Origin of the sequence: Tepidimonas sp. HKU77 (assembly GCF_049728535.1) — a bacterium.
Classification (GTDB): Bacteria; Pseudomonadota; Gammaproteobacteria; order Burkholderiales; family Burkholderiaceae_C; genus Tepidimonas.
The window spans coordinates 1,298,008-1,351,410 of the sequence record NZ_CP187300.1; the positions used below are offsets into that span (position 1 = coordinate 1,298,008).

58 protein-coding genes and 2 pseudogenes (2 of these 60 cut by a window edge) are annotated in these 53,403 nt (G+C 68.1%); 38 read left to right on the top strand and 22 right to left on the bottom strand.

The window, feature by feature from the left end:
- The 12 genes from rpoN to eat form a co-directional block, all read right to left on the bottom strand.
- Nucleotides 1-249 carry the start of an RNA polymerase factor sigma-54 gene (rpoN, locus tag ACPP3B_RS06215; protein WP_424860061.1) on the bottom strand. Its footprint begins 1,305 nt before the window's first position, so the window shows 249 of its 1,554 coding nt (coding positions 1-249); the start codon lies at nucleotides 247-249; the stop codon falls past the left edge of the window.
- Nucleotides 250-255: 6 nt separating this feature from the next.
- Nucleotides 256-1,017 (bottom strand): LPS export ABC transporter ATP-binding protein, encoded by a 762-nt coding sequence (lptB, locus tag ACPP3B_RS06220; protein WP_424860062.1) that lies wholly within the window; start codon nucleotides 1,015-1,017, stop codon nucleotides 256-258.
- On the bottom strand, nucleotides 1,014-1,640 hold the full coding sequence (gene lptA, locus ACPP3B_RS06225) for a lipopolysaccharide transport periplasmic protein LptA (protein WP_424860063.1): 627 nt from the start codon (nucleotides 1,638-1,640) through the stop codon (nucleotides 1,014-1,016). Before lptA ends, lptB begins: the two co-directional genes overlap by 4 nt.
- A gap of 73 nt (nucleotides 1,641-1,713) precedes the next feature.
- The gene (locus ACPP3B_RS06230; protein ID WP_424860064.1) at nucleotides 1,714-2,340 is read right to left on the bottom strand and encodes a thiol:disulfide interchange protein DsbA/DsbL; all 627 of its coding nucleotides are present in this window, start codon (nucleotides 2,338-2,340) and stop codon (nucleotides 1,714-1,716) included.
- An 83-nt stretch (nucleotides 2,341-2,423) separates the two neighbouring features.
- The gene (locus ACPP3B_RS06235; RefSeq protein ID WP_299020102.1) at nucleotides 2,424-3,089 is read right to left on the bottom strand and encodes an SPOR domain-containing protein; all 666 of its coding nucleotides are present in this window, start codon (nucleotides 3,087-3,089) and stop codon (nucleotides 2,424-2,426) included.
- A 29-nt stretch (nucleotides 3,090-3,118) separates the two neighbouring features.
- Nucleotides 3,119-4,792 (bottom strand): arginine--tRNA ligase, encoded by a 1,674-nt coding sequence (argS, locus tag ACPP3B_RS06240; RefSeq protein WP_424860065.1) that lies wholly within the window; start codon nucleotides 4,790-4,792, stop codon nucleotides 3,119-3,121.
- Nucleotides 4,793-4,834: 42 nt separating this feature from the next.
- On the bottom strand, nucleotides 4,835-5,812 hold the full coding sequence (gene speB / locus ACPP3B_RS06245; RefSeq protein WP_424860066.1) for an agmatinase: 978 nt from the start codon (nucleotides 5,810-5,812) through the stop codon (nucleotides 4,835-4,837).
- A gap of 44 nt (nucleotides 5,813-5,856) precedes the next feature.
- Nucleotides 5,857-6,237 (bottom strand): DUF2237 family protein, encoded by a 381-nt coding sequence (locus tag ACPP3B_RS06250; protein WP_299020109.1) that lies wholly within the window; start codon nucleotides 6,235-6,237, stop codon nucleotides 5,857-5,859.
- A gap of 48 nt (nucleotides 6,238-6,285) precedes the next feature.
- Nucleotides 6,286-7,209 carry an HTH-type transcriptional regulator ArgP gene (gene argP, locus ACPP3B_RS06255; RefSeq protein WP_424860067.1) on the bottom strand — a complete coding sequence of 308 codons (924 nt, stop codon included), beginning with the start codon at nucleotides 7,207-7,209 and terminating at the stop codon, nucleotides 6,286-6,288.
- 168 nt (nucleotides 7,210-7,377) lie between these two features.
- Complete coding sequence (gene eutC, locus ACPP3B_RS06260) at nucleotides 7,378-8,199, bottom strand: ethanolamine ammonia-lyase subunit EutC (RefSeq protein ID WP_424860068.1); 822 nt, start codon at nucleotides 8,197-8,199, stop codon at nucleotides 7,378-7,380.
- Entirely contained in the window at nucleotides 8,196-9,593 is a 1,398-nt protein-coding gene (locus ACPP3B_RS06265) for an ethanolamine ammonia-lyase subunit EutB (RefSeq protein WP_424860069.1), read from the bottom strand. Before ACPP3B_RS06265 ends, eutC begins: the two co-directional genes overlap by 4 nt.
- A gap of 5 nt (nucleotides 9,594-9,598) precedes the next feature.
- A complete protein-coding gene (gene eat / locus ACPP3B_RS06270) occupies nucleotides 9,599-11,071 on the bottom strand; it encodes an ethanolamine permease (RefSeq protein WP_424860070.1) in 1,473 nt (490 codons plus the stop codon).
- 246 nt (nucleotides 11,072-11,317) lie between these two features.
- Here eat and ACPP3B_RS06275 point away from each other — a divergent pair.
- From ACPP3B_RS06275 to ACPP3B_RS06310, 8 genes and pseudogenes are all read left to right on the top strand, one after another.
- Nucleotides 11,318-12,489 (top strand): IS3 family transposase gene (locus ACPP3B_RS06275; RefSeq protein WP_424859250.1). Its coding sequence is split into 2 segments (ribosomal slippage): nucleotides 11,318-11,573 and nucleotides 11,573-12,489, totalling 1,173 coding nucleotides; the frame shifts between segments, so codons are not numbered across the junction.
- 105 nt (nucleotides 12,490-12,594) lie between these two features.
- Nucleotides 12,595-13,536, top strand: coding sequence for a helix-turn-helix domain-containing protein (locus tag ACPP3B_RS06280; RefSeq protein ID WP_424860071.1), 942 nt, complete (start codon nucleotides 12,595-12,597; stop codon nucleotides 13,534-13,536).
- 90 nt (nucleotides 13,537-13,626) lie between these two features.
- Entirely contained in the window at nucleotides 13,627-15,273 is a 1,647-nt protein-coding gene (gene istA / locus ACPP3B_RS06285; protein ID WP_424859216.1) for an IS21 family transposase, read from the top strand.
- Entirely contained in the window at nucleotides 15,270-16,034 is a 765-nt protein-coding gene (istB, locus tag ACPP3B_RS06290) for an IS21-like element helper ATPase IstB (protein WP_045786199.1), read from the top strand. Before istA ends, istB begins: the two co-directional genes overlap by 4 nt.
- 84 nt (nucleotides 16,035-16,118) lie before the next feature.
- A pseudogene (locus tag ACPP3B_RS06295) lies at nucleotides 16,119-16,241 on the top strand (helix-turn-helix domain-containing protein); the annotation flags it as partial.
- A 92-nt stretch (nucleotides 16,242-16,333) separates the two neighbouring features.
- Nucleotides 16,334-16,969: a LysE/ArgO family amino acid transporter gene (locus ACPP3B_RS06300; protein WP_424860072.1), complete on the top strand. Its 636-nt coding sequence runs from the start codon at nucleotides 16,334-16,336 to the stop codon at nucleotides 16,967-16,969.
- A gap of 24 nt (nucleotides 16,970-16,993) precedes the next feature.
- A complete protein-coding gene (locus ACPP3B_RS06305) occupies nucleotides 16,994-18,682 on the top strand; it encodes a flavin monoamine oxidase family protein (RefSeq protein WP_424860073.1) in 1,689 nt (562 codons plus the stop codon).
- A gap of 64 nt (nucleotides 18,683-18,746) precedes the next feature.
- A complete protein-coding gene (locus ACPP3B_RS06310) occupies nucleotides 18,747-19,511 on the top strand; it encodes a nitrilase-related carbon-nitrogen hydrolase (protein ID WP_424860074.1) in 765 nt (254 codons plus the stop codon).
- Between the two features lie 17 nt (nucleotides 19,512-19,528).
- On the opposite strand, the gene ACPP3B_RS06315 is transcribed toward ACPP3B_RS06310, so the two are convergent.
- Complete coding sequence (locus ACPP3B_RS06315) at nucleotides 19,529-20,446, bottom strand: LysR family transcriptional regulator (RefSeq protein WP_424860075.1); 918 nt, start codon at nucleotides 20,444-20,446, stop codon at nucleotides 19,529-19,531.
- A 155-nt stretch (nucleotides 20,447-20,601) separates the two neighbouring features.
- Between ACPP3B_RS06315 and ACPP3B_RS06320 the strand changes: the two genes are divergently transcribed.
- Nucleotides 20,602-22,833, top strand: coding sequence for a malate synthase G (locus ACPP3B_RS06320; RefSeq protein WP_424860076.1), 2,232 nt, complete (start codon nucleotides 20,602-20,604; stop codon nucleotides 22,831-22,833).
- 9 nt (nucleotides 22,834-22,842) lie between these two features.
- On the opposite strand, the gene ACPP3B_RS06325 is transcribed toward ACPP3B_RS06320, so the two are convergent.
- Complete coding sequence (locus ACPP3B_RS06325) at nucleotides 22,843-23,565, bottom strand: hypothetical protein (protein ID WP_424860077.1); 723 nt, start codon at nucleotides 23,563-23,565, stop codon at nucleotides 22,843-22,845.
- 87 nt (nucleotides 23,566-23,652) lie between these two features.
- On the opposite strand from ACPP3B_RS06325, the gene hemB reads away from it, so the two are divergent.
- Genes hemB through recQ form a run of 3 tightly spaced genes read left to right on the top strand, consistent with a single transcriptional unit; the run spans nucleotide 23,653 to nucleotide 27,052 of the window.
- Nucleotides 23,653-24,687: a porphobilinogen synthase gene (gene hemB, locus ACPP3B_RS06330; RefSeq protein WP_424860078.1), complete on the top strand. Its 1,035-nt coding sequence runs from the start codon at nucleotides 23,653-23,655 to the stop codon at nucleotides 24,685-24,687.
- A gap of 11 nt (nucleotides 24,688-24,698) precedes the next feature.
- Nucleotides 24,699-25,109 carry a rhodanese-like domain-containing protein gene (locus ACPP3B_RS06335; RefSeq protein WP_299020127.1) on the top strand — a complete coding sequence of 137 codons (411 nt, stop codon included), beginning with the start codon at nucleotides 24,699-24,701 and terminating at the stop codon, nucleotides 25,107-25,109.
- Between the two features lie 2 nt (nucleotides 25,110-25,111).
- Nucleotides 25,112-27,052, top strand: a complete 1,941-nt coding sequence (gene recQ, locus ACPP3B_RS06340; RefSeq protein WP_424860079.1) for a DNA helicase RecQ — start codon at nucleotides 25,112-25,114, stop codon at nucleotides 27,050-27,052.
- Between the two features lie 4 nt (nucleotides 27,053-27,056).
- Here the strand turns inward: recQ and ACPP3B_RS06345 are convergent, their stop codons facing one another.
- Nucleotides 27,057-27,938: a ChaN family lipoprotein gene (locus ACPP3B_RS06345; RefSeq protein ID WP_299020132.1), complete on the bottom strand. Its 882-nt coding sequence runs from the start codon at nucleotides 27,936-27,938 to the stop codon at nucleotides 27,057-27,059.
- A gap of 90 nt (nucleotides 27,939-28,028) precedes the next feature.
- Here ACPP3B_RS06345 and ACPP3B_RS06350 point away from each other — a divergent pair, with 90 nt between their 5' ends.
- Nucleotides 28,029-28,538 carry a Dps family protein gene (locus tag ACPP3B_RS06350; protein ID WP_299020134.1) on the top strand — a complete coding sequence of 170 codons (510 nt, stop codon included), beginning with the start codon at nucleotides 28,029-28,031 and terminating at the stop codon, nucleotides 28,536-28,538.
- Nucleotides 28,539-28,604: 66 nt separating this feature from the next.
- On the opposite strand, the gene ACPP3B_RS06355 is transcribed toward ACPP3B_RS06350, so the two are convergent.
- Both ACPP3B_RS06355 and ACPP3B_RS06360 read right to left on the bottom strand, forming a co-directional pair.
- Nucleotides 28,605-28,895, bottom strand: coding sequence for a BTH_I0359 family protein (locus ACPP3B_RS06355; RefSeq protein ID WP_299020136.1), 291 nt, complete (start codon nucleotides 28,893-28,895; stop codon nucleotides 28,605-28,607).
- Between the two features lie 102 nt (nucleotides 28,896-28,997).
- Nucleotides 28,998-30,122, bottom strand: coding sequence for a DUF3108 domain-containing protein (locus ACPP3B_RS06360; protein WP_424860080.1), 1,125 nt, complete (start codon nucleotides 30,120-30,122; stop codon nucleotides 28,998-29,000).
- A gap of 46 nt (nucleotides 30,123-30,168) precedes the next feature.
- Here ACPP3B_RS06360 and ACPP3B_RS06365 point away from each other — a divergent pair, with 46 nt between their 5' ends.
- Nucleotides 30,169-31,107 (top strand): fumarylacetoacetate hydrolase family protein, encoded by a 939-nt coding sequence (locus ACPP3B_RS06365; RefSeq protein WP_424860081.1) that lies wholly within the window; start codon nucleotides 30,169-30,171, stop codon nucleotides 31,105-31,107.
- Here ACPP3B_RS06365 and ACPP3B_RS06370 read toward each other — a convergent pair.
- Complete coding sequence (locus ACPP3B_RS06370) at nucleotides 31,068-31,451, bottom strand: TraR/DksA family transcriptional regulator (protein ID WP_299020142.1); 384 nt, start codon at nucleotides 31,449-31,451, stop codon at nucleotides 31,068-31,070. The two genes, ACPP3B_RS06365 and ACPP3B_RS06370, sit on opposite strands and share 40 nt — an antisense overlap.
- A 205-nt stretch (nucleotides 31,452-31,656) precedes the next feature.
- On the opposite strand from ACPP3B_RS06370, the gene ACPP3B_RS06375 reads away from it, so the two are divergent.
- The 5 genes from ACPP3B_RS06375 (at nucleotide 31,657) to ftsH (ending at nucleotide 36,869) form a co-directional block, all read left to right on the top strand.
- On the top strand, nucleotides 31,657-32,328 hold the full coding sequence (locus ACPP3B_RS06375) for a PhaM family polyhydroxyalkanoate granule multifunctional regulatory protein (RefSeq protein ID WP_424860082.1): 672 nt from the start codon (nucleotides 31,657-31,659) through the stop codon (nucleotides 32,326-32,328).
- The gene (locus ACPP3B_RS06380; RefSeq protein ID WP_424860083.1) at nucleotides 32,325-33,656 is read left to right on the top strand and encodes an FIST signal transduction protein; all 1,332 of its coding nucleotides are present in this window, start codon (nucleotides 32,325-32,327) and stop codon (nucleotides 33,654-33,656) included. Before ACPP3B_RS06375 ends, ACPP3B_RS06380 begins: the two co-directional genes overlap by 4 nt.
- Nucleotides 33,657-33,729: 73 nt before the next feature.
- The gene (locus ACPP3B_RS06385) at nucleotides 33,730-34,698 is read left to right on the top strand and encodes a DnaJ C-terminal domain-containing protein (RefSeq protein ID WP_299022519.1); all 969 of its coding nucleotides are present in this window, start codon (nucleotides 33,730-33,732) and stop codon (nucleotides 34,696-34,698) included.
- Between the two features lie 2 nt (nucleotides 34,699-34,700).
- Entirely contained in the window at nucleotides 34,701-35,012 is a 312-nt protein-coding gene (locus tag ACPP3B_RS06390; protein ID WP_424860084.1) for a MerR family transcriptional regulator, read from the top strand.
- A gap of 15 nt (nucleotides 35,013-35,027) precedes the next feature.
- Nucleotides 35,028-36,869 (top strand): ATP-dependent zinc metalloprotease FtsH, encoded by a 1,842-nt coding sequence (ftsH, locus tag ACPP3B_RS06395; protein WP_424860085.1) that lies wholly within the window; start codon nucleotides 35,028-35,030, stop codon nucleotides 36,867-36,869.
- 15 nt (nucleotides 36,870-36,884) lie between these two features.
- On the opposite strand, the gene tgt is transcribed toward ftsH, so the two are convergent.
- Complete coding sequence (gene tgt / locus ACPP3B_RS06400) at nucleotides 36,885-38,069, bottom strand: tRNA guanosine(34) transglycosylase Tgt (RefSeq protein WP_424860086.1); 1,185 nt, start codon at nucleotides 38,067-38,069, stop codon at nucleotides 36,885-36,887.
- A 72-nt stretch (nucleotides 38,070-38,141) separates the two neighbouring features.
- Here tgt and ACPP3B_RS06405 point away from each other — a divergent pair, with 72 nt between their 5' ends.
- Nucleotides 38,142-38,372 carry an AbrB/MazE/SpoVT family DNA-binding domain-containing protein gene (locus ACPP3B_RS06405; protein WP_143969338.1) on the top strand — a complete coding sequence of 77 codons (231 nt, stop codon included), beginning with the start codon at nucleotides 38,142-38,144 and terminating at the stop codon, nucleotides 38,370-38,372.
- Nucleotides 38,373-38,762, top strand: a complete 390-nt coding sequence (locus ACPP3B_RS06410; RefSeq protein WP_068608162.1) for a type II toxin-antitoxin system VapC family toxin — start codon at nucleotides 38,373-38,375, stop codon at nucleotides 38,760-38,762. It abuts the gene before it with no gap.
- Nucleotides 38,763-38,769: 7 nt separating this feature from the next.
- Here ACPP3B_RS06410 and queA read toward each other — a convergent pair whose 3' ends face one another.
- Nucleotides 38,770-39,867, bottom strand: coding sequence for a tRNA preQ1(34) S-adenosylmethionine ribosyltransferase-isomerase QueA (gene queA, locus ACPP3B_RS06415; RefSeq protein ID WP_424860087.1), 1,098 nt, complete (start codon nucleotides 39,865-39,867; stop codon nucleotides 38,770-38,772).
- 149 nt (nucleotides 39,868-40,016) lie between these two features.
- Here queA and ACPP3B_RS06420 point away from each other — a divergent pair, with 149 nt between their 5' ends.
- From ACPP3B_RS06420 to ACPP3B_RS06430, 3 genes are all read left to right on the top strand, one after another.
- Nucleotides 40,017-40,781, top strand: coding sequence for a ParA family protein (locus ACPP3B_RS06420; RefSeq protein ID WP_424860155.1), 765 nt, complete (start codon nucleotides 40,017-40,019; stop codon nucleotides 40,779-40,781).
- Nucleotides 40,782-40,870: 89 nt separating this feature from the next.
- Nucleotides 40,871-41,956, top strand: coding sequence for a calcium/sodium antiporter (locus ACPP3B_RS06425; RefSeq protein WP_424860156.1), 1,086 nt, complete (start codon nucleotides 40,871-40,873; stop codon nucleotides 41,954-41,956).
- Nucleotides 41,957-42,058: 102 nt separating this feature from the next.
- Nucleotides 42,059-43,102: a diguanylate cyclase gene (locus tag ACPP3B_RS06430; RefSeq protein WP_424860088.1), complete on the top strand. Its 1,044-nt coding sequence runs from the start codon at nucleotides 42,059-42,061 to the stop codon at nucleotides 43,100-43,102.
- 58 nt (nucleotides 43,103-43,160) lie between these two features.
- Here the strand turns inward: ACPP3B_RS06430 and ACPP3B_RS06435 are convergent.
- A pseudogene (locus tag ACPP3B_RS06435) lies at nucleotides 43,161-43,352 on the bottom strand (hypothetical protein); the annotation flags it as partial.
- A gap of 139 nt (nucleotides 43,353-43,491) precedes the next feature.
- Here ACPP3B_RS06435 and recG point away from each other — a divergent pair.
- The 3 genes from recG to ubiA all read left to right on the top strand — a co-directional run bounded on the left by recG (nucleotide 43,492) and on the right by ubiA (nucleotide 47,592).
- Nucleotides 43,492-45,669, top strand: coding sequence for an ATP-dependent DNA helicase RecG (gene recG / locus ACPP3B_RS06440; protein WP_424860090.1), 2,178 nt, complete (start codon nucleotides 43,492-43,494; stop codon nucleotides 45,667-45,669).
- A gap of 73 nt (nucleotides 45,670-45,742) precedes the next feature.
- Nucleotides 45,743-46,711 (top strand): hydrogen peroxide-inducible genes activator, encoded by a 969-nt coding sequence (locus ACPP3B_RS06445; RefSeq protein WP_424860091.1) that lies wholly within the window; start codon nucleotides 45,743-45,745, stop codon nucleotides 46,709-46,711.
- A complete protein-coding gene (ubiA, locus tag ACPP3B_RS06450) occupies nucleotides 46,711-47,592 on the top strand; it encodes a 4-hydroxybenzoate octaprenyltransferase (RefSeq protein WP_424860092.1) in 882 nt (293 codons plus the stop codon). Before ACPP3B_RS06445 ends, ubiA begins: the two co-directional genes overlap by 1 nt.
- Before the next feature lie 16 nt (nucleotides 47,593-47,608).
- Here the strand turns inward: ubiA and proC are convergent, their stop codons facing one another.
- The gene (gene proC / locus ACPP3B_RS06455) at nucleotides 47,609-48,469 is read right to left on the bottom strand and encodes a pyrroline-5-carboxylate reductase (protein ID WP_299022542.1); all 861 of its coding nucleotides are present in this window, start codon (nucleotides 48,467-48,469) and stop codon (nucleotides 47,609-47,611) included.
- A 282-nt stretch (nucleotides 48,470-48,751) separates the two neighbouring features.
- Here proC and rplN point away from each other — a divergent pair, with 282 nt between their 5' ends.
- The 11 genes in view from rplN to secY are tightly spaced (at most 29 nt apart) and all read left to right on the top strand, a layout consistent with a single transcriptional unit that may run on beyond the window.
- The gene (gene rplN, locus ACPP3B_RS06460; RefSeq protein WP_043700216.1) at nucleotides 48,752-49,120 is read left to right on the top strand and encodes a 50S ribosomal protein L14; all 369 of its coding nucleotides are present in this window, start codon (nucleotides 48,752-48,754) and stop codon (nucleotides 49,118-49,120) included.
- Nucleotides 49,121-49,129: 9 nt separating this feature from the next.
- Nucleotides 49,130-49,450 carry a 50S ribosomal protein L24 gene (gene rplX / locus ACPP3B_RS06465; RefSeq protein WP_299022561.1) on the top strand — a complete coding sequence of 107 codons (321 nt, stop codon included), beginning with the start codon at nucleotides 49,130-49,132 and terminating at the stop codon, nucleotides 49,448-49,450.
- A gap of 2 nt (nucleotides 49,451-49,452) precedes the next feature.
- Nucleotides 49,453-49,992 carry a 50S ribosomal protein L5 gene (rplE, locus tag ACPP3B_RS06470; RefSeq protein WP_299022563.1) on the top strand — a complete coding sequence of 180 codons (540 nt, stop codon included), beginning with the start codon at nucleotides 49,453-49,455 and terminating at the stop codon, nucleotides 49,990-49,992.
- Nucleotides 49,993-50,000: 8 nt separating this feature from the next.
- Nucleotides 50,001-50,306, top strand: a complete 306-nt coding sequence (gene rpsN, locus ACPP3B_RS06475) for a 30S ribosomal protein S14 (protein WP_299022565.1) — start codon at nucleotides 50,001-50,003, stop codon at nucleotides 50,304-50,306.
- A gap of 20 nt (nucleotides 50,307-50,326) precedes the next feature.
- Nucleotides 50,327-50,722, top strand: a complete 396-nt coding sequence (rpsH, locus tag ACPP3B_RS06480) for a 30S ribosomal protein S8 (RefSeq protein ID WP_299022568.1) — start codon at nucleotides 50,327-50,329, stop codon at nucleotides 50,720-50,722.
- Nucleotides 50,723-50,747: 25 nt separating this feature from the next.
- Nucleotides 50,748-51,281: a 50S ribosomal protein L6 gene (rplF, locus tag ACPP3B_RS06485; RefSeq protein ID WP_424860093.1), complete on the top strand. Its 534-nt coding sequence runs from the start codon at nucleotides 50,748-50,750 to the stop codon at nucleotides 51,279-51,281.
- Between the two features lie 11 nt (nucleotides 51,282-51,292).
- Nucleotides 51,293-51,658 carry a 50S ribosomal protein L18 gene (gene rplR, locus ACPP3B_RS06490; RefSeq protein ID WP_068608184.1) on the top strand — a complete coding sequence of 122 codons (366 nt, stop codon included), beginning with the start codon at nucleotides 51,293-51,295 and terminating at the stop codon, nucleotides 51,656-51,658.
- A 17-nt stretch (nucleotides 51,659-51,675) separates the two neighbouring features.
- A complete protein-coding gene (gene rpsE, locus ACPP3B_RS06495; protein ID WP_068608186.1) occupies nucleotides 51,676-52,194 on the top strand; it encodes a 30S ribosomal protein S5 in 519 nt (172 codons plus the stop codon).
- A 13-nt stretch (nucleotides 52,195-52,207) separates the two neighbouring features.
- On the top strand, nucleotides 52,208-52,390 hold the full coding sequence (rpmD, locus tag ACPP3B_RS06500) for a 50S ribosomal protein L30 (RefSeq protein ID WP_068608188.1): 183 nt from the start codon (nucleotides 52,208-52,210) through the stop codon (nucleotides 52,388-52,390).
- 13 nt (nucleotides 52,391-52,403) lie between these two features.
- Complete coding sequence (gene rplO, locus ACPP3B_RS06505; protein WP_068608190.1) at nucleotides 52,404-52,835, top strand: 50S ribosomal protein L15; 432 nt, start codon at nucleotides 52,404-52,406, stop codon at nucleotides 52,833-52,835.
- Nucleotides 52,836-52,864: 29 nt separating this feature from the next.
- Nucleotides 52,865-53,403, top strand: partial view of a preprotein translocase subunit SecY gene (gene secY / locus ACPP3B_RS06510; protein WP_424860094.1) — the 5' portion only. Its footprint extends 778 nt past the window's final position; only the first 539 of its 1,317 coding nucleotides appear in the window; its start codon is at nucleotides 52,865-52,867; its stop codon lies beyond the right edge, outside the window.

Below are 53,403 nucleotides of genomic sequence, written 5' to 3' on the forward strand. Positions count from 1 at the left end.
GAAGACGGCCATGGTATCGGGCGGCTCTGCATCGTCGATCTCGGGGGGCGACGTCGCCGTGTCCGTCACCGCCTCGGGGCTGGGGTCGGTGTCTTCTTCCGCACGTTCGAGAAAAGGGTTGTCGGCCAGCGCCTGTTCGATCTCCTGCGCCAGCTCCAGCGTCGACAGCTGCAGCAGCCGGATCGATTGCTGCAGTTGCGGTGTCAGGTTCAGGTGCTGCGCGGTGCGCAGCGTCAGGCCCGCTTTCATGGCACGCTACAGGCGGAAATGCTCGCCGAGGTAGACGCGGCGTACCTCGGCGTCATCCACGATGTCGGCGGGCGTGCCGTGTGCGAGCACCCGACCCTCGCTGATGATGTAGGCGTGGTCGCAGATGCCCAGCGTCTCGCGCACATTGTGGTCGGTGATCAGCACCCCGATGCCGCGTGCCTTAAGAAACCCGATGATGCGCTGGATCTCGATGACGGCGATCGGATCGACACCCGCGAACGGCTCATCGAGCAGGATGAAGCGCGGGTTGGTGGCCAGCGTGCGCGCGATCTCGACGCGGCGCCGCTCGCCGCCCGACAGCGCGGGCGCCGGCGCATCGCGTAGGTGGTCGACGTGCAGCTCTTGCAGCAGGCGATCGAGTCGCTCGCGCAGCACCGGTTCGGCCAGGGGACGGCCGGCTTCGTCGTGTTGCAGCTCCAGCACCGCGCGCACGTTTTGCTCGACCGTGAGTTTGCGAAAGATCGATGCCTCCTGCGGCAGGTAGCCCAACCCCAGGCGCGCGCGCCGGTGGATGGGCAAGTTTTCTGCCGCTTGGTCGTCGATCCACAGCCGCCCGGCATCGGCACGCACCAGGCCGACGATCATGTAAAACGACGTGGTTTTGCCCGCCCCGTTGGGGCCCAGCAATCCCACCACCTCGCCCCCGCGCACCTGCAGCGACACATCGTGCACCACGGTGCGGCGGCCGTAGCGCTTGTGCAGCCCTTGCGCGCGCAGGCAGCGCGCGTTTGGCGCCGATTCGCTCACGGGCGGCGCTCCAGGCGGTCGCTGGGGGCCAGCGCCGGGGGGGGCAGGTCCGGCGCGGGCTGCGTGGCGGCCGGGTCGGCCTTGGACGGGGTGAGCAGCGCCCGCACTCGAGCGCCTGCGCTGGCACCCGCGCGATCGCCATCGACCGAGAAGGTCTGCGCCCGATTGTCATAGACGATGACGGCGCCGCTCGCCCGGTCGGTCAGCACCGTGCCACGGTAGCGGCGCAGCTCGGCCTGGCCGCGCAACGTCACCCGATCGGCCTGCCCATCGTAGTCGATGCGCTCGGCCTCGCCCTCGATGTACTCGTCGAGCCCGTCGCGCTTTTGTCGATAAAACGCACGCTGTGTTGCGTCACCGGTGACGGTGCCGAACTGGTGGCCTTGCGCGTCCTGCCGCACCTCCAGCCGCTGGCCGCGGATGCGGATCGTGCCTTTGGTCACGACCACGCGTCCGGTGAACACGCTGGTCTGCCGGGCTTCGTCGTAGCGCAGGGCGTCGGCTTCGACGTTCATCGGCGCGTCGCGATCGGCACGTTCGGCGTGGGCCAGCACGGGCAGGCCCATGACGGCGGCGGTGAACAAAGCGGCGGTCAACCGCAGGGGTCGAATGGCAGCGGGCACGGATTTTGCTCCTTGCGGTGCGCCGATTGTGCCACGATTGCCCGCGCCCGCCACCCCGGGGGGCCAAGTGGCGTCAGGCCTGTCGCACGCGCGCGATCAGGGCGTCGGCCACCACCAGCGTGCGCGCCGCCTGCCCGGGGACGAGGAAGCGCCCGGCGATCCCCAGCGACGGCGTGGCGTCGACCTCGTAGGCGTCTTGCAGCTGCAGCGCGCGCTTGACCTTGCCGCTGACGCCAAACGACTGATACGTCTGCGTAAAGGTCTGACGATCCAGCCCCTGCTTGGCGGCCCAGGCCGCGACCGCGTCGAGCGAGTTGAAACGCTCGCGCTCCTCGTGCACGGCCTTGAAGGCTTTTTCGTGCAGGTCGCCCAGGCGGCCCATGGCCTCCAGCGTGTAATACAGCCGCTGCATGGGCTCGAACGCCGCGTTGAACCCGACAGGCACGCGCCGCACCACGACTTCCTTGGGCAGCTTGCGCATCCACTCGGTCATCAGCGGCTCGAAGCGGTAACAGTGGATGCAGCTGTAGGCGAAGAATTCGAGCACCTCGACCTGGCCGGGGCCGGTGTCCACCGGTGCCGGTTTGGACAGGCGGCGATAGTCCGTGCCCTCGCGCAGGTTGGCCTGTGCCAACGCGGCGGGCAGGGTAGTGGTGGCGGCTAGGCCGACGAGGCAAGCGTGAAACTGACGGCGGTGCATGGTGAGTGGCCCGTAGGGTGACGAACGAAAGTGACGACCAACGACTCCGATGCGGCGTGGGGTGCGCAGGTTCCCAACGGAGGTCAGCGCTGCACGCGCACGAGCGCCGTTTCGATCTGCTGGCCGCGCAGGCGTTCTTGCATCAGCTCGGCGTCGACCTTGTTGTCGAACGGCCCCAGCCGCACGCGGTACACGCGTTGCCCGGCCTGCTCGCGTTCGCTGACCTTGGCGCTAAACCCCTGCAGCGCCAGCCGCGCGCGTTGGGCTTCGGCCTCTTCGGCCTGGCGAAACGCGCCCACTTGCACGTAGTACTGGAACGGGTCGGCTGCGGCGGGCTGGTTCTCGCTGCCTGGGCTGGCGGGGGCGGTGGGCGTGGCACGCTGGCGGATCAGCTCGGCGATGGGGTCGCCTGCCGGGGCTTTGCCCTCCCCGGCAGGTGCGGGCGCGCTCGCGGCGGTGTCGGGTGCGGCCGCGGGTGCCTCGGCCGCGGGGGCAGCGGCAGGGGGTGCCGTGCGCGACAGCCCGGCGTTCGGGTTCCAATGGCGCAGCCGCTCGGCTTCGGTCTCGGGCTGCATCGGTTTGCGCTGCACCCCGCGATCCACCAGCGGGATAGGCACTTTGGTGACGTACACCGCCACGGCCAGCGCCGCACCGATGCCGACCAGCAGCCCCAGCACGAAGCCAAGTAACGTGCCCCCAGACTGCGGGGCTGCGGCGAGAGAACGAGATCGGATACGGGTCGTCGCCATGGATGGGCACTCCGAAAGACGCACGCCGCTCACATCGAGGTCGGCGCGCTCACGCCGAGCACGCGCAGCCCGCTGCGCAGCACCTGGGCGGTGGCGGCCACCAGCGCCAGCCGCGCCAGCCGCACCGCTTCATCGTCGACCAGGATACGCTCCGCATCGTAATAGCTGTGATAGGCCGACGCCAGCTCACGCAGGTAGAACGTGACGTCGTGCGGCGCGAAATCGGCAGCCGCCGCGCGCAGCACGTCCGGGAAGCGAGCCAGTTGCAGCATCAGCGCCTGCGCGGCCGGGGTATCGAGCGGCGTTAGATCGGCGTCGCGCAGCCGCGCCGGGTCGCCGCCCCATTGCGCCAGCACCGAGCAGATGCGCGCGTGCGCGTACTGCACGTAGTACACGGGGTTGTCGTTGTTTTGCTGGATCGCCAGATCCACATCGAAGGTGTACTCGGTGTCGGGCTTGCGCGACAGCAAAAAGAACCGCACCGCGTCCTTGCTCGTCCACTCGATCAGGTCGCGCAGCGTGACGTAGCTGCCCGCGCGCTTGGAGATCTTGACCTCTTGCCCGCCGCGCACCACGCGCACCATGGTGTGCAGCACGTAGTCGGGGTAGCCCTTCGGGATACCCAACCCCACCGCCTGCAGTCCGGCGCGCACGCGCGCGATGGTGCCGTGGTGGTCCGTGCCCTGGATGTTGATGACCTTGGTAAAGCCGCGTTCCCACTTGGTGATGTGGTAGGCCACGTCCGGCACGAAGTAGGTGTAGGTGCCGTCGGACTTGCGCATCACGCGGTCTTTGTCGTCGCCGTACTCGGTCGTGCGCAGCCACAGCGCGCCGTCTTTTTCGTAGGTTTTGCCGGCGTCGATCAGGCGTTGCACGGTTTGGGCGACGCGCCCCGAGCTGTACAGGCTCGACTCGAGGTAGAACTGGTCGAAGCGCACGTCGAATGCGCGCAGGTCCAAGTCCTGCTCGCGGCGCAAATAAGCCACGGCAAACTGGCGGATGCCGTCCAGGTCTTCGACGTCGCCGCTGGCGGTCACGGTGCGGTCATCGGCTTCGACGGTTTTGCGCGCCAGAAAGTCGTCCGCGATGTCCTGGATGTAGTCACCGTTGTAGGCGGCCTCGGGCCAGCCCGCATCGCCGGGTTTGAGGCCGCGCGCGCGCAGCTGCACCGAGCGCGCCAGTGTCTCGATCTGCACGCCGGCGTCGTTGTAGTAGAACTCGCGGTGCACCTGCCAACCCTGGGTCTCGAACAGGTTGCAGATCGCGTCGCCCAGCGCGGCCTGGCGGCCGTGGCCGACGTGCAGGGGGCCGGTCGGGTTGGCGCTGACGAATTCGACCAGCACGCGCTGCCCGTGGGGCGGCTGGTGGCCGTAGCGGTCGCCCGCCTCGAGCACCTCGCGCACCACGGTCTGCTTGGCGGCCGGGCGCAAGCGCAGGTTGATGAAGCCTGGGCCCGCAATCTCGAGTGCCGCCACCCAGCGCTGAAACGCCGGCTGGGCTTGCAGTCGCTCGACCAGCGTCTGCGCAATCGCGCGCGGGTTTTGGCCCAGGGGTTTGGCCAGTTGCAGCGCGGCCGTGATGGCCAGATCGCCGTGGGCGGCTGCTTTGGGCTGTTCGAAGGCGGCACGGTCGGCGGCGCCGGCGTGCAGCGCCTCCAGCTCGGCGGCCAGCGCGCCGAGCAGCTCGGTCTTGACGGTTTGCATGGGGCCAAATTGTAGGCGGCGGTGCGGGCGGCGGCTGACGCCTCAGCGCCGTGCCCTGCGCTGCGCCGCCAGCACGCACAGCAGGTCGCACGCGACGTGCGCCGCCGCCAGCGCGGTGATGTCGGCATGGTCGTAGGGCGGCGAGACCTCGACCACGTCCATGCCGATCAGGTGCAGCGGCACCAGCCCGCGCACGATGTGCAGCGCCTGCGCGCTGCTCAAGCCGCCCGCGACCGGCGTGCCGGTGCCGGGCGCGTGCGCCGGATCCAGGCAGTCGATGTCGAATGTCAGGTACGCCGGGCGATCCCCGACGATGCGCAGCACCTGCTGCAGCGCCCAGTCGGCACCGCGCGCATGCACCGTGGGCGCATCGAGCACGTGCACGCCCATGAAGTCGTCGTTCCAGGTACGAATGCCGACCTGAACCGAGTGCGCGGGGTCGATCAGGCCCTCGCGCACGGCCTTGTAAAACATCGTGCCGTGGTTGAGCGACTCGGGGCTGTCGTCCGGCCAGGTGTCGCAGTGCGCGTCAAAGTGGATGAGCGCCAGCGGTGCACCGAACCGCTCGGCGTGCGCTTGCAGCAGCGGGTAGGTGATGTAGTGGTCACCGCCAAAGGTGAGCATGCGCGCGCCGCTGGCCAGGATGCGGCGCGCATGGTCGCGGATCGCGCCTGGTATCGTGAGCGGGTTGTGGGGGTCGAGCCAGCAGTCGCCAGCGTCCACCACTGCCAATGTCTCGAAGGGGTCGAACCCCCAGGGAAACGGCTTGAGTTCGGCCAGCTGCACGCTGGCGGCGCGGATGGCGGCGGGCCCCAGGCGTGCGCCAGGCCGATAGGTGGTGGCGATGTCCAGCGGCACGCCGCTGACGACGATGTCCGCGCCCGTCAGGTCGCGCGTGTACGTGCGGCGCAGAAAGCTCAGCACGCCGGCGTAGGTCATCTCGGGCCAGCTGCCGTGCAGCGTGGGGCGGCGCATGGCACCATCGCCAGCGGGCGGGGCCTCGGGGATCGGTTGACTCATGGCGCGATGGTGGCAGGGCCGACCGGTGGTGACGCGTGATGTCGTCAGGTGGGCGACGGCGTCCAGGCGTGTGCGCGCAGGTCGTCCAGTGACACGAAGGCCAGCGCCCGCTCATGGCAGCTCTCCAGGATCACTGGCGGTGCCACGCCGGCGTCCAGCGCCTCTTTCCAGCGCAGCGCGCACAGGCACCAGCGGTCTCCCGGTTTGAGGCCAGGGAAGCGCCACTCGGGCCTCGGCGTGACGAGGTCGTTGCCGCGCTGTAGCGAAAACGCCAGGAACTCCGCGGTCACCTTGGCGCAGATGACGTGCGAGCCGACGTCGTGGGCGGCGGTGTGGCAACAGCCGTCGCGGAAATAGCCGGTCAGCGGGTCGTAGGAGCAGGCGCGCAGCGGCCCTCCCAGCACATTGCGAGCGGTCGGTTCCATGGTCGGTGCGTCGTCGATGAGACAAGCCTGCACTGTAGCGCGGTGGCATCAACCTTGTGTCTCATGGGGCGCGGGCAGTGGCAGCAGCGCCGCGCGCGCCGCGTCACGGATTGCACGGGTGAGCCGCTGCGCGGTGGGGGGCTCGCGCTCCCAGTGCTGCCAGTAAAGCGCCACGTCCACCACCGCGTCGGGGATGACCTCCTCCAGCGGGGGTTTACCCGTGCGTTGGGCCAAGTGCAGTTCGGGCACCATGCCCCAGCCCAGGCCCAGCTCGATGGCGCGCTCGAAGGCGTCCACCGCTGGCGTGAAGTGGCGGGGGTAGCGTGCCTGCCGCAGCCCGAAGTGGCGCTCCAGCCACACGTCCTGCAGCGCGTCTTTGCGGTTGAAGATGACGGCGGGCAGCGCCAGCAGCCGGTGCGGCGTCAACCGCCCTTGCGGCGTGCGGGCGCGCGCGACCACCGCCGGTGCGGCGACACAGCGGTAGCGCATGATGCCCAGCGGTTCGGCGACGCAGCCGCGCATGGGGTCGGCGCGTGTGGTCACGCAGCCGATGACGGTGCCGTTTTTGAGCAGCTCGTGCGTGTGGTCCTGGTCGTCGATGGTCAGATCGAGCAACAGACGCTGGCGCGCCAGTAGATCGGCCACGCCGGGCAGGAACCACGCGGCTGCCGAGTCGGCGTTGATCGCCACCGGCACGCTTTGCCAGCGCTGGTCGTCGCTGCCGCGCAGCCGCTCCAGCAAGTCGGCCTCCATCAGCTGCACCTGCTTGACGTGCGCCAGCAACGCCTGGCCAGCCGGGGTGGCGCGCACTTGTTTGCCGCGCACCACCAACCGCTGGCCCAGCTGCGTCTCCAGCGCGCGCACGCGCAGCGACACCGCCGCCACCGTCAGGGCCAGGGCCTTGGCCGCTGCGGAAAAACTGCCGTGTTCGACCACGGCGGATAGGGCTTGCAGTTGGCGGGCGTCGAGCATCTTTTCCACGCTATGGAGAAAGACACTGGTGTGGCCCGTGGCACAACAGCTGGGGGAAGGCTAACATGAATCAGATGCGAGACGAACTGCGGGGTGAATTCATTTGCCGTAGCGGAGTTGAATCGTCAGCGATGGGCTAGGGCGACCGAGGCGATTTTGCCCTAACCCTTACCCGGGCGACTCGTCGTGCACGGGGCTACCGATCAACGGCAGCCCACTGTGGTCTTTCAGTCCGACGCCCGTGGTCTGCAGCCGCAAAGCCTCCCGCGCCAGCCAAACGAGACGACGCGCTGCGGTGACGACATCTTGGCCGCCGGGGCGTATGTTCGAAATACAGTTGCGCTGCGCATCGGTGCAGCCCACGCGTGGCCGAAGGGTGAGGTAGATTCCAACGCTGTCGGGCGAGCTCAGACCAGGACGTTCACCGATGATCATCGCCACCATCCTCGCGCCCAGCAGTTCACCAACCTCATCGCCTGCCGCAACGCGGGCTTGTCGGACGATGACCAAAGGTGCGATTCGCCAAGTGCGGTCCAGCGCTTGGCGCACGGCCCTCAAGAGCGCGGGCGTGTGCCGTTGTATGCCCAGCGCCGATAACCCATCCCCGATCACGAGCACCAAGTCCGGGGCCTCGGTACTGCGGCGAGCGTCTTGTAAGACTCCCACGCTCGCGTCGTCAAGTCGGCGTCCCCAATCGGGACGCAAAAGGTAGCTTTGGCGATCGGGCGCGCGGGTGTGCACGCACAGCGGCGCGGGCCAGCCGTCTGTGGTGAGCGCAGCCGCCAGTGCCTTGACGTCCAAGGGCAAGTGGATGGCATCCCGAGCTTGAGCATGCGCCAACCCAAATGCCAACACCTGCCGACTGGGTAGGCTGGATCCGCACCTCCCCAATGCGATACGCGCAGGGGTGAAACGCGTGAGCACCTCCCACGGCGTGTCCGTAGCGACGATGCTCGAAGAGAGCTCGGGACGTGATGGGGGGGGTGTCATCGGTCGGGTTGAGGCAAGGTCCACAACGTTTGTGCAAGCGCAGGCGCGACGCGCGCGGGCAAAAGGCGCCCCGTCTCGTCGACGACGCCCATGTTGCGTAGCCATTCGTCGAATTCCGGGGCACGCCGTAGTTGCAGTAAATCTCTCACGGCCAGAGCATCGTGGAACGATGTGCTTTGGTAGTTCAGCATCACGTCATCAGCCCCGGGTACGCCAATAATAAAATGGACCCCAGCGCAAGCCAACAACACGAGCAGGTTGTCCATGTCGTTTTGATCCGCCTCTGCGTGGTTGGTGTAACAGATATCGCAGCCCATAGGGAGGCCGAGTACTTTCCCACAAAAATGATCCTCGAGTCCGGCACGAATGATTTGCTTGCCGTCGAAGAGGTATTCGGGCCCGATGAATCCAACAACTGTGTTGACGAGTAGTGGGTGATAGCGCCGCGCTACTGCATACGCCCGTGCTTCGCACGTTTGCTGATCGACGCCATGATGGGCGTTGGCAGAGAGTGCGCTGCCTTGCCCGGTCTCAAAATACATGACGTTATCTCCCACCGTTCCGCGCCGCAGCGCCAGCGCCATGGAATGCGCCTCGTCGAGCAGAGCCAGATCGATTCCAAAGGAGCGGTTCGTCTGCTCTGTGCCGCCAATCGACTGAAACACCAAGTCCACGGGAGCGCCCATCTGTATTGCTTGCATGGTGTTGGTGACGTGGGTCAATACGCAACTCTGGGTGGGAATGTTGCCACGTTCGATGACTTCTGCCAACATGTGTTGCAACCGTACCAAATCGGCGATGCTGTCCGATACGGGATTGACGCCAATGACGGCGTCGCCGGCGCCAAGCAGCAACCCGTCGATGATGCTGGCCAAAATGCCCGCGGGATCATCGGTCGGATGATTCGGCTGCAGTCGCACTGCCAGGTGTCCGGGTAACCCTAATGTGTTTCGGAAGCGGGTGACGACGGAGCAGCGCTTCGCGACGATCATTAAATCCTGATTGCGCATCAGCTTACTAACTGCGGCAACCATCTCGGGCGTAAGACCAGGCGCAAGCCTTTTTAGCGCTACTGGTGTCGCCGCCTCGCTGAGCAGCCAGTCCCGAAATTCACCAACCGTTTGTGTCGAGACGGGCTCGAACGCTGATTCATCGTGTGTATCGATGATCAGCCGGGTGACCTCATCCGACTCATAGGGGATCAGTGGTTCTTCGAGAAATTGCCGCAGCGGCACCTCAGACAGCACCCAGCGCGCCGCCATACGCTCCTGTTCGCTCGTCGCTGCCACGCCGGCCAGTTGATCTCCAGATCTCGGTGGGCTCGCCTTCGCCATGACCTCGCGCAAGGACGCGAAGCGATAGCGAACACCCGCAAGATCGACCTGGTAGTGCATGACGATCACCGAACCTTTTGGGCGTTGGGTAAAGCGATGTCGCCAATGTCGGTGGCAGCGCTGTCGGTGTCGAGACGTTCGTTGGCCCCGACCAGCATTTCATCATAAGCGGCGTTGAGGCGTTGGTTCTGAGTAAAACGGAAATAAACATATCCAGCCGCCGCCAGTGCAGTAAAAAGCAGTGAAAGGGCCGGGTTGTAATAAATCACTGCGATTAGGCAAATGATTCCGCTGCCGAGGGCGAGCGCTGGGAAAATCGGATAAAATGGTGCCCGAAAGGGTCGATGCAATCCGGGCTCGGTCGAACGCAACTTGAACAGGCTCGCCATAGAAACGATATACATAACCAAGGCGCCCAAAACCGCCATCGTTACGATGTTCGCAGTAAGAGGCTGCCCACCAAACGTGATCCATTCATCGCTGAATACCGCTAAGATGCCCACGACACCCCCACCGATCAAGGCTCGAACGGGTGTGCGAAAACGAGGGTGCACCTTGGCGAAAAACGGCGGCAGAAAACCAGCGCGCGCGAGGGCATATATTTGCCGCGAGTATCCCAGTATGATGCCGTGAAAGGAAGCGATCAATCCGAACAAGCCGATCCAAACCAGCATGTGCAGCCATGCGCTGTTGTCGCCAACCACGATTTTCATGGCTTGCGGCAACGGATCGTTGATGTTTGATAGGGTTTGCCAATCACCAATGCCGCCGGCCATGATCATGACCAGAAAGGCGAGTGCCACCAACGTCAGGATGCCCGCGATATAAGCAATCGGGATGGTCCGTTGGGGGTCGCGAGCCTCCTCGGCTGCCATCGCCGCGCCTTCGATTGCAAGGAAAAACCAAATCGCAAAAGGAATCGCTGCAAATATGCCGCCGACTGTCGCCCAGGTGAATCTATCGCTGCCAGCCCAGCCGTTGGCGACAAAATTGGTGAGCGACCATCCAGGGGCCACGACGCCCGCAAAAACCAGCAGCTCGATGACCGCAAGTAGGGTAACAAATAGCTCAAAGGTGGCGGCGATGCCCACGCCAATGGCATTGAGCGTAATAAAGACGACGTAAGCGGCTACCGCAGCGATTTTGGGGTCAAGCGCGGGAAACTGCACGTTGAGATAGGCGCCGATAGCCAGTGAGATCGCGGGCGGCGCGAATACGAACTCCACCAGAGTGGCAAACCCAGCGATGTAGCCACCAGCGGGGCCAAATGCCCGTCGGGCGTAGGCAAACGGACCACCCGCGTGCGGGATGGCCGTCGATAGCTCGGTAAAACTGAAAATGAAGGTGGTGTACATCAGGGCTACGAAGGCGGTGGCGACCAAGAATCCCAGCGTGCCCGCGGTAGCCCAACCGTAACTCCACCCGAAGTACTCACCCGATATAACCAAGCCAACGGCGATACCCCAAAGTGAAAACACGCCGAGTACGGGTTTGAGCTCGCGCGAGACATGGACAGACGGTGTATGTGGTGATGCCATGACAAACCTCACATTGATAATAAGGGGGCGGGGGCATCTGCTAGTGTCCCCGACGACGTCCGAGACAGATCATGGTCTAGGGAGTCGCGACGACGGTATCCCGTTTGAGCAAAAACACGATGTGGCCGAAAATTTTCCGAAACGGGATAGTGTTGCTAAGGGTTATCCCTTACGCAGGGTCTGTGACCTTGCCCCTGGAAACCGGATCCCTTGCTGAGTGGTTGAATACAGGCAAGGAGAACGGAAGTGACGAAGGCAACGAGAGCGCGCTACACGCTGGAGTTCAAGCTGGAAGCGGTCAGGCTGGTCAAGGCTGGCCAGAGCATGGCGGCGACGGCGAAGATCCTGGGCATTGCGCAACAGACGCTGCACAACTGGATCCGTGCGGACCGAGACGGTCGTCTGGCGGGGGCTGGAAGCAAGCCGGTGAGCCCAGAGCAGATGGAGATCGCCAGGCTGCGCGCGGAGCTGGCGCGGGTCAAGATGGAGCGCGACATCCTGGGAAAAGCGACGGCGTACTTCGCGAAGGAGCGGGGGTGAAGTACGCCTGGATCGAGCGTAACCGCAAGCGCTGGCCCGTGTCGGTGGCGTGCGCAGTTCTGGGGGTGAGCCCCAGTGGGTACCACGACCACCGTGTGCGCCAGGCACGACCACGACGTGGGATCAGCAACGATGCTCTGCTGGTTCATATCCGAGCGATCCATGCCGAAACGCGTGGCGAGTACGGCTGGCCGCGGATCTGGAAGGAACTGCTGGCACGCGGCATTCGGGTGGGTAAGGAGCGCGTTCGCAAGCTCATGAGCCTGCACGGCATCCGCGCCCGAGGCAAGCGCAAGTTCAAGGCTACGACCGACAGCAACCACAAGCTGCCGGTGGCGCCGAACCTTGTGGATCGGCAGTTCAAGCCGGCCACGCCGAACGCCGTGTGGACGAGCGACATCACGTATGTGGCCACCGACGAGGGCTGGCTGTACCTGGCGGTGATCATCGACCTGTTCAGCCGCCAGGTCGTGGGCTGGTCGATGCAGCCGCACATGCGGCGCGAGCTGGTGATTGACGCGTTGCACATGGCCTGGTTCCGCCGCCATCCGCCGCCGGGACTGATATGCCACAGCGATCGCGGCAGCCAATACTGCAGTGCCGACTTCCAGAAGGCGCTGACCGGCTACGGCATGCGCAGCTCGATGAGTCGCAAGGGGAACTGCTGGGACAATGCGCCCACGGAAAGCCTGTGGGGCTCGCTCAAGGTGGGCAGGCTGCACGGCAAACGCTTCAAGACCCGGCGCGACGCCATGGACGAGATCGTCGACTGGCTGACGTTCTACAACCACCGGCGGCTTCATTCGTCGTTGGGCTATGTCAGTCCGATGCAATTCGAACGGGCTTGGCTTGCCGCCCAGAAAAGGCAGGCTGCGTAACGGTCTCAGCTATGGGATCCGGAACTCGCGGGCAAGGTCACTGGCATGGTTCTTGATACTTTGAGCTCATCTGCCAAAGATCGCACCACTATGGAGCACGCCAGGGTGAGCCAAGAGGCCGGGCCGAGTTCGGTTGCACAGTTTTGTGTCAAGCGCACAAGTGACGTGCATGTGCATGCAAGCCACCTGTCCGCCTGGGAGCAGCAGTACGAGCAAGTGTCGCGCGGGGTTTTCAGCGGTGTCGTGCGGGAGGTCGCCGCCCCTGGGCTGCAGGTGTTCGAAGAATGGGCTTCTTGCGCGACGGCCCAGCATTGCCGCCCCTGGTCGGGCGGGGTGTGGATTGGCATGCCCGTGCCAGAGGATACCCAGGGTCTGCGCTACATGGGCCGCAGTGTTGATAGCCAACAGTGGATGTGGGCGAACGATGACCAGGTTTTCGACCTTTTCGTGCCGGCAGGGGTTGGCCTTTACGGAGTGGTCTTGGACGGCCGCGACATGATGCGCCATCTGCACTGGCGAGATGGGAGAGGTGAGTGCGGCACCGGCCAGTCGTTTGCGAGCACGGGATGGTCTGGCATGCAGTTGCAGCACCTCACCATTGCCCAGCGCCAGCGATTGACCGGTTTGTTGCGCGAGGTGCTCAGTAATGTCGAACGTACGCCAGAGGTTTTGAGCCACGACGCCAGCCGCCAGGCGTTACACCATGCGGTGCTCACTGTTGTCTGCGACTTGGCGGTGCCCCGAGAGGTCCAGCCCGTGATGGTGGGGCGACATCATCGTCGCCTTACTCTCGTGCGGCGCGCGCGCGAGCTGATATTGGAGCGACCGCAGGACTTCTGCCATTTGACAGCACTGTGCGCTGCTCTTCACGTGACGCGGCGCACGTTGCAGAACTGTTTTCACGAGGTCATGGGTATCAGCCCTGCTGCATACCTGCGCGAGGTCCGCCTCAACGCTGTCCGCCGTGCCCTGCAAAGCCCGCCCCCGGCGGCCACCCAAAGTGCTCCACTTATGGCCACCCAAATTGCTCCACCTGACCAGTGGTGACCTGATGCATTGAGCTTGGCATGTTGGTCGCCCGCTGGCCGACAGGCAGGACGTTACTTTCACCCCCTCACCAACGAGGGGACCACCGGAGTGAACGTCTTGAAGCCACACTTGCAAACCACCATATGGACGCTGCTGGAGGCCAACGCCAGCCAGCGAGAGATCGAGCGGGTCACAGGTATCTCCCGTCACACCATCCGCGCCTACCAGCAACGCTTTGCGGCCGAACGGGCAAACTGCCCCGGGGTGGCCACCGGCTCTGAGGCGGTGGCCAGTCAAACTGCCCCACCCCGGCCACCGGCTCCTGCTGTTGCCCCTGCGCCACTGGCTTCCTCCCTGTGCGAACCCCACCGTGAGTTCATCCAGGCGCAGTTGCGTCTCAAGCGCAACGCCATGGCCATCTTCCAGGACCTGGTCGACCAGCACGGCTTTGCCGGCCAGTACAACTCCGTCAAACGCTTCGTGGCCCGACTGCGCCAGAAGGAGCCCGAGCAGTTCGACCGCCTGAGCTTCCTGCCCGGCGAGGAGATGCAGGTCGACTACGGCGAAGGCGCTCCCACCCGGGTGCCGGGTTCTGATCGGTACCGCAAACCCCGCCTGTTCGTGGCCACGCTGCGCTACTCGCGGGCAAGCTTTCGCTGCGTGGTCTGGAAGTCCAGCCACCAGATCTGGGCCGAGCTGCACGAGCGGGCCTTTCGCTTCTTTGGTGGTTGCCCCCAGTACGTGGTGCTGGACAACCTCAAGGAAGGCGTCATCACGCCCGACCTGTACGAACCCGAACTCAACAAGGTCTACGCTGCCACCCTGGCGCACTACCATGTGGTGGCCGACCCAGCCCGGGTACGCGACCCCAACCGCAAGGGCACGGTCGAGCACGCTATCGGCCACACCCAGGCCACGGCCTTGAAGGGCCGGCGCTTCGAGTCCATCGAGGCCCACAACGAGTTCCTGGCGCACTGGGAGAAGAACTGGGCGGCCAAGCGCATCCACGGCACCGAGCGGCGCCAGGTGCAGGCCATGTTCGAGGAAGAACGCGCCTACCTCAAGGCGCTGCCGCTGTTGGGCATGCAGTATTTCAGCGAGGTCGAGCGCACGGTGTGCGATGACAGTTGCGTGCGCGTCGCGCACAGCAGCTACGCCGCGCGCCCGGCGGCCATCGGATCGAAGGTGCTGGTGCGCATCTACGCCCAGCGCATCGAGATCCGTGAGGCCAGCACGGGCGATCTGCTGCGCACCCACCCCAAGGCCGAGCGTCCTGGCTCTGTCGTGCTGCCCCAGGACGAGCGGGTGTTCAACCCCTCGCGCGAGACCCGCTACATCCTGCGCCAGGCCAGCGAGATCGGCGAACATGCGGCCCGTCTGTGTGAGCTGCTCTTTGCCATCGAGGGGCGGGTCGGGCAGCGCAAGCTCTGGGGCATCGTGGCTCTGGTGCGGCGCTACCCGGCCCACTGCGTCAACGCCGCCTGTGCCCAGGCCCTGGAGCAGGGCATCTACAGCTACAAGCGCGTGCTGGCTTTGAGCGAGGGTCTTTTTGCCCAGGCGCTCGCCGCCATTGAAGCCCATGCCAGCGGTGACAACGGCGCGGTGCTCACCACCCCAGAGCTGACCCAGCAGCACGGGCTCATCCGCGATGTCGATGAGTACGGTGATCTCTTCGCGCACGCCGCAGCCACGGCCACGGCAACCGTATCCAGTACCACCGCTGCCACCACCACCGCACCGGGGAGCCTGGCATGAACCTGGCCGAGATCGAACGCGCGCTGCGCGAATTGCGCCTCTCGGGCATTGCCGAGACCCTGTCGACCCGCGTGATGCAGGCCCAGGCCAGCCAGGAGCCGTTCCTGGAGACCTTCGCCGCCATGCTGCAAGACGAGCTGGACCGGCGCCGAACGCGCCTGATGGAGCGCCGCTACAAGCGCTCGGGGCTGGATGAGAAGGTCACGCTGGCCGACTTTGACTGGCGCTTCAACCCCAAGCTGCCCAGATCGGCCTGCTTTGAGCTGCACACGCTCAAGTTCATCGCAGAGGGCGCCAATGCACTGATCGTGGGCAAGCCCGGCACGGGCAAGAGCCACTTGGCCAAGGCGGTGGCCTACCAGGCCACGCTGGCCGGTCACGATGTGCGCTATCTGGAGGCGGACACCGAGTTTGGCCGCTACGCGCTGGGCAATGCCACCGAGCGGGGCTCACTGCTCAAGGAGTGGGTGCAGCCCGACCTGCTGGTCCTGGATGACCTGTTCCTGGCGCGGCGCATCAGCGAGCACGCCGCCGAGGTGTTGCAGGCCATCGTGCACCAGCGCTACAAGTTGCGCAGGTCGATCGTGGTGACCTCCAACCGGGTGGTGCAGGACTGGGGTAAGTATCTGGGCGACGCCACCATGGCCACCACCATCCTGGACCGCCTGATGCACCGCTGCGCGATGCTGGAATTCGAGGGCAAGAGCTACCGCCTCAAGGAGGCCGCCGCGCGCATCGCCATCAGCCCTGAAGCCTCATAATTCGACCGTCCTGCCTGGAGCAGTTTGACCGGCCACAAGTGGGGCAGTTTGGGGTGGCCATCGGGGGCGCTGGAGGCGCAGCACACCATCACCGAGATCGCTGCTCGCTGGGGCTTTTGGCACATGGGCCACTTCGGACGGGAGTACAAGACGCTCTTCGGCGAGACGCCCTCCCAAACCCGGGCGGGGTGGCTTGAGGTCAAATAAAAAATAACTTGATGAGTTCAAGTTCATTTTGAAATACTTAATGCCGTAGCGCATCGGGAGCACACTCGCGTGTAACGAGAGGAGTGCTGCCGATGATCTTGACTGCCCCCAGCTTCACCGCCGGCCTGGTGATGAGCCTGTCGCTCATCATGGCCATCGGCCCGCAAAATGCGCATGTCATCCGTACCGGCTTGCAGCGGCGCCACCTGTGGCTGACCGTGGCCACGTGCGCGGTGGCCGACATCGTGCTCATCGCCGTGGGCGTGGCCGGTCTGGCGCAGTTGGGCGGCTTGTCGGACAAGCTGCACGGCGCGTTGATCGGGGCCGGGATCTTGTTCCTGCTCGTCTATGGTTACCAAGCGGCGCGGCGCTTCTGGTATGGGCCGGCGGCACCCCAGGTGCCCGCCATCGGTACGCCGGCCGCGCAGCCGACCAGTGCGCTGCAGGCCGTTGGGGCCGCGCTGGCGTTTTCCTGGCTCAACCCGCACGCCTGGCTGGACACGGCCGTCCTCATCGGCACTGCGTCACTGGCGTGGGGCGCGCAGCAGCCCATCTTCGGCCTGGGGGCAGCGACCGGCTCGGTGGTGTGGTTCTTGCTGTTGGGCGGCGCGGCGTTTTGGTTCGGGCGGCGGCTGAATTCGCTCAAGGTCTGGCGCGCACTCGACGGCCTGGTGGCCCTGATGATGTGGGGCACGGCAGCGGCCCTGTTCATCAGCCTGTTCGAATGATGGAATCTGAGGAGGAGACGACCCATGTCCACGATGACCCTGCGCGCGCCCCAGCGCCGCGCGCCCGACGCACCGATCACGATCTTCGGCCCGGATTTTCCCTTCGCCTATGACGAATGGCTCACTCACCACGCCGGTTTGGGCCGCGTCCCGGTTAGCCGTTACGGCACCGAGGTGGCCATCGTCGGCGCCGGCATGGCGGGGCTGACCGCGGCGTATGAGCTGATGAAGCTGGGCCTCAAGCCCGTGGTGTACGAGGCCTCGCGCATGGGCGGGCGGTTGCGCTCGCAGCCCTTCGAGGGCGGGCAGGGCGCGATTGCCGAGCTGGGCGGCATGCGTTTCCCGCTGTCCTCCACGGGTTTTTACCACTACGTCCATCTGTTGGGGTTGGGCAGCCGGCCGTTCCCCAACCCGTTGACGCCTGCGGCCAACTGCACCGTCATCGATCTGGAGGGCCAAACCCACTGGGCGCGCACGCTGCAGGATCTGCCACCGCTGTTCCAGGAGGTGGCGCAAGCCTGGGCCGACGCGCTGGAGGAGGGCGCGGGTTTTACCGCGCTGCAAACCGCCATGCGCGAGCGTGACGTGGAGCGGGTCAAGGCGCTGTGGGATGCGCTGGTGCCGCGCTGGGACGACCGCACGTTCTATGACTTCGTCGCGCAATCGAGTGCATTTCGTCGCTTGAGCTTTCACCACCGCGAGGTGTTTGGGCAGGTGGGCTTTGGCACTGGGGGGTGGGATTCGGACTTTCCCAACTCCATGCTCGAAATCCTGCGCGTCGTGCTCACCGGTTGCGATGAAAACCAACACTACATCGTCGGCGGTGTGCAACAGGTGCCCATGGGCCTTTGGCAGCACGCGCCGGCGCGCATCGAGCACTGGCCGCAGGGCACCACGCTGGCCCGCCTGCACCACGGGGCACCGCGCCCGGGAGTGCGCGCCATCCAGCGTGGGGGCAACGGCCAGCTGGAAGTGACCGACACCTGGGGCACGACGCGCCGCTACGAAGCGGTGTTGGTCACGTGCCAGAGCTGGCTGCTCACGACGCAGATCGCGTGCGAGGAATCGCTGTTTTCGCACAAACTCTGGATGGCGCTCGACCGCACGCGCTACATGCAGTCGTCCAAGACCTTCGTGATGGTCGATCGCCCGTTTTGGAACGACCTGCGCGCCAACGGCTGGCCCGTGATGGGCATGACGCTCACCGACCGCCTCACGCGCGGCACCTATCTGTTCGACAACGGGCCCGATAAGCCCGGCGTCATCTGCCTGTCGTACGCGTGGATGAGCGACGCGCTCAAGATGCTGCCCTACGACAGCACGAAGCGCGTGCAACTCGCGCTCGACGCGCTGCGCAAGATCTACCCCGACGTCGACATCGCCAGCCATATCATCGGTGACCCGATCACCATTTCGTGGGAAGCCGACCCCTACTTTTTGGGCGCCTTCAAAGGGGCGCTACCCGGCCACTACCGCTACAACCACCGGATGTACGGGCATTTCATGCAGGACGCGCTGCCCGAGCGCGAGCGCGGTATTTTCTTGGCGGGCGACGACATTTCCTTCACGCCGGCGTGGGTGGAAGGCGCGGTGCAAACGGCCCTCAACGCGGTGTGGGGCATCGTGCGTCACCTGGGTGGTGCCAGCCATCCGGACAACCCCGGCCCCGGGGATTGGTATCCGCACATCGGGCCCGTGGCGCTGCCGGATTGACACCGTGCACGGAGGGAATCTGCCGGACACAGGTTGCGCTACGCTTGCAGACATGGACGCACGGATGCAAACGGAGAACGACCGCGCGTGGCCAGCGCAATCGCTGCGCATTGCCCTTTGGCAAACGCCCCACCCCGCGCCTGGGAACGCCGGCCATGCACTGGCGTGCCTGGATGCCGCAGCAGCACAAGCCGCGCAACAGGGTGCGCACTGGTTGGTCACGCCCGAAATGTTGCTGTCGGGCTACTTGATCGATCCCGCGCAGTTGGCTGCGCTTGCGCAACCGGCTGACGGCCTCTGGGCGCAGGCGGTCGCGGCCATCGCACAGCGGCACCGTGTGGGCATCGTCTATGGCTGGCCCGAGTCGCACCCCGCGGGCGCTCGACCCTACAACGCAGCGCAAGCCATCGGCCCCGACGGGCAGCGGCTGGCCCTGCACCGTAAAGTGCACCTGTTCGGCGCGGCAGACGCCGAGCGATTCTCGCCGGGCGAGGAAGTGGGTACCCCGTTTGACTGGGAAGGCTGGCGCATCGGCCTGTTGATCTGCTACGACGTCGAGCAGCGTGCCGCCGTTCGCGCCCTGGCGGCGCAGAGGGCGGACGTGATTTTGGTGCCCACGGCCAACATGCTGCCCTACGACGACGCGCCGTTGCTGACCGTGCCGCGGCTAGCGGCCGAGCACCACGTGGCCATCGCCTATGCCAACGCCTGTGGCGCGGAGGGCCGCACCCAATACGGCGGCTTGAGCACACTGGCCGGGCCGCGGGGCGAAGTGCGAGCTCGCGTGGGAAGGGGGGAGGCGCTGTTGGTGGCCGAGGTGTTGCGTTGAGGCGACACCTCCCCTGCTCACCCCCAAAACCCCTCTCGCCCATACTGCTCCTTGAGGAAATCGATCCACGCGCGCACCCGCCGCGGCAGGTGGCGCGCGCTGGGGTAAACCGCGTAGATGCCGTTGGGCGGGGCGGCGTAGTCGTCCAGCACGCTGACCAACCGGCCGGCGTCGATGTCAGCCTGCACTTCCCAGGTGCTGCGCCAGGCCAGCCCTAGGCCAGCGATGCACCATTCGTAGAGCACTTGGCCGTCGGTGCAGTCCAGCGGGCCGCGTGGGCGGATGTGAATGACCTTGCGCCGCCCGTCGGCTTCCGTCATGGTAAACGCCCAGCCGCGCGTTTGCGAAGCGTCCGAGGACAGCACCAGGCAGTCGTGCTGTAGCACGTCGTGCGGCGTGCGCGGGGTCCCGTGCCGACGGAGGTAGCTGGGTGCGGCCACCACGAGACGCCGGTTGTCCGCCAAACGGGTGCTGATGAGCGTGGAGTCGGGCAGGTCACCCACGCGCACGGCGCAGTCGTAGCCTTCGGCCACCAGATCGACCAGGCGGTCGCTCAGGTTGAGCGAAACGGTGACCTCCGGGTGGCGCGCGCGAAAGAGCGGCACCAGCGGCGCCACACGCTGGCGCCCAAACCCTGCAGGGGCGGTGATGCGCAAGTGGCCGCGCACGGTTTGGCCGCCGGCGCTGACGTTGGCCTCGGCCTGCGCGAGCTCGGCGAGCAAGCGCTGACAATCCTCCAAAAAGGCGCTGCCTTCCGGCGTCAGGGTCAGCCGCCGCGTGGTGCGCACCAGCAGCTTGACGCCCAAATGCTCCTCTAGCGCGTCCAGCCGCCGACCGATGATGGCGGGCACCACGCCCTCGGCGCGCGCGGCGGCGGCGAGGCTGCCGCGCTGCGCCACCGAGACGAAGGTTTCCATGGCCTTGACGCGGTCCATGGCGCTGATTATTCAACAAAAAGTCATGGCTGACGAGGGCGGCATGGGCTCGATTTCGCCCCGGCAATGCCCTACAGTTGCAGCATCCGTATCTGCCCCGACACGTCCCTCCCGGGCGCGCCGGGTGAAGGATTGACACCATGGAGAGCAACCGAATGACGACTTCTCGTATCCCCGTGGGCCGCTTGCAGGTGGCCGAAGTGCTGTATCGCTTCATCGAAGACCAAGCGCTGCCCGGCACCGGCATCGACAGCGCGCGCTTTTGGCAAGGGTTCGACGCCATCGTGGCCGATCTGGCCCCCAAGAACCGCGCCTTGCTGGCCGAGCGCGACCGCCTGCAGGCCGAGCTGGACAAGTGGCACAGCGCGCACCCCGGACCCATCCAAAACCCGCAGGCGTACCGCCAGTTTCTGGAGACGATCGGCTACCTGGTGCCGCCGCCCGGCGACGTGCGCGTGACCACGGCCAACGTCGACGCGGAGCTGGCCACGCAGGCTGGCCCTCAGCTGGTGGTGCCGATTCTGAACGCGCGCTATGCGCTCAACGCCGCCAATGCGCGCTGGGGCAGCCTGTATGACGCGCTCTACGGCACCGACGTCATCCCCGAAGACGACGGCCGCGCCAAAGGGCCGGGTTACAACGAAAAACGCGGTGCCGAGGTGATTGCCTACGCGCGCCGTGTGCTGGACGAGGCCGCGCCGCTGGCGCAGGGGTCGCACGCCGATTCGGTGGCCTACACCGTCGACGGCGGTGCGCTGCGTGTGCGCCTGCGCGACGGCAGCGTCACTGGCTTGCGCGAGCCGACCCATTTCGTGGGCTACCAGGGCGCGGGCGAGGCGCCGTCGTCGGTGCTGTTGCGCCACCATGGGCTGCACCTGGACATTCGCATCGACCGTCAACACCCCATCGGGGCGACCGACCCTGCCGGCGTGTGCGACGTGGTGCTGGAAGCGGCGTTGTCCACCATCCTGGATCTGGAAGATTCGGTGGCGGCGGTCGATGCCGAAGACAAGGTGCTGGGCTACCGCAACTGGCTGGGCATTTTGCAGGGTTGGTTGACGGAAAGCTTCGACAAGGGCGGCCGCATGCTCACGCGCGGTCTGAACCCGGACCGCCGCTACCGCACGCCGGACGGCCAAGGTGAACTGGTGCTGCCCGGGCGTTCGCTGCTGTTCGTGCGCAACGTGGGGCACCTGATGACCAACCCGGCCATCCTGTACACCGACGCGGACGGCCAGGTGCGCGAGATCCCGGAAGGCATCATGGACGCCGTGGTGACCACCACCATCGCGCTGCACGACCTGCAAGGGCACGGGCGCTTGCCCAGCGGTGAGGCGATCCGCAACAGCCGCGCGGGCAGCATCTACATCGTCAAGCCCAAGATGCACGGGCCGCGCGAGGTGGCGTTCGCCAACGAGCTGTTCGCGCGCGTCGAGCAGTTGCTGGGCCTGCCGGACAGCACGGTCAAACTCGGCATCATGGACGAGGAGCGCCGCACCAGCGTCAACCTCAAGGCGTGCATCGCCGCGGCCAGCAGCCGTGTGGCGTTCATCAATACCGGCTTTTTGGACCGCACGGGCGACGAGATCCATACCGCGATGCTCGCCGGCCCCATGATCCGCAAGAACGACATGAAGACCAGCGCCTGGATTGCCGCCTACGAGCGCAACAACGTGCTGGTGGGCCTGAAGTGCGGCTTGCGCGGGCGCGCCCAGATCGGCAAGGGCATGTGGGCCATGCCCGACCTGATGAAGGCGATGCTGGAGCAAAAAGTCGCCCATCCCAAGGCCGGTGCCAACACCGCCTGGGTGCCCAGCCCGACGGCGGCCACGTTGCACGCGCTGCACTACCACCAGGTCGATGTCGCCGCCATCCAGCAAGCGCTGGAACAAATCGACGCCGACGCCGAGCGCGACACCCTGCTGGCCGGGCTGCTGACCGTGCCCGTCAGCCCCAACCCGCACTGGAGCGAGGCCGACAAGCAGCAGGAGCTGGACAACAATATCCAGGGCATCCTGGGCTACGTGGTGCGCTGGGTGGACCAAGGGGTGGGGTGTTCCAAGGTGCCCGACATCAACGACGTCGGCCTGATGGAAGACCGCGCCACGCTGCGTATCAGCAGCCAGCACGTGGCCAACTGGCTACACCACGGTGTCGTCACACCCGAGCAGGTGCGCGCGACCTTCGAGCGCATGGCGGCGAAAGTGGACCAGCAAAACGCGGGTGACCCCAACTACCGCCCCATGGCGCCGCACTTCGAGCAGAGCATGGCGTTCCAGGCTGCGCTGGATCTGGTCTTCAAGGGCAAGGAGCAACCCAACGGCTACACCGAGCCGCTGCTGCACGCTTGGCGTCTGAAGGTCAAAGCGGCGCGCGCGGGGGCCTGAGGACTCCCGTCAGCGGCCGACGGCCCGGCGAAATTGGGCGCGCAGGTGCCATCCGTCGGGCTGACGGTCCCGCTGCAGCACGATGCCGCCGTCGGTGTGCGCGAGCTGCTGCGCCAACAGCCACACCACGCCGTCCTCTCGAGCGGCATCGGCCGTGTCGGCATCGCTGGACGCGACCGACAGCTCGAGCCAACCCGAGAGGCCGCCGAGCGCAGCGCCAGCGCCGACCACGCTGTCCACGGCCCGCGGCTCGACGCGCCAATCCAGGCGGTTGCCGTGCTGCAGCCCCCACTCCAGCAGCGTCTGCACTAGGCTGTAGGCCAGCGTGGGATCGATCAACAGCTCCACCGGGTGCAGTTGCCGGACCACCGTCACGCCAGCCAGTGCCAGCTCGTCGCGCCGTTCTTGCAACACCGATTCGACGATCTGCGCGAGGTCGATCTTTTCGTGCGTCTGGCGCACCTGGCCGCTGTGCAGCCGCACGATTTGCTGCGCCTGGATGCTGCAGCGCTTCAGGCGCAATGCCGGCTGTGCCAGGATGTGGTACTCCGCCTCGCTGAGGCGGCCGCGCTGCACCAGCAGCGCCAGCCCGCGCAGCAGATGATCGACCGAATCGACGGCCTGGGTGGTGACCGCCACAGCCAGATCTGGCCAGTGGGGTGCCAGGCGCCAGTCGGCTGGCTCGACGCGGCTAGGCGTCGGCGAAGGCGGGGGCAGGGTGGTGGACAACACGGGCAATGATCGGGGCGTGCAGAGCAAAGGGGCAAAAGACAAGCCAAAGCAGTGTAGCCCAGGCGCCAACCCGTCACAATAACGGTCATGAACGCATCCGACACCTCCTGCCATCCACCCGCTCCGTACCCGCTGTCGCGCCCGCGCCGCCTGCGCCGGGACGTGTTTACCCGCAACCTGGTGCGCGAGCACCATCTGACGGTGCACGACCTGATCTACCCCGTGTTCGTGCTCGACGGCCAGGGCCGCCGCGAACCGGTGGCGTCCATGCCCGGGGTGGAGCGCCTGAGCTTGGACCAGTTGCTGCCGGTGGCCGAGGAGTGCGTGGAGCTCGGCATTCCCGTCATGGCGCTCTTTCCGGTCATCGACCCCGCGCTCAAAACCCCGGACGGGCGCGAGGCCTGGAACCCCGACGGGCTGATTCCGCGCGTGGTCGCCGAGCTCAAGGCGCGCGTGCCCAACCTGGGCATAATGACCGACGTGGCGCTCGACCCCTACACCAGCCACGGTCAAGACGGCCTGCTGGACGACAGCGGCTACATCGTCAACGACGCCACCGTCGAGGTGCTGGTCAAGCAGGCGCTGGTGCAGGCGGCCGCCGGCGTGGACATCGTGGCGCCCAGCGACATGATGGACGGGCGCGTGGGCGCCATCCGCCAGGCGCTGGAGGCGCGCGGGTACGTGCACACGCGCATCATGGCCTACAGCGCCAAATACGCCAGCGCCTTCTACGGCCCGTTTCGCGACGCCGTGGGCAGCGCCGCCAACTTGGGCAAGGCCGACAAAAAGGTCTACCAGATGGACCCGGCCAACACCGACGAGGCCCTGCGCGAAGTGGCGCTCGACCTCGCCGAAGGCGCCGACATGGTCATGGTCAAGCCCGGCATGCCCTACCTGGACGTGGTGCGGCGGGTGAAGGAGGCGTTCAAGGTGCCCACCTTCGCCTACCAGGTCAGCGGTGAGTACGCGATGATCAAGGCGGCAGCCGCCAACGGCTGGCTCGACCACGACGCGGTGATGATGGAGGCGCTGCTGGCGTTCAAGCGCGCGGGTGCCGACGGGGTGCTGACCTACTTCGCGCGCGATGCCGCGCGCCTGCTGCGTGCCCAGGCGCGGCGTTGATGTACCGATCGATGAAACACCTGCAACCCACCGAGGCCTGGCGCTGGCTGCAAGCGCAGGCCGATCAGCCACCCGAGCGCCGTCCGCTGTTCGTGGACGTGCGCATGGAGATCGAGTCGCTCTACGTCGGGCGGCCGCCGGGCGTGGTCAACATCCCGTGGTACGAATACCCCGACTTGCGACCCGACCCGCAGGACTTTGCGCGCCGTGTGGAGCAAGAGGCGGGTGACAAGACCCGGCCCATCCTGCTGATCTGCCGCAGCGGCAAGCGCACGCTGGACGCGGGCGCCGCGTTGGAAGCGGCGGGCTTTACGGACGTGGCGCACGTGGTGCACGGCTTCGAGGGCGAGCTCGACGAGCATTTCCATCGCTCCAGCGTCAACGGCTGGCGCTTCGAAGGGCTGCCCTGGGAACAGATGTGAGCATGGCTCCGTCAGTGGCCGAGCTGCGGGCGCAGGCGCACGCGGTGCTGGCCGAGGTGTTCGGTTACCACGCCTTTCGCGGTCAGCAAGCCGACATCGTGGCGCACGTGGCGGGAGGCGGCGATGCGCTCGTGCTCATGCCCACCGGTGGCGGCAAGTCGCTGTGTTACCAGATTCCGGCCATTCTGCGCCAGCGCGCCGGTCTCGGGGTGACGGTCGTCGTCTCGCCGCTCATCGCCCTGATGCACGACCAGGTCGGCGCGCTCATCGAAGCCGGGGTGGAGGCCGCTTACCTCAACTCCAGCCTCACGCCCGAGCAAGCAGCGGCGGTGGAGCAGCGCCTGATGCGTGGCGAGCTCACGCTGCTCTATGCTGCGCCGGAGCGCATCGTCACCCCGCGCTTTTTGGCCCGACTGCAGGCGCTGCACGATGCCGGACGGCTGGCGCTGTTTGCCATCGACGAGGCGCACTGCGTCAGCCAGTGGGGGCACGATTTTCGGCCGGAATACCGCGAGCTGGCGCTGCTGCCCGAGCGCTTTCCCGGCGTGCCGCGGGTGGCGCTAACGGCCACCGCCGACGCCATCACGCGCGCCGACATCGCCACCCACTTGCGGTTGGAGGGGGCAGCCACCTTCGTGGCCAGCTTCGACCGGCCCAACATCCGTTACACCATCGTGGAAAAGCGCGACAGCCTGCGCCAGCTGCTGCGCTTCATCGAACGCGAGCACGGCGGCCCGCACGGCCACGACAGCGGCATCGTCTACTGCGCGTCGCGGCGCAAGGTGGAAGACGTGGCCGCGCGCCTGCAGGCCGCAGGCCTGCGCGCCTTGCCCTACCACGCGGGCTTGGACAACGCCACGCGCCAGCGCCACCAAGACCGCTTTTTGCGCGAGGACGGCCTCATCATGGTGGCCACGATCGCCTTTGGCATGGGCATTGACAAGCCCGACGTGCGCTTCGTCGCGCACCTGGACCTCCCCAAAAACATCGAGGGCTACTACCAGGAGACGGGCCGCGCTGGCCGCGACGGCGAGCCCGCCGACGCCTGGATGGCCTACGGTCTGCAAGACGTGGTACAGCAGCGCCGCTTGATCGACGACAGCCCTGCTGACGAGGCGTTCAAACGCGTGCTACGCGCCAAGCTCGACGCGCTGCTGGCGCTGGCCGAGTCCACCGACTGCCGCCGCCAGCAGCTGCTGGCCTACTTTGGCGAGTCGAGCGCCCCATGCGGCAACTGCGACAACTGCCTGCAACCCCCACAGACCTGGGATGCGACCGAGCCCGCACGCAAGCTGCTGTCGTGCATCTACCGGCTGCAGCAGGCGGGTGCGGCGTTCGGCGCCGGACACCTCATCGACGTGCTGCGCGGCCAAGCCACCGACAAAGCGCGCCAGCACGGCCATACCGCGCTGTCCACGTTCGGCATCGGGCGCGAGCTGGACGAGACCCAGTGGCGCGCGCTGTTGCGCCAGCTCATCGCCGTGGGCGCGGTGCAGGTGGCAGGCGAGTTTCACACCCTGCACCTGACGCCGGCGGCGCGCCCGATCCTGCGCGGCGAGCAAAGGGTACGCCTGCGGGTGTCGACGGCGAGTGCCGGCGAGCGCCGCGCGCGCGACCGCGATGAGCGACGCCTGCGCGCCGTGGCCAGCGACGCCCGGCTGCCGCTGCAAAGCCGCGAGGTGCTGGCCGCCCTCAAGGCGTGGCGCGCGGCGGTCGCGCGCGAGCACGACCTGCCGGCCTACGTGATCTTTCACGATGCCACCCTGCGCGCGATCGCCGAGCGGCTGCCGCGTCACGCGCACGAGCTGCTCGATATCCCCGGCCTGGGCGACAAGAAGCGCGAGGCGTACGGCCGCGAGGTGCTGCGCGTGGTGGCCCAAACGCTACCGATCACCGACAAGGGCGCGTCTGCGCACCCGGTCGTCGACCTGATGGCGAAATGAGCATTCAGTTGCCGCTTCCCCGTAACACGGCGCAATGATCGACCGACGGCGTGGCCGGGGTGAGCCAGATGGCATCCACGCTGGCTTCGTGCGCGCTTTGGCGATGGTTGGCGCTGACCATGGCGACGGTCACGAGCACACCCGGTGCGTCGGCCGCCGCGCCGTGGCGCTGCAGGTGAACCGGCACGCCCCGGTCGCGTCGCACGTGCTGCTGTCCCGCCACCAGCACCGTCGTCTGGCCGACGCGCGAGCGCTCGCGCAGGGTGGTGGCCATGGCGTCGTCGCGCGCGAGCTGGATGCGCGCCATCGGCACCCATTGCGTCGGCGGCAGCTGCCCGCAGTGGCCCTCGTCGATGGCGCGCAGCAGCGCCTCTTGCGCCGGTGTGGGCAGCATTTGGTCCCAGTACGCCTCGCGCATCACCCGTGCGTGCTCGGTGCGGGGCAGGTTGCCGCCCCACACCGGTATGCCGGCGCGCACCGCGGCCATCACCATCGGCCCGTAGCGCTGCCAGGGCCATCCACTTTCGTTCCAGCGCAGGGCTTGCCGGACGGCCTCTTCCGTGCTGTCGGCCGCCAGCCCCTCCGTGCCATGGCCGCGCTCGGCCATCTCGATGACGAGCGCGTGCAGCCGCCCTTGCTCGGCCAGCGCCTGCACCACCCACGCATGCAGACGCTGGTGCATGTCGGCATCGTGCTGCTCGCCGAACAGCAGCCAGCGCGGCGTGCCCAGTGCCTCGAGCCGGGCTCGCAGCCAGCGTTGCGGCTGCTCGGGGTCGAGCACCGCGAACGGCTCGGGCGCGGCCATCGTCGGCGCGACGGCGCCCACTGCGCAACACGCGGCGGCTGCCATCAGCCAGGATCGGCGCGTCAGAGCGGGAGCATTCATACCCCATCATAGTCCGGGATGCCGATATGATGCAGCCACGCCGCCCCCGCGGCGCATCGCCTTTGTGGTTTTCGACCGGAGCAAACACCTATGGCCAAAAAAACCGCCCGTACCCCGAATCCCAGCCGCGCCCTCGACATCGGCATCGACGCGGCTGACCGCGCAGCCATTGCCGAAGGCCTCAGCCGCCTATTGGCCGATACCTACACGCTGTACCTGACCACGCACAATTTTCACTGGAACGTCACGGGGCCCATGTTCAATACGTTGCATGCCATGTTCATGCAGCAGTACACCGAACTGTGGAACGCGGTCGACCCGATTGCCGAGCGTATTCGCGCGCTGGGGCACATCGCGCCGGGCTCGTACGCCGAATTCGCGCGCCTGAGTTCCGTGCCGGACGCGCCGGCGCAGCCGCCCAAGGCGCTGGAGATGGTGCGCCTGCTGGTGCAAGGGCACGAAGCGGTGGCCCGCACGGCACGCAGCCTGTTTCCGCTGGTGGACAAAGCCCATGATGAACCCACGGCCGATTTGCTGACGCAACGGCTGGCGGTGCACGAGCAAACCGCCTGGATGCTGCGCAGTTTGCTGGAGGAGTAAGCGCCAACCGTTGCCGCTCGCCAGCGGCTGCCTGCGGATGGCAGCAGGGGCATCCCGCCCCTGTTTTTAGTGCACCACGACCGGCGTTTGCGCCAGCGACGCGTAGCGCTCCAGCGTGTCCTCGACTTCTTCCTGGGTGGGCGTGTTCTGTTGCCAGGCCTCGATCTGTTGCTGAAACAGCTCGGCCCAGGAGCCATCCAGGTACACCTCCTTGCCGGAGCGCTTGTCCACGATCTCGAACCCGTGGCGCGGCAGCACCGGCCGCGGGGTGTCACTGTCGGCCGCGCTCGCCACCTCCTGGGCGTTGGCCAGGATGTGGACCACCGCGAAACTGTCGGAGTTGTAGAGCATGTGCATGGCCACACTATCCTCGAAAGACGGAATCCCTGCAAGCAGCGGGTCCACTGGGGTGGGTGGTGTCCGCTGACGTACCGGATATCGGGTCGTGGCCGGCGTTTTTCAAGGGGATGCCGTGTGGCGCCATGCACGCAACTGTTGATCGACCCGGTCGCCATTGGCCTGCTGCAGCACGAGGCGCACCGGCAGGCCGGGCAGCGCTGGGCTGAACCACAGCTCGACGCCCAAGCCCCGCTCGGCGGTGCCCGTGGCGCTGCGACGCAGCCGCAGGGTGTCGAACTCGCCCGCAGGCAGCGCGAGGCGCTCGTGCTCGACGACTTCGAACGTCCAGGTCTCGACCTGGTTCGAGCCCACGACGGGAAGCGACCAGCGCTCGCCGGGCTGAGCACCGTCCACCCAGGGCCCGAGTTGGATGAATACCGATAGCCGATCCTGGGTACCGGCGGGCAGCCCGTCGAGCCGCGCGCCGTCATCCGACAAGGCGCTCGCCATGGCACCGCTGGCCGCCCACTCGAACGTCAGTCCGCGCGTGCGGCGGGCGCGGTCCTCGAAGCGCAGTGGCTGCAGGCCTTGGTGCGAGAGGGTGCCCACGCTGGATTGCGTGCGCGTGCCGACCAGAAACGCCCGTAACGTCAGTTCGGCGCGGTAGCGCTCACCGTCCCGCTGCCAGTCCAGCGTGGCTTGCGCGCGGTAGTTCAAGCCACGCGCTTCGCCGAGCACGTCGTAGTGCAGTTGGGCAGAGGGAGGCGGTTGCCACGCCGCGACCGTGTTGCCGGGGCTTGCTGGGCGCAGGGGTGCAGCCTCGGCTACCGTCAGCGCTTCGGGCGGCTGCGGTACTGCACCGGGGGCCTCGGCGACGCCGGGTGCCTCGGCGGGGGTGGAGGGGGGCTCGGCCAGCGCGGGGCTGGTGTTTGCCGTGCGCGACGGCAAGCCATCGTCGCGAGGCTGTGGGGGCGTTTGGGCAGCGGCCGGTGGGGTGCGTGGACGGGCGTCGGGGGGCCTCGGTGCAGGGGGCTTTGACTGGGGCTTTGACTCCAACGGGGCGGGGCGAGCCGACGGCGCCAGCAGCGCGGCGGCCACCACGGCCGCGCGTGCGCCATCGGGGCCGCGGCCCGCGGGGGACGCGGGCGGCCACAGCAGCGCCAGCGCCGCCGCATGCAACGCGACGACACCGGCCACGGCAGCGGCGATGCGCAGACGCGGCGCGAGCAAGACGCCGACCTTCATGGACGCGATACTAGCGCCTGCATCGCACATTCGGGAGAAGCCACCCATGAAGCTCGCCACCTATCGCGACGGCAGCCGCGACGGACAGTTGGTCGTCGTCTCGCGCGACGGCGCGCTGGCGCACTACGCCACCGGCATCGCCGACACGCTGCAGCAGGCGCTCGACGACTGGAATTTCATCGCGCCGCAGTTGCACGATCTGGCGGTCACGCTCGATCACGGCAAAGCGCGGCACGCGTTCGCGTTTGACCCGCGCCAGTGTGCGGCCCCCTTGCCGCGCGCCGTGGGCTGGTGGGCGCCCGAGCCCGACGGCGACGAGCCGCTGCCGTGGCGCAGCGATGCCCTCTGGGGGCCGGTGCAGCCGCTGCCGGCGGTAGCAGGGGTGGCCGACGTCGCCCCGACGCTGGCGGCCATTTGCGGCGATGTGGGGGCAGGGGTCGAGGCGTCGGCGGCGCTAGAGGGGGTGCGGCTGCTGGCGCTGGCCTGCCTGTGGCGCCACGGCTACGATGCCCCCGAGCGGCCCTGGGGCGTCAGCGTCGCGCCGTGCGTGGTCACGCCCGACGAGCTGGGGTCGGCGTGGCGCGACGGGCGGCTGGCGCTGAGCGTGATCACGGTCTGTCAAGGGCGCAAGCTCGGCATCGCGGACGGCGCCGACCAGCCCAACTCATTTGGGTCGTTGTTGGCCAACGCAGCGCGCTGGCGGGGGCTGGCAGCGGGGGTCGTGGTCGCGGGTGGGGTACTGCCCACCCCGTGTATCGAGGGCGATCCGCCCACGTGGCCGCGTGGTTACGCCTCGCTGGCGATGCGCCGGGCTGCCGAGGCGCGCGCCCTGGGCCACATCAGCACGCCCTGGTTGACGGCGGGCGACCGTGTCCAGATCGAAGCCCGCCTGCCCGACGGGCGTGAGCCCTTCGGCGCGATCGACGTGACGTGGCCCGCCGCCGGTCAGAGTGACGGCGTGGCCACGGGGTGGCTGCGCTCGTAGCGGGCCTGGCAATCCAGGCAGCGCAGGGCGGTGGGGGCGGCGTGCAGGCGTGCCGCGGGGATCTCGGCGCCACAATCGATGCACAGCCCGTACGTGCCCTGGCGAATGCGCTCCAGCGCGTCGTCGATGGCGCGCAGCTCGGCGGTTTCGCGCGCATCCAGCGCCTGCGCCAGATCGCGCTCGCCGTCGACCTGCGACCAGTCCCCGCTTTGGATGTCGTGGGGATCCGGGGCCGCCTCGGCGCGGCCGATCTTGCCGCCACGCTGGGCCCGAATCTGGGCGATCAGCTCGGTGCGCATCTGCTGCAGTTGCTGGGCGAAGGTGTCCGAGATGGGTTGGCTCATGGGATCCTGGTGTCTGATGTGTGGCCCCGCGGGCCGATGCTGGAATTGTGGCCACATTCCGCGCGCCGCACCAGTGGGGTTGGTGCAGGGTTTGATGCCGATCAAGCCGCTGCGGTGCTCGGGTGGGGTATCGCGGATGGGCGCCCTGTGGCATGCTACGGTAACCTTCACGCCAGTTGGCGCCCGCCGCGCCTGGGAGCCCGTCATGACCTCGCCCGATTTCAGCGCCTTGCACGCCGCGTTCGCTCCCTATGCCCGCTACGTTCCCGGGTTTGCCTTTTTGCAAGGCTTGGCCGGGCGTGACGCCGCGCCCGAGGCCCCGCCCGTGGCCCAGTGGGTCGCGCCCGTGTTCGACCCCGACGAGCTCGAGCGCCGTATTCGCGATTTGAAGGCCGTGCACTTTTGGCTCGAGCAAAACGCCCGCGCGCTGCAGGCCACGATCCAGGCGCTGGAAGTGCAGCGCATGACCCTGGCGACGCTCAAGGGCATGAATGTCAGTCTGGCCGAAATGGCGCAGGCCCTGGCGGGCGGCCCTGCAGTGGCGTCGGCCGCCACTGCCTCCGGCGCCGCGCAGACCCCCGACGCACCCTGCGGCGAGCCTTCCACCGCCGCGGCAGGGGCGCCCGCGCCCGCCGTGCCCGGCGTCGATCCCGTGCGCTGGTGGCGCGCGTTGACCGAGCAGTTTCAGGGCATCGCCGCGCAGGCCATGCAGGACATGGCCCAGCAGGCTGCCCCCGACCCGAGTCCGCCCGAGCCGCCGCCAGCCCCACCACCTGCGGCGCGCCCCAAGCGTGCCCGCCCCCCGGCCAGCGCCTCGGCGCCAGCGGCCTTGCGCCCGGCTTCTGCACGGGCTTCTTCACGGAGGTCCCGCTCGTGAAGCGATTCGTCTGTGCGCACGCCACCCACCCCCAGTGGCCGGTGGCGGCGGCGCTGGTGGTCACGCAGCTGCGGGCCCAGTTGGCGGCGCGGGCGTCGGCGGCACCCGCGGCCGGAGGTGGCGCTACCCACGGCGGCGACGCGGGTCACACCACCACGCCGCTGGCGTTGGTGTATCTGACCGACCACTACGCGGGCGCGGCCGCCGAGATCCTGGCGTATCTGGGCGCCGAGCTGCCCCAGGTGACCGATTGGGTGGGGGCGGTCGGCGTGGGCATTGGCGCCACGGGGGTCGAGTACTGGGACGAGCCGGCGCTGGTGGTGATGCTGTGCGACCTGGCACCGGGCCGCTACCGGGTGTTCAGCGGCGTCGCCCCCCTGGGCGCGACGCAGGGGCCGGAGGGTTTCGTGCCCCAAACCGCGCTGGTGCACGCCGACCCCACGGCGCCCGACCTGACCGAGCTGCTGCAGGAGCTGGCCGAGCGTACGCTGGGCCACTACCTGTTTGGTGGCTTGGTCGCCAGCCGGGCGGGTTCGGTGCAGATGGCGTGTGCGAGCCAGGGCGGCCTGGCCGGGCACGGGCGCGAGGCTGCGGTCGGCTTGTTTCGTGGCGGCTTCAGCGGCGTGGCCTTCGGCCCGGACGTGGGGATCGTCTCGCGCGTCACACAAGGCGTGCGCGCGGTCGGCCCCGCACACCGGGTGAGCGCCGCCCACGCCAATCGGGTCGAGTCGCTCGACGGCCAGCCAGCGCTGGATGTGGTGTTGCAAGACCTGGGTTTGTCACTGGACGATCTGACGGCCGTCATCGGCCGCCTGCGCCAGACGCTGGTGGGCCTGCAGGCGCCGGTCGCACGCCCCGCGTCGGCCGCCGCGCCGCTGACCGGTCGCGTGCCGCTGCGCCTGGGCGACGACGTGCTGGTGCGCCACCTGGTCGGCATCGATCCGCTGCGACGCGCGGTCGTGGTTGCCGACGAAGTGCCCACCGGCGCTCTGTTGACCCTGTGCGAGCGCCACGTGCAGGCGGCGCGGGCCGACTTGGTGCGCATCTGCGCCGAAATCCGCGACGAGCTCAGCCCCGAGGGGGACGACACGACCGACCCCACCCAGCGCATCGCCGGGGCCATCTACGTCAGTTGCAACGGGCGCGGCGGTGCCCACTTCGGTGGCCCCAGCGCGGAGTTGCAGATCGTGCGTCAAGCCTTGGGAGATGTGCCGCTGGCGGGCTTTTTCGCCGCTGGCGAGATCGCCCATCACCGTTTGTATGGCTATACCGGCGTGTTGACCGTGTTCGTGGCCGATGCGGCGGATCCCTCGGGCGCGGCTGGTTGAGGGTGGTGGTTGAAATCGCGGCCACCGCCCCTCATTTGCAACCGATCGAATCAACCAGGAAAGGGGTACGCGCGTGGATTTCAAGGATTACTACGCGGTGCTGGGGGTGGCGCGCGACGCCAGCGCCGACGACATCAAGAAAGCCTATCGCAAGCTGGCGCGCAAATACCATCCGGACGTCAGCACCGAGCCCGACGCGGCGCAACGCATGAGCGAGGTCAACGAGGCATACGCGGTGCTGTCAGACCCAGAAAAGCGCGCGGCCTACGACCGGCTGGCGCAAGGCCACCGGGCGGGACAGTCGTTCACGCCGCCGCCGGACTGGGACGCGGGCTTCGAGTTTCATGGCGCGCCCGAGGGCATGGACGCCGAGGCGTTCAGCGATTTTTTCAGCGAGCTCTTTGGCCGCATGGGGGCCGCCCGCGCGGGCGCCAACCGCCGGCGGGCCCATGCCGCCCCCGGGCGGGGCGAAGACCACCACGCCAAAGTGGTGCTGGATCTGGAAGAGGCATGGCGTGGGGGCACGCGGATGCTGACGCTGCAAGTGCCCGAGCTGGATGCCCAGGGCCGCGTGGCGCTGCGCAACCGCACGCTGGAAGTCAAGATTCCGGCCGGCGTGCGACCGGGACAGCTGATCCGCTTGGCCGGGCAGGGCGGGCCGGGGCAGCCGGCGGGCGACCTGTACCTGGAGGTGGTGGTACGCCCGCACCCGCGCTACCGGCTCGACGGCAAGACCCTTATCGCGGATCTGCCGCTGGCGCCGTGGGAGGCAGCCTTGGGCGCGGTCGTGCCCGTGACCCTGCCCGACGGCAGCACGCTGAAAGTGCGCGTGCCTGCCAATAGTCAGGCCGGACAGACCCTGACCGTGCGCGGCAAGGGACTGCCCGCGCGCGAGCCGGGCGACCTGGAGCTGCAGTTGCGGGTGATCCTGCCCAGCGCCTATGACCCCCGGGCCCGGGCCCTGTACGAAAAGATGGCGGCCGAGCTGAGCGATTTCGACGCCCGCAAGGTGGCTGCCGCCGAAGCCGAGAGGAGCCACTGACCATGGAGCTGAACGTGTTGCGCATCGACATCGCCCAGGACGCCCCGGGCCTGGACGCCGAGGCGCTGTGTCGCGCTGCCGGGGTATCGCTGGCCTGGTGGCACGCCGCGGTACAGGCCGGGTGGATCGGCGCGGCCGCGTCGGCGGAGGCGGCAGGGACCTACGACGCCGCCACGCTGCGCCGGGTGCGCCGCCTGGCGTGGTTGCAGCGCCACTTCGACGCCGACCCCGAGTTGGCCGCGCTGGTGGTGGATTTGGAAGAAGAAATCGAGCGCCTGCGCGCCCAGTTGCGGCGCCTGGGCCAGGCGGTGTGAGGCGGGAGGACACCGATGAATCCGGATCCGAAGACCTCCTGGAACGTCGGCTACTGGGTGCTAGCGTTCGTGTTGCTGTTGTGGTTCCAAAACGTGTGGCAGACCGCGCGCACGGTCGAGCCCGTGCCCTACAGCGCGTTCGAGCAGGCGCTGGCCGAGGGCCGGGTGGCCGAGGTCATCGTCGGCGAGACCACCATCACCGGCCGCCTCAAGACCCCCGACGCCAGCGGTAAGACCGTCATCGTCGCCAACCGCGTCGAGCCGCAGTTGGCCGAACGCCTGAGCCGCTACGACGTGCCCTACACGCGCGTGGTGGAGAGCACTTGGCTGCGCGACCTGCTGTCGTGGGTGGTGCCGGCACTGGTGTTTTTTGCGCTGTGGTTTTTCGTCGTGCGCCGGGTGTTGGAGCGCCAAGGCATGGGCGGCTTCATGAGCATCGGCAAAAGCCGCGCCAAGGTCTATGTCGAAAAAGACACCGGCGTGACCTTCGACGACGTGGCCGGGGTCGACGAGGCCAAGGCCGAGCTGCAGGAGATCGTGGCCTTTTTGAAAGACCCGCAGGGCTATGGTCGGCTGGGCGCGCGCGCGCCCAAGGGTGTGCTGTTGGTGGGGCCGCCGGGGACCGGCAAGACCCTGCTGGCCAAGGCGGTGGCGGGCGAAGCGGGCGTGCCGTTTTTTAGCATCAGCGGCAGCGAATTCGTCGAGATGTTCGTGGGCGTGGGCGCGGCGCGCGTGCGCGACCTGTTCGAGCAGGCGCGCGCCAAGGCGCCGGCCATCATCTTCATCGACGAGCTCGATGCGCTGGGGCGCGCGCGGGCCGCGGGCGGCCCCATCGGTGGGCACGACGAGCGCGAGCAGACCCTCAACCAGCTGCTGGTGGAGCTCGACGGCTTCGACAGCACCTCGGGCCTGGTGCTGCTGGCGGCCACCAACCGGCCGGAGATTCTGGATCCAGCACTGCTGCGCGCGGGCCGCTTCGACCGCCAAGTGCTGGTGGACCGGCCCGATAAGGCCGGGCGCGTGCAAATCTTGCGCGTGCACGCGCGCAAGATTCGCTTGGCAAGCGACGTCGATCTGGAGCAGATCGCGGCGCTGACGCCCGGGTTTTCCGGGGCTGATTTGGCCAACCTGTGCAACGAAGCGGCGCTGGCCGCTACGCGCCGCGGTGCCGAGGCCGTGGCGCTGGCCGACTTTACCGCCGCCATCGAGCGCATCGTCGCCGGGCTGGAGAAGAAAAATCGCCTGCTCAACCCACGCGAGCGCGAAATCGTGGCGTATCACGAGATGGGGCACGCCCTGGTGGCGCTGGCACTGCCCGGAACCGACCCGGTGCATAAGGTTTCCATCATCCCCCGCGGCATCGGCGCGTTGGGCTACACCATCCAGCGCCCCACCGAAGACCGCTATTTGATGACGCGCGAGGAGCTGGAGCGCAAGATCATGGTGCTGCTGGGCGGCCGGGCGGCGGAAAAGCTGGTCTTCGGTCACTTGTCCACCGGGGCGGCGGATGACATCGCCAAGGTGACCGACATCGCGCGCGACATGGTGATGCGCTACGGTATGGACGAGTCCCTGGGCTACATCGCCTATGAGGCGCAGCGGCCGCAGTTTCTGGACGTGCCGGGCCTGGCCAGCGGGGGCTGTCCGCGCAGCCCCGAGACGCAAGCCCGCATCGACGAAGCGGTGCGCCGCATTGTCATGGACGCGTTCGAGCGTGCCTGCGCGATTTTGCAGCAACACCGCGCGCTGCTGGAGCGCTGCGCGCGCGAGCTGCTGCAGCGTGAAACCCTGGACGAAGCGCAGCTGCGTGCGCTCACGGCCGAGCTGCGCCCGGCGGCGCAGGCGCCAGCCGCTTGACGGGCACGGTGCTCCTCACACCCCGCGCGCGCGGTCGTGGGCAAAGCGGGCGCGAAAGTCGGCAAACGTGCCCACCTCCAGCGCCGCGCGCACCTCGCGCATCAGCTGCAGGTAGTAGTGCAGGTTGTGAATGGTGGTGAGCATCGGCCCCAGCATCTCGCCGCAGCGGTCCAGGTGGTGCAGGTAGGCGCGCGAAAACCCCTCGCGCCCGCCGTCGTTCCACGACACGCCGCTCGTGCCCGCACACGCGTAGCAGGTGCAACTGGGGTCGATCGGCAGCGGGTCGGCCTTGTGGCGCGCGTTGCGAATTTTCAGGTCGCCGTGGCGGGTAAAGAGCGTGCCGTTGCGCGCGTTGCGTGTGGGCATGACGCAGTCGAACATGTCCACGCCACAGGCCACGCCCTCGACCAAGTCCTCGGGCGTGCCCACGCCCATCAGGTAGCGCGGTTTGTGCGCGGGCAGGCGGTGCGGCGTGTGCGCCATGATGCGGCGCATCTCCTCCTTGGGTTCGCCCACGCTCACCCCACCGATGGCGTAACCGGGCAAGTCCATCTCGACCAGTGCCTCGAGCGACTCCTGGCGCAGGTGTTCGTACATACCGCCTTGCACGATGCCAAACAGGGCGTTGCGGTTGCCTAGGCGTTCGAATTCGGCCTTGGAGCGCCGCGCCCAGCGCAGGCTCATCTCCATGCTCTGGCGCGCCTCGGCCTCGGTGGTGACGTGGCCGCTGGCCTTGTCGCCCTGCCAGTAGGGCGTGCACTCGTCGAGCTGCATCACGATGTCGCTGTCGAGCACGGTCTGGATTTGCATGCTCACCTCCGGCGACAGGAACAGCCGGTCGCCGTTGACGGGCGAGGCGAAGTGCACGCCCTCTTCGGTGATCTTGCGCATCGCGCCCAGCGACCAAACTTGAAAGCCCCCTGAATCGGTCAGGATGGGGCGGTGCCACTGCTCGAAGCGGTGCAGGCCGCCGAAGGTGCGGATCACGTCCAGCCCCGGACGCATCCACAGGTGGAAGGTGTTGCCCAAGATGATCTGGGCGCCCATGTCGTGCAGGCTGCGTGGCATCACGCCCTTGACCGTGCCGTAGGTGCCCACGGGCATGAAGATCGGCGTCTCCACCACGCCGTGCGTCAGCGTCAGGCGGCCGCGGCGGGCATGGCTGGTCGGGTCGGTGGCCAGCAGTTCGAAGGTCAGCATGGCCGGCATTGTACGGCTGCGTCTGCTTTACCATAGAATTTGCTTGACTTTTGGGTAAGTAAAGGAATCGCCGTGGAAACCGTCGAAGCCGTCGTGTCCAGCAAGGGGCAAGTCACGCTGCCCGCCGCGATGCGCGCCAAGCTCGGCATCCGGCCCGGCTCCTACATCCAGTTCGAGCTGCGCGGCCAGGAGCTCGTCATCCGGCCCGAGACGCCGATGAGCGCCTACTACGGCATGCTCAAGGGCTACGACCTCGGCGACGACCTCGAACCGCCGAAGGAGCCGGACCGGGAGTTCGACTGAATGAACGTTGTCGACTCCTCCGGCTGGATCGAATTCTTTCGCGCCGGCCCCAACGGGCCGGTGTTCAAGCCGGTCATCGAAGACCGCCGTCATCTGCTGGTGCCCTGCATCGCGCTGTACGAGGTGCACCGGGTGCTGGCCCGCAGCCTGCCGGAGGAGGTGGTGACGCGCTGCCTGGACGTGATGCGGCTGGGCCGCGTGCTGGACCTGACCGACGCGCGCGCGGTGGCCGCCGCGGGCGTGGCGCAGCGGCACCGGCTGGCGATGGCCGACGCCATCATGCTGGCCATGGCGCAGGAGTTCGGCGCGACGCTGTGGACGCAGGACGCCGACTACGCCGGCCTGCCCGGCGTGCGCTACGTGCCGAAGCCGGGCGCGGCAGCGCCCTGAAGCCGCCTCAGTCCGCCGCCGCGGCGGCCGAGCCCGCGCGCGCCAGCAGCATCGCGTCGCCGTAGCTGAAGAAGCGGTAGCGCCGCCCGATCGCGTGGCGGTACAGCGCCATGACGTGCTCGTAGCCGGCGAACGCCGACACCAGCATCATCAGCGTGCTGCGCGGCAGGTGGAAGTTGGTGATCAGCAGGTCGACCACGCGGAAGTCGAAGCCCGGCGTGATGAAGATGTCGGTGTCGCCCTCGGTGGCGCCGCTGCGCGCCCAGCTCTCCAGCGTGCGCACGGTGGTGGTGCCCACCGCCAGCACGCGCCCGCCGGCGCGGCGCGTGCGCTCCAGCGCCGCCAGCGTCTGCGGCGGAATGCGGTACCACTCGCTGTGCATGCGGTGGGCGCGGATGTCCTCGCCCTTGACCGGCTGGAAAGTGCCGGCCCCCACGTGCAGCGTGACGCTGGCGCGCTGCACGCCGCGCGCGGCCAGCGCCGCCAGCACCGCCTCGTCGAAGTGCAGCGCCGCGGTCGGCGCGGCCACCGCGCCGGGGTTTTTGGCGAAGACGGTCTGGTAGCGCTGCTCGTCCTCGGCGGTGTCGGGGTGCTCGATGTACGGCGGCAGCGGCACGTGCCCGTGGCGCTCCATCACCGCGTAGGGGTCGTCGGAGAAGCGCAGGCGGAACAGCGGCCCGTCGGCGTCGGGCCAGCGGCCCAGCAGCGTGGCGGTGAAGGCTGGCTGCCCGTCGGCCTGCGGCGCCATGCGCAGCGCGGTGCCGGGGGCGGGCTTCTTGCTGACCTTCATGTGCGCCACCACCTCGCCGTCGGCCAGCACCCGCTCCACCAGCAGCTCCAGCCGCCCGCCGGTGGGCTTTTCGCCGTACAGGCGCGCCTTGATCACCTGCGTGTCGTTGAAGACCAGCAGGTCGCCCGGCGCCAGCAGCGCCGGCAGCTCGCGGAAGATGCGGTCCGCCGGCGGCCAGCCGCGCCCATCCAGCAGGCGCGAGGCGCTGCGCTCCGGCGCCGGGTGCTGGGCGATCAGCTCGGGCGGGAGGTCGAAGTCGAAGTCGCTGGTGGTCCAGGCGCGCGCCGGTGCGGCGGCGGGGGGAAGGGTCGTCATGTCGCTCGAGGGCCGGACGGGCCCGTGCCAAGTCCAAGGGACGCGGATTGTCCCACGGCGCGCGGCCGTGTCAGGCCCGTGTCTTGCTTGCCCCATAACATGCGGGGGTAGGCCGGCGCGGGGCCGGTCGGTGGTGCGGGGGTATGGTCATGCCGTTGGTCGTCTTCAATCAAAAGGGTGGGGTGGGCAAGTCCACCATTGCTTGCAACCTGGCCGCGATCCGGGCCGCGCGCGGTCGGCGCACGCTGGTCGTGGATTTGGATGCGCAGGGCAATGCCTCGCGTTATCTGCTGGGCGATGCCGTGGCGCAGCCCGGCCCGACGGTGGCGGACTTTTTCGAGCAGACGCTGTCGTACAGCCTGCGCAGCGAGCCGCCGCAGGCCTTCGTGCGCCGCACCCCGTTCGACGGGCTGGACGTGCTGGTGGCCAGCCCCGTGCTGGAGGAGTTGCAGGCCAAGCTGGAAGCGCGCCACAAGATCTACAAGCTGCGCGAGGCGCTGGCCGCCTTGCGGGCGGACTACGATGCCATCGTGATCGACACGCCGCCGGCGCTCAACTTTTACACGCGCAGCGCACTCATGGGCGCCAGCGGCTGCCTGATCCCCTTCGATTGCGATGCGTTTTCGCGCCAGGCGCTCTACACGCTGCTCGACCATGTGGCCGAAATCCGCGCCGACCACAACCCGGCGCTGGCGGTGCGCGGCATCGTGGTCAACCAGTTTCAGGCGCGCGCCGCGCTGCCGCAGCGGCTCGTGCAGGCGTTGCGCGACGAGGGGCTGCCGGTGCTGGAGCCGTATCTGCCTGCGTCGGTCAAGGTGCGCGAGTCCCACGAGGCCGCCCGACCCCTCATCCACCTGGACCCGCGGCACCGCCTGACGCAGGCCTTCGTGGCGCTGTACGAGCGCCTGGGCTGAGCGACGTGGCCGGGGCCGTCGCCGCCGGCCGCCGCGCCTGTGATCGACTACAGTCACGCCGTGTCACCGAATGGGGTTGAAACATGTGGATGCAAGTGGTGTGGTTCGTGGCGGGGTTGGCGGCGTTGGTGGCGGGGGCCAGCGCGCTCGTGCGCGGGGCGTCCAAGCTGGCGTTGTCGCTGGGGATCTCGCCGCTCGTGGTCGGTCTGACCATCGTGGCCTTCGGCACCAGCGCGCCCGAGATGGCGGTGTCCACCGGCGCGGTGCTCAATGGCCAGACCGACATCGCGGTCGGCAACGTCGTCGGCAGCAACATCTTCAACGTGCTGTTCATTCTGGGCGCCAGCGCGCTGATCACGCCGCTGGTGGTACACGTGCAGCTCATCCGGCAGGAGGTGCCGATCATGATCGGCGCCTCGCTGCTGCTGCTGGCGTTCGGGCTGGACGGACGCATCACATGGCTGGAGGGCGCCGCGCTGACGGGGCTGCTGATCGTCTACACGGCCTTCCTGGTCGTGCAGTCGCGGCGCGAGTCGGCCGCCGACACGGCGGAGTTCGACGCGGAGCTGCAGCCCGCCGCCCCCGATGCGTGGGACGGCAAGTGGCCGGTGCAGCTGGTGCTGATCGCGCTCGGTCTGGCGCTGCTGGTGTTCGGGTCCGACTGGCTGGTGGGCGCGTCGGTGGCGTTTGCCAAGGCGCTGGGGGTGAGCGACCTCGTCATCGGCCTCACCATCGTGGCTGCGGGCACGTCGATGCCGGAGGTGGCCACCTCCATCACCGCCGCGCTCAAGGGCGAGCGTGACATCGCGGTGGGCAACGTGGTGGGCAGCAACACCTTCAACATCCTTGGGTGCCTGGGCGTCAGCGGCCTGGCCTCCGGTGGACTGGGGCTCACGCTGGCCCCCTCGCTGCTCGCGTTCGACATCTGGGTCATGCTGGCGGTGGCGCTGGCCTGCCTGCCGGTGTTTCTGACCGGACGGGAGATCGCCCGCTGGGAGGGGGCGGTCTTCCTCGGCTACTACGCCGCCTACACGGCGTACCTGATCCTGGCCGCCCAGGCGCACGATGCGCTGCCCGCTTACTCCTCCGTCATGCTCGGCTTCGTCGTGCCGTTGACCATCGTGGCGCTGGTGACGAGCGTGCTGCGCGCGCCGGGCACGCCCCCGGAGCGCTGACGGCCGGCTGCGCGCCCCCGGGGCGCCTGCGGCACAATGTCGGCAGCCGTTCACGGACGACGTTCGAAGCGTCCGGACCGCCATCGAGGAGACTCGCCGGCCATGTCTGCCGTTCCGCCCCTGTTTCGCGACGTGCCCCACCGCGCCGCGTGGCGCGAAGCCCTGCTCAACGACTACGCCCTTGCCGTCCTCACGCTCGGGGGACTGGTGGCTGTGCTGTGGCTCGCGCCATTCGCAGTCTACCGGGCGCTGACCGCCAATTGGTTGGCGGCGGTCTCGGACGCCGTCCTGGCCCTGGCCATCGGCGGCGCCGCCTGGCACGCCTGGCGCACGCGCGACACGCGCTGGCCCGGCTGGGTGATGGCCGTCGCGATCGTCGGCGGCATCTGGGCCATCGGGGTCGCCGCCCAGTTCGCGGCGCTGTTCTGGGCCTATCCCGGCGTGCTCATGAACTTCTTTCTCGTGCCTGCGCCGGCGGCCGCCGTCCTGGGCGCGGCCGCGGTGCTCGGTGCCGCGGCGCTGTCGTGGCAGGAGCTCGGGGGCACCGAGGGGCTGCCGTTCTTCGTCATCACCAACGTCCTCACCGGCGTGTTCGGCTACCTGGTGTCGCAGCAGGCGCACCAGCGCATCGAGCGCTGGCAGGCCCTGAGCCTGCTCGATCCACTGACCGGCGTTGGCAACCGCCGCCTGATGGAGGTGGAGTTTGCGCAGGCGTTCCGGTGCGGGGCCTCCGTGGGCGCGCTGGCCGTCCTGGATATCGATCACTTCAAGGCCATCAACGATGGCCACGGCCACGACGCCGGGGACGCCGTGCTGCGCGATCTGGCGACGGTGGTGCAGTCGGCGCAGCGCAAGACGGACCGCCTCTATCGCTTTGGCGGCGAGGAGTTCGTCGTCTGGCTGGGGCAGGGCGATGCCGCGGCCGCCGCGGCGGTGTTGGAGCGTATCCGCCAGGTGGTGCGCGAGCGGGTGCGTATCGCCGACCGGGCCGTCACGTTCTCGGCGGGCGTGGCCGTGCACACGGCGCCGGAGTCCTGGCAGGCCTGTCTGGCCCGGGCCGATACGGCCCTGTATCGCGCCAAGCGCGAGGGGCGCGACCGCGTGGTGTGGACGTCGCCGGGCGAGGGCGCGTCCAGCCGCACCTGAGGCGCTCGGGCCGACCCCGTCCGACTCAGGCCGGCGGCACGCGGTCGCTGCGCCGCCGCGCGGGCGGGTGCGCCGCCAGATGCGCGGCCAGATCCGTCACGCCCTCGGCGCGCCAGCGCTCGAACAGCGCGCGCAGCGCCGAAAAATCCTCCAGCCACAGCGACACCGGCGCCAGCTCGAAGATCGCTTCGAAATCGGCATCGGCCTGCAGATACGGGGGCGGAACCGGGTTGAGGCGGCGCTGGGTCATGGCAGTGCAGGGGGGGCGGCTCGCAAGGATTGGGGATGGTGCAAGTCATCGTAGGGCAAGCGCCCGGCGCTGTCGATGCGGCGGGCGGGCGACTGTCGCTTTCTCCCATCGTCGGCGATGGCGCTGCTAGGATCGGTCCATGGCCCGCGCCACGTCCGCCACCCGTTCCCGCCCCCCGCAGGCCCCGGCCGCGCCCGACGCCGCGCCGGCCGGCGCGGGGCGCGAGCGGCTCAGCGGCCCGCAGCGCGCGCTGCGGCGGCTGGGCTTGGTGCGGCCCATCGATCTGGCGCTGCATGTGCCCTTGCGCTACGAGGACTGGACGCGCGTGCGCCCGCTGGCCGACGCGCGCGACGGGGACGAGGCGCTGATTGAGGGCGAGGTGTTGGCCTGCGAGGTGCTGCTGCGCCCGCGCCGCCAGCTCGTCGCCACCCTGGCCGTGGTCGGCGGGGGGCGCTGCACGCTGCGGTTTTTCACCTTCTACCCCAGTCACCAGCGGGCACTGGCCGTCGGTGCCCGCGTGCGGGCGCATGGCGAGCTGCGCGGGGGCTGGGCGGGCTGGACGCTGGTGCATCCCCGCCTGCTGTCGCCGGATGCCCCCTTGCCCGCCGGCCTGACTCCGGTCTACCCGACCACGGCCGGCCTGCCGCAGCCCTATCTGCGGACCGCGGTCGCGCGCGCGCTGCAGCAGGCCGATCTGTCCGAGACCGTTCCCCCCGAAGCCCTGGCCGACCTGCCGGGGGTCGGCGGCGAGCCGTGGACGCTGCAGGCGGCGCTGGCGTTTTTGCATCACCCCGACCCCCGCGCGCCGCGCACGGCGCTGGACGATCGCACCCACCCCGCCTGGCAGCGCTTGAAGGCCGAGGAGCTGCTGGCCCAGCAGTTGGCCCAGGTGCGCGCGCGCCGCGAGCGCGACGCCCTGCGCGCCCCCGTGCTGCGCGCGGCGGACGACGGCCTGCCGTGGCGCCTGCAGTCTGCGCTGCCCTTTGCCCTGACCGGGGCACAGCAGCGGGTGGTGGCCGAGATCGCCGCCGACCTGGCCCGCCCCACCCCCATGCACCGCTTGCTGCAAGGCGACGTGGGCAGCGGCAAGACGGTGGTGGCCGCGCTGGCCGCGGCCGTCGCGGTCGATGCCGGCTGGCAATGCGCCCTGATGGCGCCGACCGAGATCCTGGCCGAGCAGCACTTTGGCAAGATGGTGCAGTGGCTGGAGCCGTTGCTCGCCCCGCTGGGCCGCGGAGTGGCGTGGCTCACCGGCAGCCAGCCGCGCGCCCAGCGCCAGGCCATGCTGTCGCGCATCGCGGCGGGCGAGGCCGCGCTGGTGGTCGGCACCCACGCCGTCATCCAGGAGCAGGTGACGTTCGAACGCCTGGGCCTGGCCGTCATCGACGAGCAGCACCGCTTCGGCGTCGCCCAGCGGCTGGCGCTGCGCCACAAGGCCGGGGCCGCCGCCGCGGGGATGGAGCCGCACCTGCTGATGATGAGCGCCACCCCCATCCCGCGCACGCTCGCCATGAGCGTCTATGCCGATCTGGATGTCTCCACCCTCGACGAGCTGCCCCCCGGGCGCAGCCCCATCGTTACCAAAGTGCTGGCCGAGCACCGCCGGCCCGAGGTGATGGAGCGCATCCGCCAACAGGTGGCGCAGGGCCGGCAGGTGTACTGGGTGTGCCCGTTGATCGAGGAGAGCGAGGCGCTCGATCTGCGCGCCGCCACCGCCACCCACGCCGAGCTGGCCGCCGCCCTGCAGGGCGTGACCGGCGCGGACGGCCGCCCGGTCCAGGTCGGCCTGCTGCACTCGCGCCTGCCGCCCGCCGACAAAAAAGCCATCATGGCTGCCTTCGCCGCAGGCGCCCTCGCCGTGCTGGTCAGCACCACGGTCATCGAAGTCGGTGTGGACGTGCCCAATGCGTCGCTGATGGTCATCGAGCACGCCGAGCGTTTTGGCCTGAGCCAATTGCACCAGTTGCGCGGGCGCGTCGGGCGCGGCGCGGTGGCTTCGGTCTGCCTGCTGCTCTACAGCCCCGGCGAGTCGGGCCGCGTCAGCGAATCGGCGCGCGAACGCCTGCGCGCCATGGTCGAGACCCAGGACGGCTTCGAGATCGCGCGCCGCGATCTGGCCATCCGCGGCCCGGGCGAGTTTTTGGGGGCGCGCCAATCGGGGGCGCCTTTGCTGCGGTTTGCCGATTTGCAGACCGACGAGCCCCTCATCGAATGGGCGCGCCGCTGGGCCCCGCGCCTGTGGCAGCGGCACCCCGAGCAGGCGCAGCGGCACCTCGACCGCTGGCTGGGGGGCAAGTTAGACTATCTGAAGGCTTGATCCGATAATCCACCCGGCTGCCGGCTGTCCGGCCGATCCCCCGGCAGGACCGCCGGTGCCACGGAGTCTGCCCATGACCCTGACCGAACTCAAGTACGTCGTCGCGGTGGCGCGCGAGCGCCACTTCGGCAGGGCGGCCGAGGCCTGCTTCGTCTCGCAGCCCACCTTGTCGGTGGCCATCAAAAAGCTCGAAGAAGAGCTGGAAGTCAAAATCTTCGAGCGCAGCGCGAGCGAAGTCACCGTCACCCCCCTGGGCGAAGAAATCGTGCGCCAGGCGCAGACCGTGCTGGAGCAGGCCGCCGCGATCAAGGAAATCGCCAAGCGCGGCAAAGACCCGCTGGCGGGGCCGCTGCGGCTGGGCCTAATCTACACCATCGCCCCGTACCTACTGCCCGATTTGGTGCGCCAAGTCATCGAGCGCGCGCGCCAGATGCCCCTCATCCTGCAGGAAAACTTCACCGCCCGGCTGCTGGAGCAGCTGCGTCTGGGCGAGCTGGACGCGGCCATCCTGGCCGAGCCGTTTCCGGAAGCCAATTTGGCGGTGGCGCCGTTGTACGACGAGCCGTTCGTCGCCGTCGTGCCGCGGGACCATCCGCTGGCGGCGCGCGCGTCCATCACGGCCGAGGAGCTCAAGCGCGAGACCATGCTGCTGCTGGGCAACGGGCATTGTTTTCGCGATCACGTGCTGCAGGTCTGCCCGGAGTTTGCGCGCTTTTCCGACCAGGCCGAGGGCATCCAGAAGAGCTTCGAGGGCTCGTCGCTGGAGACGATCAAGCACATGGTGGCCGCCGGCATGGGGGTCACGCTGGTGCCCCAGTTGTCGGTACCCAAGGGCGCGCTCGACCCCGCCACGCGCGAGACGCTGGCCGCCAGCGCCCCCGGCGACGCGGGCTACGTGCGCTACATCCCGTTTGCCGGCGAGCCGCCGACGCGGCGCGTCGTGCTGGCGTGGCGGCGCAGCTTTACGCGCTACGAAGCCATCGCCGCCTTGCGCAACGCCGTCTATGCCTGTGAGTTGCCCGGATGCAAGCGTCTGACCTGATGTCCCCGCCCCCACCGCCGGCCTGGCGCGCACGCCTGGCCTTGTACCTGGACTTGATCCGCTGGGACCGCCCGGCTGGCTGGCTGTTGCTGCTGTGGCCGACGCTGTCGGCGCTGTGGCTGGCGGCGGGCGGTTGGCCGGGCTGGCACCTGCTGGTGGTGTTCGTGGCGGGCACCATCCTGATGCGCAGCGCCGGCTGCTGCGTCAACGACGTGGCCGACCGCGAGTTCGACCGGCACGTCAAGCGCACCGCGCAACGCCCGGTCACCAGCGGGCGCATCAGCGCGCGCGAAGCGCTGGCGGTCGGTGCGGCATTGGCGCTGGTGGCCTTTGCCCTCGTGCTGACCACGAATCCGGTGGCGGTGGCCTGGTCGTTCGCGGCGCTGGCGGTGGCCGTCGTCTATCCCTACACCAAACGCTTTTTCTCCATGCCGCAGGCGGTGCTGGGGGTCGCCTTCAGCTTTGGCATTCCGATGGCGTTTGCCGCCGTGCGCGGCGAGGTGCCGCCACTGGCCTGGGGCCTGTTGCTGGCCAACGCCTTTTGGGTGCTGGCATATGACACCGAGTATGCGATGGTCGACCGCGACGACGACCTGCGCATCGGCATCCAGACGTCGGCCATCACCCTGGGGCGTTGGGACGTGGCGGCGGTGCTCGCGTTTTACGCCCTGCACCTGGTGTTGTGGGGAGCGTTGGTCTGGCCGCTGGCAGGCGGCCCGTGGTTGGCGCTGGCGCTGGCCGTCGCGGCGGCGCAGGTGGTGTGGCACGCCTGGCTGATTCGCGACCGCAGCCGCGAGGGGTGCTTCCGGGCCTTTCGCCTCAACCACTGGCTGGGCGCCACGCTGTTTGCGGGGGTGGTGTTGCCGTTGGCGCTGCGCTGATCGCCGCGCGGCTCGCTCAAGCGCCGTAGGCGTCGCCCAGCTCCTGTGCGCGCCGCCACGCCGCCTGCATCGCGGCGCCAAAAGCGCGCTTGACACCCGCTTCCTCCAATACCGCCAGGGCCGCGGCCGTCGTGCCGCCTTTGGAGGTGACGCGCTCGCGCAGCACCTCGGGTGGTTCGCCCGCTTGCCGCGCCAGTTGCGCGGCGCCGATGAAGGTACCGATGGCCAACTCCAGCGCCACGGCGGGGGGGAGCCCCATCGCGGCGCCCGACTCCCGCATGGCCTCCAGAAAATAAAACACATACGCGGGGCCGGAGCCCGACAGCGCCGTCACCGCGTCCAGCGCCGCTTCTTCATCCACCCAGACCCAGCGGCCCGTGCCCGCGAGCAGCGCTTCGGCCAGTGCGCGGTCTTCGGTCGTCACGCCCGGCAGCGCGTACACGCCTGTCATGCCCAGCCCCACCAGTGCCGCCGTGTTGGGCATGGTGCGCACGATGCGCTCGCTGTCCAGCCACGCTTGCATGCTGGTGCAACGGATGCCCGCCGCCACGCTCACGTGCAGCGCTCCATCCAGAAACGGGGCTGCCGCACGGGCGGCTTCGCGAAACGTCTGCGGCTTGATCGCCCAAACCACGAGCCGGCTGCCACCCAGCCGCGCATCGGCCGCCGCCAGGGTGGGCACGCCAAATCGCTCTTGCAGCCGAGCGCGCGCGTCCTCTCCTGGATCCACGACGGTGATGTCGGTCGCGTGGCAGCCGGCCTGTAGCAGCGCGCCCACGATCGCACTGGCCATGTTACCGCCGCCAATGAAGGCGATGCGCTGGCCGATCAGGGGGGAGGAGGAGGGGGTTGTGACGTCGAGGGCAGGTGCGTTCATGCCACCATTGTGGGGCAAAGTGTGGTGGCGGGGGTGGGGTGATGGCGGCCTCGCCGGGGGTGTTGACACGCGACGGAAAGCCTGCAACAATACACAGCTTCGCCCAGTTGGGTGAAGACCATCTGCCCACCGAAGCAGGGCGGCGGGGTTGCCAAGCAAGCCAGGTGCACCATTGTGCGCCGCTGTTGAGCCTCTGGTGTCAATCCCTCCCCTCGCAACGACGGGCCCAAGACTGATCGCTTCGGCCGCGGTGGCCGAAGGATTCAAGTTGGGACTTTCATCATGATCCAAACGCAAACTCGACTCGATGTTGCTGACAACACGGGTGCCAAATCCGTGATGTGCATCAAGGTGCTCGGCGGCTCCAAGCGCCGCTACGCCAGCGTGGGCGACATCATCAAGGTCAGCATCAAGGAAGCCGCGCCGCGTGGCCGCGTCAAGAAGGGCGAGGTCTACAACGCGGTCGTGGTGCGCACGGCCAAGGGTATCCGCCGGCCCGATGGCGCGCTCATCAAGTTCGACGGCAACGCCGCCGTTCTGCTCAACAACAAGCTGGAGCCGATCGGCACCCGCATCTTCGGCCCGGTCACGCGCGAGCTGCGTACCGAGCGCTTCATGAAGATCGTGTCCCTGGCGCCCGAAGTTCTCTGAGGAACCGTCATGAACAAGATCCGTACAGGCGACGAAGTCATCGTCATTGCGGGGCGCGACAAAGGCAAGCGTGGCCGCGTGCTGCGCCGTGCCGACGAGGAGCGCGTGGTCGTCGAGGGTGTCAACGTGGTCAAGAAGCACGTGCGCCCCAACCCGCTCAAGGGCGTGTCGGGTGGCATCGTCGAGAAGACCATGCCGATCCACCAGTCCAACGTCGCGATCTTCAACCCGGCCACCGGCAAGGCCGACCGCGTGGGTGTGAAGGTGCTGGCCGACGGCAAAAAGGTGCGCGTCTACAAGTCCAGCGGCGAAGAAATCAAGGTGGCATGACCATGGCACGTTTCCAACAACTCTATCGCGACAAGATCGCGCCGGCGCTCAAGGCGCAGTTTGGCTACCAGTCCGTCATGGAGGTGCCGCGCATCACCAAGATCACGCTCAACATGGGTGTGGGCGAGGCCGTGGCCGACAAGAAAGTGCTGGAAAACGCCGTCGCCGACCTGACCAAGATCGCGGGCCAAAAGCCCGTCGTCACCCGGGCGCGCAAAGCCATCGCGGGCTTCAAGATCCGCGAGGGTCAGCCCATCGGTTGCATGGTCACGCTGCGCGGTGCGCGCATGTACGAGTTTCTCGATCGCTTCGTCACCATCGCGCTGCCGCGCGTGCGTGACTTCCGCGGCATCTCGGGCCGGGCGTTCGATGGCCGTGGCAACTACAACATCGGCGTCAAAGAGCAGATCATCTTCCCCGAGATCGAGTACGACAAGGTCGATGCGGTGCGTGGGCTGAACATCAGCATCACGACGACGGCCAAGACCGACGAAGAGTGCAAGGCGCTGCTCGCCGGTTTCCGTTTTCCGTTCAAGAACTGAGGTGGCCCGTGGCTAAGCAAGCTTTGCTCCAGCGTGAACTCAAGCGCGACCGGCTGGTCGCCAAGTTCGCCAACAAATACAATGAGTTGAAGGCTATCGCCAAGGACGCCAAGCGTTCGGACGAGGAGCGTGACGCGGCCCGTGCCGCGCTGCAGAAGCTGCCCCGCAACGCGAACCCGACCCGCCAGCGCAACCGCTGCGAAATCACCGGTCGCCCGCGTGGCACGTTCAAGCAATTCGGTCTGGCCCGCACCAAGATTCGCGAGCTGGCCTTCGCCGGTGAGATCCCCGGTGTGACCAAGGCCAGCTGGTAAGGCGCGAAGGAGAACCCCAAATGAGCATGAGTGATCCGATCGCCGACATGCTGACCCGCATCCGCAACGCGCAGATGGTGGACAAGGCCGTCGTGACGATGCCGGCTTCGAAGCTGAAGACCGCCATCGCCCAAGTGTTGAAGGACGAGGGTTACATCGACGGCTTCCAGGTCAAGGAAGAGGGCGGCAAGAAAGAACTCGAGATTGCCCTCAAGTACTACGCGGGCCGTCCCGTCATCGAGCGCATCGAGCGCGTCAGCCGCCCCGGGCTGCGCGTGTACCGCGGTGCCAAGTCGATTCCCCAGGTCATGAACGGGTTGGGTGTGGCCATCGTCACCACACCCAAGGGCGTCATGACCGATCGCAAGGCGCGCGCGGCCGGTGTCGGCGGCGAAGTCTTGTGCGTCGTCGCCTGATGCGAGGCAGGAAGGAGCAACGAAGATGTCTCGTGTAGCGAAAGCCGCCATCGCCATTCCGCAGGGCGTCGAGGTGGCCATTGGTCAGGACAGCATTTCTGTCAAGGGTGCGCTCGGCACGCTGAGCCTGCCGTTGAACCCGCGCGTCACCGTCAAGCAAGACGCCGGCAAACTCACGTTTGCGCCGGCGGATGCGACGCGCGAATCCGATGCCCTCAGCGGCACGGTGCGCCAGCTCGTCAACAACATGGTCATCGGGGTCAGCAAGGGCTTCGAGCGCAAGCTGACGCTGGTGGGCGTGGGCTACAAGGCCGCCGCCCAAGGCACCAAACTCAACCTCAACGTCGGGTTCTCGCACGCGGTCGAGATTGAGATGCCCGCGGGCGTCAAGGCCGAGACCCCGAGCCCGACCGAGATCCTGATCAAGGGCGCGGATCGCCAGCGCGTGGGCCAGGTGGCCGCCGAGGTCCGTTCGGTGCGTCCCCCCGAGCCCTACAAGGGCAAGGGCATCCGGTATGCGGATGAGAAGGTCGTCATCAAAGAGACCAAGAAGAAGTAAGGACTGCGAACATGTTGACCAAGAAAGAACAGCGTTTGCGTCGCGCGCGGCAGACCCGCATCCGCATCGCCCAGCAGGGCGCCGTGCGCCTGGCGGTGCACCGCACCAACCTGCACATCTACGCCAACATCATCTCGGGCGATGGCGCGCGCGTGCTGGCGTCGGCCTCCACGCTGGAGCCCGAAGTCCGTGCCCAGCTCGGCGGTGCCGGCAAGGGCGGCAACACCGCGGCGGCGGCCCTGATCGGCAAGCGCATTGCCGAGAAGGCCAAGGCGGCCGGCATCGAGAAGGTGGCGTTCGACCGCTCGGGCTTCGCATACCACGGCCGCGTCAAGGCCCTGGCCGAAGCCGCGCGTGAAGCCGGCCTGCAATTCTGACGGAGCGGGTGACGCAAATGGCAAAAATGCAAGCTAACGTGAAGACCGAGGCCAACGACGACGGCCTGCGCGAGAAGATGATCTCGGTCAACCGCGTGACCAAGGTGGTCAAGGGTGGCCGCATCATGGGTTTCGCGGCGCTGACCGTGGTGGGCGATGGCGACGGCCGCATCGGCATGGGCAAGGGCAAGGCGCGTGAAGTGCCGGTGTCCGTGCAAAAGGCCATGGACGAGGCGCGTCGCAGCATGTTCAAGGTGTCGCTCAAGGGCGGCACGCTGCACCACGAGGTCAAGGGCCACCACGGCGCCTCCACCGTCATCATGATGCCCGCCCCCAAGGGGACCGGCATCATCGCCGGCGGTCCGATGCGCGCCGTCTTCGAGGTCATGGGCATCACCGACGTCGTGGCCAAGAGCCACGGCTCGACCAACCCGTACAACCTGGTGCGCGCGACGCTGGACGCCCTGCGCAAGTCGACCACGCCGGCCGAGATCGCCGCCAAGCGCGGCAAGTCGGTCGAGGAACTCGTGGCCTGATCGGGAGAACACCATGACGACCCCCAACACCGTCAAAGTCAAGCTCGTGCGCAGCCCGATCGGCTGCAAAGAGTCCCACCGCGCCACGGTGCGCGGCCTGGGCCTGCGCAAGCTGGGCAGCGTGCGCGAGCTGCAGGACACCCCTGCCGTGCGCGGCATGATCAACAAGGTGAGCTACCTGGTTCAGGTGCTCTGATCGGAGTCTCGAGATGGAACTCAACACCCTCAAGCCCGCTGCGGGCTCGAAGAAGCCCCGCCGCCGCGTCGGCCGTGGCATCGGTTCCGGTCTGGGCAAGACGGCGGGCCGCGGCCACAAAGGCCAGAAGTCCCGCTCGGGCGGCTTCCACAAGGTCGGCTTCGAAGGCGGTCAGATGCCGCTGCAGCGCCGCCTGCCCAAGCGCGGCTTCAAGTCGCAGGCGCTCAAGTTCAACGCCGAAGTGACGCTGGCTGACCTGCAGGCGCTGGGTCAGGCCGAGGTCGACCTGCTCACCCTGAAGCAGGCCGGGCTCGTACCCCAACTGGCCAAGAAGGTCAAGGTCATCAAGACCGGTGAGCTCAGCATCGCCGTCAAGCTGACCAACGTCGCGGCCACGGCCGGCGCCAAGGCTGCCATCGAGGCGGCGGGCGGCTCGGTGGCCTGATCGGTCGTACCACGCATCCGGGATCGCTCGTGGCCACCAACGCAACGACTCTCGCCAAGACCGGCAAGTTCGGCGACCTGCGTCGCCGGCTGGTGTTCCTGCTGCTGGCCCTGGTGGTGTACCGGATCGGGGCGCACATCCCCGTGCCGGGCATCGACCCCGTTCAGCTCGAACAGCTGTTCAAGGGTCAGCAGGGCGGCATCCTGAGTCTGTTCAACATGTTCTCGGGCGGGGCGCTGTCGCGCTTCACGGTGTTCGCGCTCGGGATCATGCCGTACATCTCGGCGTCGATCATCATGCAACTGATGACCTACGTCGTGCCGACGTTCGAGCAGCTCAAGAAAGAAGGCGAGGCCGGCCGTCGCAAGATCACGCAGTACACGCGCTATGGGACCTTGGTGCTGGCCGTCTTTCAGGCGTTGGGCATCGCCCTGGCGCTGGAAGGCTCACCGGGGCTGGTCATCGATCCTGGTTTTGCATTTCGCTTTACCGCGGTGGTCAGCTTGGTGGCGGGCACGATGTTCCTGATGTGGCTGGGCGAGCAAATCACCGAGCGTGGCTTGGGCAA

What these genes read in the sequence shown, in the direction of transcription:
- ACPP3B_RS06230 (WP_424860064.1), bottom strand. Translation starts at nt 2,340, where the DNA reads ATGCACCGCCGTCAGTTTCACGCTTGCCTCGTCGGCCTAGCCGCCACC.
- ACPP3B_RS06235 (WP_299020102.1), bottom strand. Translation starts at nt 3,089, where the DNA reads ATGGCGACGACCCGTATCCGATCTCGTTCTCTCGCCGCAGCCCCGCAG.
- argS (WP_424860065.1), bottom strand. Translation starts at nt 4,792, where the DNA reads ATGCAAACCGTCAAGACCGAGCTGCTCGGCGCGCTGGCCGCCGAGCTG.
- speB (WP_424860066.1), bottom strand. Translation starts at nt 5,812, where the DNA reads ATGAGTCAACCGATCCCCGAGGCCCCGCCCGCTGGCGATGGTGCCATG.
- ACPP3B_RS06250 (WP_299020109.1), bottom strand. Translation starts at nt 6,237, where the DNA reads ATGGAACCGACCGCTCGCAATGTGCTGGGAGGGCCGCTGCGCGCCTGC.
- argP (WP_424860067.1), bottom strand. Translation starts at nt 7,209, where the DNA reads ATGCTCGACGCCCGCCAACTGCAAGCCCTATCCGCCGTGGTCGAACAC.
- eutC (WP_424860068.1), bottom strand. Translation starts at nt 8,199, where the DNA reads ATGACACCCCCCCCATCACGTCCCGAGCTCTCTTCGAGCATCGTCGCT.
- ACPP3B_RS06265 (WP_424860069.1), bottom strand. Translation starts at nt 9,593, where the DNA reads ATGCACTACCAGGTCGATCTTGCGGGTGTTCGCTATCGCTTCGCGTCC.
- eat (WP_424860070.1), bottom strand. Translation starts at nt 11,071, where the DNA reads ATGGCATCACCACATACACCGTCTGTCCATGTCTCGCGCGAGCTCAAA.
- istB (WP_045786199.1), top strand. Translation starts at nt 15,270, where the DNA reads ATGAACCTGGCCGAGATCGAACGCGCGCTGCGCGAATTGCGCCTCTCG.
- ACPP3B_RS06300 (WP_424860072.1), top strand. Translation starts at nt 16,334, where the DNA reads ATGATCTTGACTGCCCCCAGCTTCACCGCCGGCCTGGTGATGAGCCTG.
- ACPP3B_RS06305 (WP_424860073.1), top strand. Translation starts at nt 16,994, where the DNA reads ATGTCCACGATGACCCTGCGCGCGCCCCAGCGCCGCGCGCCCGACGCA.
- ACPP3B_RS06310 (WP_424860074.1), top strand. Translation starts at nt 18,747, where the DNA reads ATGCAAACGGAGAACGACCGCGCGTGGCCAGCGCAATCGCTGCGCATT.
- ACPP3B_RS06315 (WP_424860075.1), bottom strand. Translation starts at nt 20,446, where the DNA reads ATGGACCGCGTCAAGGCCATGGAAACCTTCGTCTCGGTGGCGCAGCGC.
- ACPP3B_RS06320 (WP_424860076.1), top strand. Translation starts at nt 20,602, where the DNA reads ATGACGACTTCTCGTATCCCCGTGGGCCGCTTGCAGGTGGCCGAAGTG.
- hemB (WP_424860078.1), top strand. Translation starts at nt 23,653, where the DNA reads ATGAACGCATCCGACACCTCCTGCCATCCACCCGCTCCGTACCCGCTG.
- ACPP3B_RS06335 (WP_299020127.1), top strand. Translation starts at nt 24,699, where the DNA reads ATGAAACACCTGCAACCCACCGAGGCCTGGCGCTGGCTGCAAGCGCAG.
- recQ (WP_424860079.1), top strand. Translation starts at nt 25,112, where the DNA reads ATGGCTCCGTCAGTGGCCGAGCTGCGGGCGCAGGCGCACGCGGTGCTG.
- ACPP3B_RS06345 (WP_299020132.1), bottom strand. Translation starts at nt 27,938, where the DNA reads ATGAATGCTCCCGCTCTGACGCGCCGATCCTGGCTGATGGCAGCCGCC.
- ACPP3B_RS06350 (WP_299020134.1), top strand. Translation starts at nt 28,029, where the DNA reads ATGGCCAAAAAAACCGCCCGTACCCCGAATCCCAGCCGCGCCCTCGAC.
- ACPP3B_RS06355 (WP_299020136.1), bottom strand. Translation starts at nt 28,895, where the DNA reads ATGCACATGCTCTACAACTCCGACAGTTTCGCGGTGGTCCACATCCTG.
- ACPP3B_RS06360 (WP_424860080.1), bottom strand. Translation starts at nt 30,122, where the DNA reads ATGAAGGTCGGCGTCTTGCTCGCGCCGCGTCTGCGCATCGCCGCTGCC.
- ACPP3B_RS06365 (WP_424860081.1), top strand. Translation starts at nt 30,169, where the DNA reads ATGAAGCTCGCCACCTATCGCGACGGCAGCCGCGACGGACAGTTGGTC.
- ACPP3B_RS06370 (WP_299020142.1), bottom strand. Translation starts at nt 31,451, where the DNA reads ATGAGCCAACCCATCTCGGACACCTTCGCCCAGCAACTGCAGCAGATG.
- ACPP3B_RS06375 (WP_424860082.1), top strand. Translation starts at nt 31,657, where the DNA reads ATGACCTCGCCCGATTTCAGCGCCTTGCACGCCGCGTTCGCTCCCTAT.
- ACPP3B_RS06390 (WP_424860084.1), top strand. Translation starts at nt 34,701, where the DNA reads ATGGAGCTGAACGTGTTGCGCATCGACATCGCCCAGGACGCCCCGGGC.
- ftsH (WP_424860085.1), top strand. Translation starts at nt 35,028, where the DNA reads ATGAATCCGGATCCGAAGACCTCCTGGAACGTCGGCTACTGGGTGCTA.
- tgt (WP_424860086.1), bottom strand. Translation starts at nt 38,069, where the DNA reads ATGCTGACCTTCGAACTGCTGGCCACCGACCCGACCAGCCATGCCCGC.
- ACPP3B_RS06410 (WP_068608162.1), top strand. Translation starts at nt 38,373, where the DNA reads ATGAACGTTGTCGACTCCTCCGGCTGGATCGAATTCTTTCGCGCCGGC.
- queA (WP_424860087.1), bottom strand. Translation starts at nt 39,867, where the DNA reads ATGACGACCCTTCCCCCCGCCGCCGCACCGGCGCGCGCCTGGACCACC.
- ACPP3B_RS06420 (WP_424860155.1), top strand. Translation starts at nt 40,017, where the DNA reads ATGCCGTTGGTCGTCTTCAATCAAAAGGGTGGGGTGGGCAAGTCCACC.
- ACPP3B_RS06425 (WP_424860156.1), top strand. Translation starts at nt 40,871, where the DNA reads ATGCAAGTGGTGTGGTTCGTGGCGGGGTTGGCGGCGTTGGTGGCGGGG.
- ACPP3B_RS06430 (WP_424860088.1), top strand. Translation starts at nt 42,059, where the DNA reads ATGTCTGCCGTTCCGCCCCTGTTTCGCGACGTGCCCCACCGCGCCGCG.
- recG (WP_424860090.1), top strand. Translation starts at nt 43,492, where the DNA reads ATGGCCCGCGCCACGTCCGCCACCCGTTCCCGCCCCCCGCAGGCCCCG.
- ACPP3B_RS06445 (WP_424860091.1), top strand. Translation starts at nt 45,743, where the DNA reads ATGACCCTGACCGAACTCAAGTACGTCGTCGCGGTGGCGCGCGAGCGC.
- ubiA (WP_424860092.1), top strand. Translation starts at nt 46,711, where the DNA reads ATGTCCCCGCCCCCACCGCCGGCCTGGCGCGCACGCCTGGCCTTGTAC.
- proC (WP_299022542.1), bottom strand. Translation starts at nt 48,469, where the DNA reads ATGAACGCACCTGCCCTCGACGTCACAACCCCCTCCTCCTCCCCCCTG.
- rplN (WP_043700216.1), top strand. Translation starts at nt 48,752, where the DNA reads ATGATCCAAACGCAAACTCGACTCGATGTTGCTGACAACACGGGTGCC.
- rplX (WP_299022561.1), top strand. Translation starts at nt 49,130, where the DNA reads ATGAACAAGATCCGTACAGGCGACGAAGTCATCGTCATTGCGGGGCGC.
- rplE (WP_299022563.1), top strand. Translation starts at nt 49,453, where the DNA reads ATGGCACGTTTCCAACAACTCTATCGCGACAAGATCGCGCCGGCGCTC.
- rpsH (WP_299022568.1), top strand. Translation starts at nt 50,327, where the DNA reads ATGAGCATGAGTGATCCGATCGCCGACATGCTGACCCGCATCCGCAAC.
- rplF (WP_424860093.1), top strand. Translation starts at nt 50,748, where the DNA reads ATGTCTCGTGTAGCGAAAGCCGCCATCGCCATTCCGCAGGGCGTCGAG.
- rplR (WP_068608184.1), top strand. Translation starts at nt 51,293, where the DNA reads ATGTTGACCAAGAAAGAACAGCGTTTGCGTCGCGCGCGGCAGACCCGC.
- rpsE (WP_068608186.1), top strand. Translation starts at nt 51,676, where the DNA reads ATGGCAAAAATGCAAGCTAACGTGAAGACCGAGGCCAACGACGACGGC.
- rpmD (WP_068608188.1), top strand. Translation starts at nt 52,208, where the DNA reads ATGACGACCCCCAACACCGTCAAAGTCAAGCTCGTGCGCAGCCCGATC.
- rplO (WP_068608190.1), top strand. Translation starts at nt 52,404, where the DNA reads ATGGAACTCAACACCCTCAAGCCCGCTGCGGGCTCGAAGAAGCCCCGC.